Genomic DNA, 57,671 nt, shown 5'->3' with positions numbered 1-57,671 from the left:
ATCGTCATGATACTATTTTTTTCATTGTACTTGATTTATTGACCGTTTCAATAAATTCATCACTTGCAACACTATCTCTAGTGATTCCGCAACCCAGGTATAAATGGATTTGATGTTCTTCCAACTCCATACACCTTAAGTTAACAAATAAATCTGTAAATCCGTCCTTATTTAATGTTAAATCGCCATTGAGTTCTCCCAAATAACCGCTGTAAAATTTACGATCATAGCCTTCTTCAGCTAAAATAAAGTCTCTAGAGGCTTGTTTTGGCATACCACATACCGCAGGTGTCGGATGTAATTTGTCTATAATATTTTTTAAATCGTCGATATTGTTCAAATTCCCTTCAATATCCGTGCGTATGTGCATGATAGTACCCGCATAAGCTGTAAACGGCGCTGTGATCGAAAGCTCCGTTACATATTCACTCAATGAATCGAGTATAAAGTCGGTCACAAAACGTTGTTCCTGCTGTTCTTTTTCACCCCAAACCACGGGATTTTGTTGTTTATCGAGTTGTGTACCCGCCAAAGCCATCGTAAATACTCGATTGTCCCCTACTTTTAACAATTGCTCTGGAGTTGCCCCCATCCACATTCCTACTTCAGGATGAAAAAACAAATAACAAAACGCAGTTGGATAGGTTGATTTTAGCTTTTTATACCAATCGATAACACTTATGGATTCCCTAACAAGGGTTTCTTTTCGCGATAAAACTACTTTGTCAAAACGCGCTGACTTAATAGCTGCTACGCCCTTTTTAACCAAGGCTTCAAAAGCACTACTAGCCCGCTTGTCATCATAATTCAAAGTCACCTCTTTGGCCACTTCCTCATTTGGAATCCACGGTTCAACGATCACCTCTGATTCTGAATATGGAATAAATACCGCTTGCTGCCCGTCAAACGGAGCAAAAACAAATCCCTTGGATTTGTAATCGTCCAATTTGAACAGCGCTGCTGTTTTTTGAAACATACCCACCACGGTTTGCTGATTGGATTTGGAGTAAATCACAAAGGGTTTTTGTTGATCTAAGGCATCAACTACTTGTTTAAATAAAGGCATTTAACTACTTCTTTAGGATCATATTAGTGATTTTACAAATACTAATCAATCGATCTTCTTCATCGGTAATTCTGATTTCCCACAGATGTAAAGTTCTACCTTTATGAAGAATTCGAGCTGTGGCATAAACCGTACCGTCTCGTTTACTTCTGAGGTGATTGGCAGAAATTTCTATACCGCGCGCCTCTTCGAATTCGGTGTTGATCAACATAAACGAAGCCGAACTACCTACGCTTTCAGCTAAGGCAACCGTGGCTCCGCCATGTAGCAATCCCAAAGGTTGATGAACCTTAGAATTGACAGGCATTTTAGCGGTTAAAAACTCCGGGCCTGCATCGATAAATTCGATGTCTAGAGTTTCCATTAAAGTGTTCTTTGAAAAGGCTTTACAATGTGCTAAAATTTCATTTTTATTAAATTCCATAAGGGGATATAATTATATTATCGAACAAAAAAGGATTGTTTTTTTAGTGAATCATAAATATAGCTCAAATTGCGAATACCTTTCTTAAAAAAAACTTAATTATTAGCAGCTGTTAATTTATTGACTTTTGCTTGATTTTCTTAGAGATTAAGCCATAATTTCACTAATTTTACAAGCTATTTACAAGATACAAAATAAAGGAATACAACAGATGGAAGAGATTCAACAAGAGGTACATAAAGCTTATGAAGTCATTCAAAATGGAGGTATCATTTTATACCCTACCGATACGGTTTGGGGTTTGGGATGTGATGCCAATAACTCAGCAGCGATTAAAAAAATATTTGATTTAAAGAAAAGAGCCGAGTCAAAGAGTATGATTGTTTTGGTTAATGGCGATCGAATGTTGCATCAAATTTTTAAAGAAATACCAGAAGTGGCATGGCAAATCCTTGAATGTTCAGATAAACCGACCACTTTAATCTTGGATCACCCAAAAAATGTTGCTAAAGAAATTATTGCGGCCGATGATTCTTTGGGTATTCGAATTGTGACAGATCCCTTTTGTTTCAAATTAATAGAGCGGATGAAATCGCCCTTGGTATCGACTTCTGCCAACGTCAGCGGCGATGTGACTCCTCGTACTTTTCAAGAAATCAACCCTATTATTTTGGAAGGTGTAGACTATGTGGTAAATTTGCATCAAGATCGTAAAGCGAGCCCGCCTTCGACAATTATTAAACTGACAACAGATAGCAAAGTGACGATTATTAGAAAATAACTTGCTATTTTTTGAATTTGAATTATGAAACAACCCTTACCGTATAAAGACGCCTTAACGCATCCTATATTTGAATATATCTCCCAAGCTGCACAAAATCTATCCTTAGATTGTTATGTCATAGGTGGTTTTGTCAGAGATTACTTATTAAAAAGAGATTCTAAAAAAGACATTGATATTGTAGCTGTAGGCAGCGGTATTGAATTGGCTTTGGAAGTCTCAAAATTATTGCCTAATCAACCGAAAGTTCAAGTATTTAAAACTTATGGTACGGCCATGTTGCGCTTTGACGATATCGATATCGAATTTGTAGGTGCTCGAAAAGAGTCTTATCACTTTGACAGTCGCAATCCCGTTGTTGAAGACGGAACCCTAGAGGACGATCAAAACCGACGTGATTTCACCATTAACGCCTTGGCTTTAAGCTTGAATCAAAGTGATTACGGAACTTTAATCGATCCGTTCAACGGCTTGGATGATTTGGATAACAAAGTCATCAAAACCCCTTTAAATCCAGATATAACCTATTCCGATGATCCTTTGCGCATGATGCGAGCGATTCGATTTGCAGCGCAATTGGATTTTGTAATTGAAGCAGAATCCTTAGAGGCCATCACTAGAAATCACAAGCGCCTTAGTATTATATCTGGCGAAAGAATTGTCGACGAGCTCCATAAAATTTTATTGACAAAAAAGCCTTCAACGGGATTTTTACTGTTGTATCATTCGGGTTTGCTCGATATGATATTACCGGAATTAACGGCTTTAAACCAAGTAGAGGAAATTGAAGGACATACGCATAAAAACAATTTTTATCATTCGTTAGAAGTCGTCGATAATATCTGTACAAAAACGGATGATTTATGGCTGCGTTGGTCGGCTTTGTTGCACGACATTGGAAAAGCTCCCACCAAACGTTTCAACAAAAAACAAGGTTGGACTTTTCACGGACATGAATTTATTGGTGGTAAAATGGTTAAAAAGATCTTTCAACGTTTACACATGCCGTTAAACCACAAATTGAAATATGTACAGAAGATGGTCACCATGAGTTCACGTCCGGTAGTACTGTCTCAAAAAACCGTAACCGATTCAGCTGTAAGAAGATTGATTTTCGATGCCGGAGAAGACGTTGAAGATTTGATGATTTTATGCGAGGCTGATATCACGACGAAAAATGCGATTAAGTTTAAAAAGTATCATCACAATTTTAAAATTGTTCGCAACAAAATAGTAGAAGTTGAAGAGCGCGATCACGTGCGTCAGTTTCAACCGCCCATTTCTGGCGAAGAAATTATGGCCTTATTTAACTTACCGCCTTCACGCGAAATCGGTGTTTTAAAAGAAGCTATAAAAGAGGCTATTTTGGAGGGAATAATTCCCAACGAATATGAAGCTGCCCATCAATTTATGATGGATAAGGCACGTCAGATGGGACTGACAAACCCGAATACCGTACAATAATAGAATGAATTATTAGATGGCTGTTATTTTATAACAAACATTCCTAATACCATAATACAAATCAATATTACTATGAAAAACTATTTTTTACCTCTTGCAAAAACCTCTTTAATACTGGTGTATGTAGTGATTTTTGCTGGGGCGTTAGTACGTATGACCGGTTCGGGTATGGGTTGTCCAGATTGGCCAAAATGTTTTGGTTATTATATTCCACCTACAGACATTTCTGAAATATTGTGGCAACCGGATCACGAATTTAAAAAGGGACAGGTAATCATTCACGATGAAAGTTTGTGGGTCGCTAAAGAGGATTTTACGACAACAGATGTGTACCAAGAACAGAATTGGACCAAATACACCAAACACGATTATGCTACTTTTAATGCCAAACACACTTGGACAGAATACCTCAATCGCCTTAGCGGAGCTATAGCAGGAGTGGCTTGTTTGGTGATGGCCGTGTTTTCATTTGCCTATTGGCGAACTCAAAAAAAATTAGTAGCCTTGTCTTGGTTGGTCGTTTTTTTAATGGGATTTCAAGCCTGGTTAGGAGCTACTGTAGTGTTCTCCGTATTGAACCCAATAAAAATCACGGTTCACATGATTATGGCCTTGGTTATTGTTGCTATATTGATTTATATCGTCAGAGTGGCACGTGTTAAAAAAGAGCCTAAAAAGAACGATTCCAAGTTTATTATCTTTCTTTATATCTCGTTGTTATTGACGCTGATTCAAGTGGTTTTAGGAACTCAGGTCAGACAATTTGTTGACGAACAAGTTCGCGCTGGTATCGGAAATGAATATTTGTGGTTAAATGATCCTACCTTTGAATTTTACATTCACCGTACCTTTTCTTTTATAGTGGTGTTTGTCAATCTCTTTCTATTCTTAAGAAATAAACGCAAAGAACTCGGATATAGAAAACTCAATTGGGTTATGATACTATTGGCATTAGAAATCCTTTCTGGTATTGCGATGTACTATTGGCATTTCCCATTCGGAGCGCAAACACTGCATTTGGTTGTAGCCTCGTTATTGTTTGGAGTACAGTTCTATTTGGTACTCGAAGCTCAAAAAACCTATTTTACTACGACAAAGAGTAAATCATAATTTAAACCGTTCATTCGATGCACGATCGAATGTCAGTTATTTCTTTAAAAAAGCTACCGTTTGATCAATCACTTTAGATAAATCAAGCGGTAGCTCTTTTTTATCCCAAGGATGACGCGCACCAAAAACATGGTCTGCCCCTTCAATGATATACAATTCTGAATTTTTAGCCCATAGATGCAACCATTCCGCTTCTTTTAATGGCACTGCTTCATCCGCAGTACCCTGAATTATCAAGAGGGGTTTCTTTAAATGTTGCGCACAATTTTGGATATCGAATTTTCGCTCATTAGCCTCAAAATCCTGATAAAATGAAAAATAATGAGGCATCTGCTGATTGGTTCTGGTATTAAGCCCATAAAATACACCCTCATCCTTCCACTTGTCAAACCGCGCTCCTTGAGGGAATCGCCTTTTAAAATCCGCAACACCGGCCCAACTTACCACCTTGGTGACCTCGTTATTTTCAAGTGCTTGAACCAAAACAGCCCCTCCACCTCTACTGTGTCCGATGATACTGATCTGACTCTGATCTACTTCAATACGATTCTTAAAATGGTTGATTACCGCTGTTAAATCGATTTGTTCTTGACTGTAGGTATTTCGACCGAATGCTTCAAGATCTTCAAATTCTAACGGATTATCCAATGTCGTTCCATTATGTGAAAAATTAAACTTCACCACATAAAAACCTTCTTTTGCAACGGCTTGCATCGCCAATTCCCAAGCTCCCCAATCTTTAAATCCCTTATAACCGTGACAGAATATCACTAAGGGTAATTTGTTTGTTAGATCGGGAAAGTAGGCATCTGCCAACAGTTTAATCGTTGCATTCACCGTTATAATTTGATTCTTTTCGACTTTCATTTTTAATTCGCTTTTTGTGATTCAACCCTATTTGTAAACGACTTCTAAGATAATTTTTACCAAAAAAAGTATCGAAAGTACCGCTAAAGTTAAGGTAATCTGTCGGTATTTGCCCGTAAAGAGTTTTAAAAATGTAAAACTCAATATACCAAAAACGATCCCCTCTGCAATACTATAGGTAAAAGGCATTAAAACAATCGTTAGAAAAGCCGGTAAACCTTCACTCATATCGTCAAAATTAATTTTCGAAACCGATGAAATCATAAATAGACCCACTATAATTAAAGCAGGAGATGTTGCTGCTGCGGGTATCATTAAAAACAAAGGTGCTAAAAACAAGGATAGTCCAAACATCAAAGCCACTCCAACCGCGGTAAGTCCTGTACGTCCACCAGAAGCTACTCCGGAAGCACTCTCTACATAGGAAGTCACAGAGCTGGTACCTAAAACAGCGCCAAAAGTGGTTCCTAAGGCATCGGAGAACAAAGCTTTCTTCATTTGGGGGAAATTACCATCGGCATCGGCTAAATTCGTTTTGGAAATCACTCCAATTAAGGTACCAACCGTATCGAAAAGATTGACAAACAAAAAGGTAAAAACCACAACAAGCATATCTAATGAAAGGATTTGCTTCCATCCCTCTTCGGTTAACATTGGAGCCAGTGCCTGTCCGAATATCGGTTCTATTGAAGGCGGTAATGCGACTATAGCTGTGGAAGGCCAAACGACATCTCCTAAAATAAAACCAAAACCCGTAGCCACGAGTATCCCCAATAAGATCGCACCGTTGACATTTCTCGCAAATAAGACCCCAGTAACCAACAAACCAAGAAAAGCAATCCAAACGTTGTGCTGTGAAAAATCGCCTAAACGAACTAAAGTATTGGTATCTGATATAATAATTCCCGCTCCCTTCAATCCGATCAAGGTGATAAACAAACCGATACCTACTGGAATCGATTCTTTGAGTATGACCGGAATGTTTTTGACAATCAGTTCCCGTATATTAAAGAACGTTAAAAGCAAAAAGATAATACCTTCAATAAAAACAGCCGTTAACGCAAATTGCCAGGTATAACCCATCGTCAACACCACCGTAAACGTGAAAAAACTATTGAGTCCCATTCCCGGAGCTTGAGCGATCGGCAATTTGGCATAGAGTCCCATCATCAGCGTAGCGAATATAGTTGCTAAAGCCGTGGTCGTAAACAAGGCCTCGCGATCCATTCCCGCCTGAGCTAAAATATTGGGATTCACTACTAAGATATACGACATCGTCAAAAACGTAATGACTCCCGCCGTTAATTCCTTCCGAATCGTCGTATGGTGCTTATTGAGCTGAAAGTAATGCTCTATGATCTGTTTCATCGTCGATATTTTTCTTAGTGAGTTTAATTAAGCAAACAAAGATAATCAATATCAAAACAAGGATAGAATAAAAAAAACCAAACAAACTACAAAAATAGTTGTATAACTAAAAAAATAGTTATAGGTTTGTTTATATAAAAACACTTCAATATCAATACAATGGAAAAATTGACCAATAAAGAGGAACAAATCATGCAAGTGATCTGGAAGTTAGAAAAGGCTTTTGTCAAAGATATTATGGCTGAACTTACCGATGAAGATATACATTACAATACGCTATCGACTATAGTACGCAACTTGGAGGAAAAAAAATACGTCGGTTATCAGGCCTATGGTAAAACGCACCAATACTTTCCCTTGATCAAACTAACGGATTACAGGAATAAATTCATGGCTAAAGCGGTAGATGCTTTTTTCAAGGGGTCCTATCTCGATGTGGTTTCTCACTTTGCCAAGGAGGAAAAGATATCCGCTCAAGAGCTGGAGGAAATTTTAAAAATGATAGAAAAAAAATAGCTGCATTATGGAAGCCTTATTTCTTTATATACTAAAAGTTAATGCCTTACTAGCCGTCTTTTATATACTGTATATTGGGCTACTAGAGCGCACTACTTTTTACAGGGAAAATCGATTTTACTTTCTTTTTTCTATCGTCATTTCCATTGGGTTGCCCTTGATGTATATTACAAAAACCGTATGGGTTGCTCCAATAGTTCCCGTTGATCACCCTGCTCAATTGACAGTATCACCGAGTCTTCATAATGAAACATTTCCATATGCTTTTTACATATTTATAATTTCCCTATCCACATCTATACTACTTATTATTAAGTTATTAAAAAACATTTATAAAACAAAAGCTTTAAGTGTTAAATATCAAGCTCTAGAGCTCAATGGCATCAAATATTACGACCAAGCCCATATAAAAACGCCTTTCTCATTTTGGGACAGTATCTATTTCAATTCCAAAAACTACAGTGAATCGGAATTAAAAGTAATACTGTTACACGAGGAAATTCACATTCGACAAAAGCATACTTTAGACCTTTTACTCATACAAATTAGCTGTTGTATCTTTTGGTTTAACCCATTCGTTTGGAAGCTCAAAAGCAGTATTGATAAAAACTTAGAATACTTAACCGATCAAACCGTATTAGATGTCATGAACGAAAAGTCATTATATCAAAAAACCTTATTAAAAACCATGGGTTTTCCCATGTCAAATACGTTGACTCATTCGTTTAACCAATCCTTTTTAAAGACTCGTATCATGAAAATTAACCAATCCAAAACTAAAAAGACTGAATTCTGGAGATTTGGTCTACCATTAGCTGCTGTACTTGTATTTACCGTGTTGTTTCAAATTAAAACCGTTGCTCAGGTAAAGCAATCGAATTCGTATCAACAGACAGATACACTTGGTCCTCCAACACCACCAACACCACCAACACCACCAACACCGCCTATATCCCCTGCATTACCATCTATCCCTCCAACTCCTCCAACGCCCCCAGTAGAACCCACAACAACTCTTGGAGTACAAAAGGATGATTCTCCTATCTATAAAAACAAAAAATCAGCCATATACACTATCACTGCGGAACCCTTAGAGGCGAACCCTGATTTTATACAGCTAGATCCCCATTCGACAGCAGGGAAAAAGATTATAGCCGATCGCGAAAAAGCGATAGCGGAAAGCAAAATCGCCATGCAAGAGAGCAAAATAGCTATAATGGAAAGTAAAAGAGCCTTAGAAGAGGGTAAAAAAGCTGTAGAAGAAAGCAAAAAAGCTATATTGGAAAGTAGGAAAGCCATCGAGGAACAGCGTAAAATGGCTATAGAAGCTGCTGAGCTAGCAATGAATGCTCTTAAAAATTCAGTTCCATCAAGAGCAGCGGCGATTAAAGAAAGTGAAAAACTTCGTGAATTAGCAATGAATGAACATTTAGCAGCTATAAAAGAAGCGAGAATTGCGATTGATGCACATAAAAGTACGATGGAACAACTTAAAAAAGACCGCAAGATCGTTATGAAAGAGCGTTTAGCCCTTATTCAACAGCATTTAGCACAATAACGAATTACGCAAAAATGCTGTTATAAATACGTATACGTTAATACGATTATAACTTCCAAAAGATCGGTATCGACAACTTATCAGTGCGAAAACTACAATACAACAGCCTTGCTACTGAAATAATAAAACCTAGCGCTCGATTTTTCGATAAGGATTTTTTATTTTAAAAGTTTTACCTATTAAAATTTATAACACTGCTACCATTATTTTGTGGTAATAACCAAATATTTTATTCCATTTTTTTGAAAACATATATAATATTTTGTGGATTGAAAATAATTTTTTTTTATTTTAGCCCGAAGTAAACGACTTATAATCAATATTATCTAAAATTCCTGGCTTTAGTTTTATCTTTAGTCCTGATGTCACAGCCCCCAGCGTTGACAGCAATATTGAACAAAAAGATGTATAACAATCCCCCGTGTTTCATCAGAAAATGAGCAAAAAAACAATAAAATTAAAGCTTCATAAGCGTTTACGTTTGGTTTAAAAATTTCTTATAAATTAATTTACGATTATGAAAAAAACTCTTTTACACTTAACAATCCTAATTGGGGGATTAGTTGTTTCTTGTGATACCGCAGATTTACCACAGGGCAAAAATGCAAACAATGACTATCCATTAATACAAAAAAAAAGTACGATGTTTAGCTATATTCAATCAATAGCGATCCATAATGCTACTGATTGTAAATACGATATTCTAATTTTTCCCACTTGGAATAAACTTTGGGAAACAGCTGATGAATTAGATAAGTTGATTGATTACGATTGCGATTTATTTGATGCAACTGTTCCAAGTGAAATAAGTGATGATAAATATGAAACTTTAGCTAATGAGGCTGGTTTTGACGAGGACAATATTTTAATTAATTTTGAAAAAGATTTAGGTTTCTGCTCACTTCGAAAAAAAATTGATATTCTAGAAAGTGATTGGCTGCAACTCCAAGGGGATGGTGAATGGGATATTAAAGAAGATCCTGATAATCATTTTATATTTGATGAAACTGAAAGAACCTTATTCAGTGAAAATGCCGAAGTGATTATTGGTGAATCAAAAGCAACTTATATTTATTACAAATTGATTAGTGACCACAGTTGGATAGAAGTTCATAATTGGGATTTAGAAGCTATTTCACAAATAAGCAATGGTACTACCCCAAAAAATAATCCCAATGTTATTTTAAAAGGCTTTACGGACGAGAAAACATACGAAAAACCGTCACCATGCAAGAAACACGTAAAGAGTGCAAAATATCATACAAACGGCTCTGACAGAATCAAAACAAAATCCAAAGTTATTAATAATAGTGCGTGGGGAGCAAAGAAAATATCTGCTTTAACAGTAGGTTATAAAAAGAAACGAGGGAAATGGAAAAGAAGCAGAACAACCATAACAGCGGGAATAACTGGCGCTTACGGAACCAACAATTGTATTCTCTATCAAGACTGTAGCAGACAATTTGAAAAATATTTAGTTAAGGAACGAAAACGAAGAAGAGTAAAAGCCAAATTCAGTGGCCATAGATATGAAGGTGGCAGCCTAATCATAGGAATACAACCTCAAAAAGCATACAGTTATCACAAACAAGGCTCTGTTAATCTCAAAATGGATTATTATGAACTGTAATAGAACGATATTACTCCTGCTTTTTATATTATGTTTTCCCAGTACATCCCTTTCTCAAACTGCAGAAAAATTATTTGGCGAAGGATGCACTAAATTTAGTTTCGTATTACAGCCGGCAATACATCAAGGATATTCGGTAGGTAACGTTTATGATAATAGTACTAATTCACCTAGTATATCATTTAATAACCCCTTTTCTATACAATTTGGTTTCTTTTACAATTTTTATCAGATAAACGATTTTAATTTCAAAGCCGGTCTTATAGCTAAAACATTTAATCCGACTTTCAATATTCATATAAGTGAAGAGGATTGGAATGTCGGTTATAATTATTCCAATGAATTAGGTCATTTTCAAATGGCAAGCCAATTTGTTTTTTCACAAACTTTTAAAACCGAGTATTTTCACAATATCAGTGAAAATTTGAATTTTGTTCTTGGCTTAGGTACAAGCTTAGATCTCAGGACAAGCGGTGGTAATGACAAATTAGTGGTAAGTGTATTTGACTATAATCAACAAAAAGAACGCACTTTATTTATAGCTGAATCCGATGAACAACAAATTACTGGCTCATTAGATTTTTCCGTAGGTTTAAATTACTTAACCAATCGTGGATTGTTTCAAATGGATGTTTTTTTTAATTCCCAACTTTTAAATTATCCCAAACAAGGTGTTTATCAATTTGATTTAGATAACAATGAAACCAAAACAGGCGTTTACACCATTAAAGGAAATTATGCCGGAATCTCATTAATCTTTACACCTACTAAAGGTTGGCTTAAAAAGAAATCAACATAATAAAGATTCAAAATGACACAGTCCACAAAACCGTGTTTATACTTAAAAATGAATTGAGTTTTTATTAACTCAATTCATTTTCTAACAAATAACTTATTAATGGGTGTCTTCGAAATTATCCCATAGGACTACAAAGCTCAATTAAAAAACCATCTAAATCTCTGATATAAGCAACAGATTGTCCCCAAGGTTTTACGACAATCGGTTCATATAAGACAGCCCCTTCTGCAACCGCCTTTTCTACAGCAGTAGCAACATCGGCTGTTACAAAACCCAATTCGATACCAAAGGGTTTTTCCTTTGAAGAACTGTCTAAAAAACCCTCACTCAAATTACTTTGCGCCAATTCTTTAGATGCAAAAGCCAAGGCAGTAGAACCCGAGACCATTTCACCATAATCATTTTCAGGAGTTCGGAATTTTTGTGTAAATCCAAACGCTCTTTCGTAAAAACTCATCGCCTGAGCTACATCAGCCACATATAATATGGTATAAGAAAATGCTATCATTCTATTTTTTATTTTAATTATTCTACACTACTTTCCACGACTCCCGATTTTCGACTCCCGAATTACGATTATCCAATCCAAGTTTTAAATTCAGCTACGCGCTCGCGACTTACAATCAGCTCCTCTTCATTATAGTGGTTTAAACACAATTTCAATCGAGAATTGCTGAAAACTGAAATATCCTTAATATCGGTCAAAGCTACTATAAATTGCCTACTTATTCTAAAAAAGTGATCTGGTGACAACATTTCTTCCAATTGATCTAGAGACAGCTCAATTAAATAGTTTCGATGATCCTTTGTTTTGATATACGTTGCTTTGTTTTCACTGTAAAAGCAGGCAATATCACTGGTGAATACGATCTTGATTTGTTGGCCAATTTTGATGGAGAATCGCTCTTTATACACGGGCTTGCTCTCTTTATCAATAAACTTCTTAAACAAATTCAATTGATCTGAAAACTCAAAAAACGAGTTTTTATGATCGATATACTTTTGAATGGCAAATTGCAATTCGCCATCTTGAATTGGTTTTAGTAAATAGTCGATACTATTGAGTTTAAAAGCTCTTAAGGCATACTCATCGTAGGCCGTTGTAAAAATAATTGCGCTGTTAATGACTACTTTTTCAAAAATCTCAAAAGACAAACCATCGGACAATTGAATATCTAAAAAGATCAGGTCGGGTGTTTCATTATTGGATAACCATACGATTGACTCTTCTACAGACCCCAATTTGGTTTGTACCTCATATCCCAATTTTTCTATTTTCCGTTCCAACAATCTCGCGGCTGGTTTTTCGTCTTCAATAATGATGATTTTCATAAGTAGTTCTTGTTAGTATAGTATGGCTTTGATGCTTGGTTTGGCGATTGTACGAGTCGGTTTTTTATTAAAAATCAACGGCGTTCACTTTTGCTTAAAAATCGATTCTCAAAGGAATTCCTCTCTTTTAGGAAAGTTTTTTGAAGCAGATTTTGTTGCCACTTTTTTAGCAATGGGATTTTATCGGCATAAAAAAACATAAATTGAATTGCAATACAAAAAAGCCAAAGCGCTGGTAATTCAAAAGGGGAATAAAACGAATGGACTTCTATATTTTCAAATTCAATATAATGTATCCCTATAATAAAAACACTAACCATTAAACAGATCGCTAATCGGATGTATAAATTACGTAAACGTCTTAATCTTGATTTGGCATAAAGTGTTTGAGCTACTCTCACTTTAGAATTGTTTATCGCTGACTCCATCCTTATTCCCATTTAGCATTTCTGCGTTTTTCTTCATCCAAAATCTCTTGAAGTTTTTTGTCCTCCCAATTACGACCTAAGAACAGATTGTAATTGTATACACGCATCCCTTGTGATAACAATCCGATTCCCCAACCGAAAAGCGGGAATAAAAACCATAAAAAAGATGGTTCGGTATATAAGTTAATCACCATTAAAAAAGTATTGACAGCGATATAAGTGGTCAAGTGGCTATAGAATTTTTTAATATCCTCGACGCGTTTCTTAGCTTTGATCAATAACATTTCTTCGTTTTCGTTTAAAATTTCCATGATATATGTTTTTTTGATTAGTATAGGTATTTTTACTGCAAATGCATGTTCATTTTCATCGATGATAACCTGCTTAGAGGTAATTAGGGCATATCGATCGGCTATATTTTGTAAACCGATACCCTTGCGATCATCATATGATTTTTTCTTTTGTAAGTTATTCTCGACAACCAAATAATCTTGCTCTTCAACTATAGATATGTGGATTGGATGTAGGGTACTGGTTTTATTGTGTTTGATTACATTTTCGAGTAGCAACTGCAAGGATAAGGGTATTACTTTGGCCTCAGTGTTTTTTATCTCCTTTGGAAAATCGTAAGTGACGCTATCTTCAAAACGCATTTGAAGTAATAACATATAGGTTCTGGCAAAATCAATCTCCTCTTCTATCGATACTAAGGTTTTATTCTTTTGATCTAGGATATAACGATAAATCTTTGATAGGGCTTGTGTAAAATCCTGCGCTTGATCGGGATTCTCTTCTATTAAGGAGTTTAACACGTTTAAACTATTAAACAGGAAATGCGGATCCAATTGATTTTTTAAACTTTCAAATTGCGCCGATACATTACCTGATATGACTTTTTCCTTTTGTAGTAAGATCGATTGTTTACGCCGATTGAAATAAAAGTAATATCCAAAATAGATCAATAGCGGAATTACGATAGCGTAATTAACAAAGTTGGTAAACGGTTCCGTATACACCCATTCGTTAAACGGTTTTTGGTCTATAATGAGATAATCTATGGTTTGATAGACATGTGGGACATAAAAACACGAAAAAAGTGCAACCATATACCCCAACATCAATGCCAAATAAAATGCCCTTTTATCCGTAGCTAACTTACTTTCGAAACGCTTATCTATTTGAACAAAAGCAATCCTATTAATAAAAAACAGAAATAAAATATAGAAAACCCATTTGTTGACTTCTCTTAGGCTATATACCAGATTACTGTTAGTACCTGCTTGCAGCTCCTTTGCCACCCAGATTAAACTCATCAGCCATACCACCAATACTCCAATACTATAACTTTTACTCCTTTTTTTCATGATTTGTCTTTAATAGAAAGAGATTAACTGTGGGTTGTGTATTATCCAATGCTTTATCCGTACAAATGTCATTAATTTTCGTTGAATTATAATCACAATTACATAGGGATTCGATATACGGAACGGCAAAATTAATCAGCATGATTCCAGCTATTACAAAAAATTTCATCTTTCTTATTTTTAGTTTGATAGGTCAAAAGTCGTTTGTTCGACACGATTAAAAAAAAAACAAATACTGAACTGTCAAATAAGGTGGATGAATCGCAATTTGATGTTTATAGCTGTAAAAATGCTTTGCATTTATAATAAATTGAAACTCAGAATAGACCGTTGGCATTTCAAAAAAACTGAAAAAACAAATTTAAGTTTTTCCGTTTAAAATGATATTAAGTTTACCTTTGTCTTTTAACAAATCAACAGACTATGGTTTATAAATTTAGAGTAATACTTGATACAGAGGAGGATATATTCAGAGATATCGCCATTTTGGAAGAGGATTCTTTAGAAGATTTGCACAATGCAATTGTCAATGCATTTGGTTTTGACGGTATGGAAGCAGCTTCTTTCTACACTTGTGATGCCGATTGGGCACAACAAGAAGAAGAAATCCCTTTGTTCGACACCGGTGATATAGCGGGTGAGCAAAAAACCATGGCATCTTATGCGATAAATGACTACTTGGGTGGCGAAAATACCAAAATCATTTATGTATATGATTTCCTAAATATGTGGACCTTCTTTGTAGAATTGGCCGCAATGGAAGAAGAAGAAACCGGAGTCGTTTATCCAGCCCTACTATTCGCTCATGGAGAGTTACCGGTAGATTCTATGTTAAAGAATTTCGATAATGCACCTTTGTCTGAACAAGATATGTTTGGAGAGTTTGACGACGAGATGGATGATGAAGATTTCGATCTTTTTGATGGAGATGACAGTTTCGAAGATTTTGGTTATGAAGACAATTGGAATTAATTCCAAACAGTCTACAAGATGATTTAAATTATTTACCCATAGTAAGTATTACTTACTTTTTACTTTTTTCTATATGATTAATCTATTCAATGCTCACATTGAAACGCTAAGTATTCACCGTGTGGGGAATAAAAGCCGTAATGAAGCTATTTTTTTATCGGAACAACCTTATAATTTAAACGATGAAATTGCTCCGCTTTTAAAGGAGTATTTCTTTAAACCCTTTAGAGAAAAAGAAGAAAACTATTTTCAATTTGCCCATGATGTCGATTTAGAATATAATGAAATGTATAATTTCAGCAACGAGTTGTTCAATGCTCCTTCTGCAGAGAATGTACAGGAAGTTGCTAAAAAAATAACCCGTCATTTGCATGAGCAATCCAATCATCCGCACATTAAAAACGGAGAGGTTTACATTACTTATCTAACAAACGTATCGATTGACAACAATGTGGTTGATGCTATTGGAATTTTTAAAAGTGAGATTAAAGCCGATTTCTTACAATTTGAAGAAAAGGGCAGTAATTTAGAAATGATTCTTCAACAAGGGATTAACTTAAACAAGTTGGACAAGGGTTGTATCATTTTTAATTACAAAAAAGAAGAGGGTTTTAAAATTTTAACCATCGATAGTAACCGTTATGATGCGCGTTATTGGTTGGAGCACTTTTTATCTGTAGATGCTTTTCAAGATGAAAACTTTATGACTAAAAAGTATTTAAAATTCTGTCAAGATTTTGCTAAAGACGTTGTTTTACCAGCAGAAGATAAAAAAGAAGAAGTGATGTTTATGAACCGTTCGGTAAACTATTTTGCTAAGAACGACGAATTCGAAGAAACAAACTTTTTAAATGAGGTTATTGACAATCCCGATTTGATTTCGGAATTTAAAAACTACAAAGTAGACCGCGGTGAAAAGTACAGTATCGAAGATACGACGAACTTCCCTATTGCCAATAATGCCGTGACCGATGCTCGTAAAAAGATCAAAAACGTCATTGCCTTAGATACCAACATTCAGATCAAATTGGATTTCATCAACCCGGAAAGTGCGGAGAAATTCATTGAGAAAGGTTGGGATGAAGAGAAACAAATGTATTACTATTTGGTTTACTTCAACAAAGAAGAAAAATCATAATTTTGAATATATGCTTATAGGTCAATAAGCTTATTCACTAATTTTATAAAAAAAACAGAGGCAAAAGCCTCTGTTTTTTTTTATAAAGAATGGTTCTTTTGTATATAATGGGTATAAATCCAGGTTAGTGTAAAGGTGGGTATAAAATCCAATCCAGGAGATAACTCTTCTAAAAAAGCAATGGTACCCCCTACTTTACCCACGGTTCCTTTATACATACGTGCTAAAAGCAAACCAGCTATGGGTGCCCATACCACATCACTGATTTCTCCTAAAAAAGGAATCAAATACGACAAGTAGCCTACCCCATCTAAAAAAATACTCCAAACCAATTGGGTATACTTTTTAGCTGACGCTGTTGATCTGATTTGTAAGTCATCCATAAGTAAACATTTGATGTTCTATAACTTAACTTTTCAATATCCGTGCCAACTTTTATTTCAGCTTGGTAGCGTAGTCTTTTTTAAATTTTGCGACTTTGGGTGAAACCACCATTTGGCAATACTGTTCATTGCCATTTTTTGCAAAATAATTTTTGTGATAATCTTCTGCTTTATAAAATTTCGAAGCAGGTGATATACGTGTAACCACCGGTTTACCATATACATTCTCATTGATTAGAATATCCAAATATTCCTGTGCGTCTTCTTTCTGAGCTTCGCTGGTATAAAAAATCTCACTGCGGTATTGAGTTCCAACATCTGCACCTTGTCGGTTTAAAGTAGTCGGATCATGCGTTGCGAAAAAGATCTCCAACAATTCGTTGTAACTAACTTGTGAAGGATCATAAACGACTTCAATGGCTTCGGCATGTCCCGTTTCTCCAGTACAAACTTCTTTATAGGTTGGATTTTCTTTATGTCCTCCAATATAACCAGGCCATACAGATTCCACGCCTTTTAAGGATGTAAATATCGCTTCAGTACACCAAAAACAGCCACCAGCAAAAATAGCTACTTCGTTATGGGGATTCATTTCATTCATAGGGATTTCATTTTTTGTATTGGGGATTTCTGTTAGAGCAGTTTTATTTTGACAAGCTCCTAGGGCTATCGAAATAAAACAATATAAGAGTGTTTGCATTTCAATAAATTTTGTTATCTCAAATATATTGATTTTAATTTTTAAAAGAACCAACTATTTGTGAAAATATGATTTTACTACTAGCGATTTTACGGAGAATAAATGAACATTAAAATAGCAATAAAATCGCTGATCATTGGGTTAGTTGCCACATAAAGTATTATTGGATCGAAATTTATTACAATAACCAGCAAGAAAATAATATGGATTATTCATCTCTTTTATCACGGTTATCACGGTTGCACTAGTATTTTTTCGGAAGTCAAAATCTTTCCCTCACGGTTTAAAAGGTTTACGATATACAGTCCAGTAGTAAAATGCTTTAGTTCCACGGATTTCTTATCGCTAGCTATTTGCTGTTTGAAACACAATTTCCCCAATGAATCGTAGATCTCTATATAGCTAGGTGAAATTTGCTCGGAACTGTCCCATTCCAAATTCAATACATCGCTTACCGGATTGGGATAAATCTTAAACGCTGCTTTTTCAAATTGAGAACTGCTTAAACGTTGATTGCTATAAATCGCTTGATTTCTATTATTATCGGTGATCACTAATCGCCGCACACCCTGGCTCGATCCGACTAATGTATACGTAAAAGAGAATAAAGCATTATCTCTAAAAAATTCATTATGGAAAGAGGAAAATTGACGATTTTCCACATTAAAACAATATTCCATCGGCAGAGAAACATCGTTAAAAACCGTAAACTGATTGTGTTCTAAGAACACGAGATCTTTAAAATTCATTCCATTTTTACAGAAACTAACATACATCGATAGTTCGTGTAAGTCAAATTCTAAAGTAAAAGGATAAATACTGCTTTCATCATTTAGTGGCGGATCATACTCCGTATCCTCTATGATTAATTTCTGTAAATACCAGGTATTTTCCCCTAGCAATTCTGGTTGCGCCTGAACACTTTCTATGCCCAGTAGTAGCAGGATTATAAGTAAGATTGTTTTCATAAGTTTGTAGTTTTTTTCGGTTGCACTAGTGTTTTTTCGGAAGTAAAAATTCTTCCGTCACGACTTAATCGGAAGTAAAAATTCTTCCGTCACGACTTAAAAGGCTTACGATATACAGTCCCGAAGGCAAATACTATGCATCAACGGTTTGGCATTCGTTAACGATTTGCTGTTTAAAACATCGTTTTCCCAATTAATCGTAGATTTCTAGATGTTTTAGCGCCGAGTACCTAATCGTATTCCCCACTGATTGCATAATTTACTAGCGGTAGTGGGACAAATTAAGAGATCGTTAGTTATAACAAGCATTGCTCGTTATAGAAGTGGCCATTCGCACAGTTTAGGCTTAAGCCCGTAAAGTATCAGATCCAAGTCCGATCAAAAAATGGAAAATCCATTATCTAGAGCAGTACCATAGTATTTATAATCGTGTTTGCCAATCTATTTAAATCTATAGCATACCACGTCCAATGACCTATTAATCGTCACTATTTACAATAACTAAAACGGACAACTTATTAATCAATAAAATGACGCCTTGCTTATTTAGTTGCTAAACACGGGAATCGCAGCGTTATTGAAACATTATTGTTTTTTTACTCTTGGGTATTTTAACCAGATAATACGGTTGCGACGGCATTTCAAATCCGCGTTTCTTATCGCGCCAACTGATGTAAACCAGCTGGTTGTTGGTATCCTCTATAATACTATCCACTGCGACAATAAATCCCGAATGCGGACGGACCTTATCAAAAGTCGCAATTAGATCAAATCGTGTAAAATCAATGTCGTTTTCGATAAAAGTGTCGGAAACTCGATTGTTTGTATTGATTTTATCCACTAAATCACGCCATTCTTGCTGTCCTGTAATCCATAAACTGCCCGCTTCAATACCCTCACTATGGTTGCCCAGTAAGTTACCATTGCCTACTAAAGACCACTCAATTGATACCGGATACTTGATGTTGGATTGTTTTTCTGACTTCTTATCTCGGCAGCTTATAACTAACAAAACTACCGCTATCACATATAATTTGTATTTTATAATCATAGGTTAACTGTAAAAGGTTTTTGTTAAAATCAATTCGATAAAATCGATGGTTTTACCTCCATAGAATAGGTAAAACAGCGCTTTGATATCCCTTTTGATTTCCCACAATTCGAATTGAATTCCCTTTAAAAAACCAAAGTTCACATCATTTATATACAAAAAAACATAATTTTTAAATTATTGGTGAAATATATTTCAAAAAGTAAAATAAAAAAAGTAAAATTTGGAATTTTAACACACAGTATATTGTTAAAATTTAATTATATAAAGAATAATTGCTAACAAAGAATAAAAATTTACTGAGAACTATTTTATTCTATTTAAAAACGTTGTTACTTTGTTTAAAAAGCAAACCCATGATCCACGCTACTCATATCGAAAAGTATTACGAGAAATTGCAAGTTCTTAAAGGAGTTGATTTACATATCAAAAAAGGAGAGATTGTATCGATTGTAGGAGCCTCTGGTGCTGGTAAAACCACCTTGCTTCAAATTTTGGGAACTTTAGATCGACCTGCTGTAGTGCCCCAAACCACCTTGATGATTAATGGTCAGGATATATTGAAGCTCAACGACAAAGAATTATCTGCGTTTCGCAATTTAAATTTGGGGTTTATATTTCAGTTTCATCAGCTTTTACCGGAATTTACCGCCTTGGAAAACATCTGTATTCCAGCGTTTATAGCTGGTAAAGAAAAAAAAGAAACCGAGAAGGAAGCCCGAAAATTATTGGAATACTTGGGAATTAGTCACCGAGAAAAACATTTTCCTTCGGAGTTATCTGGAGGCGAGCAACAACGCGTTGCCGTTGCGCGTGCCTTGATTAACAAACCTGAAATCATCTTTGCCGACGAACCATCGGGAAATTTAGATACGCATACGGCAGAGAACCTTCATAGGCTCTTTTTTAAATTGCGTGATGAGTTTGGACAAACTTTTGTCATCGTTACTCATAATGAAGAATTAGCCAATATGGCCGATCGCAAACTCACTATGGTAGACGGACTGATACAATCACCCGATTATACAGTCATTAATGATGCTGTGACCATTTAATCAGCATTACAAGGCTTTTTACTATAACAGTACTCCTAATCTTACTAAATCTAGAGACCTATTTTAAAAAGGCCACGAATAGTTTGATAAACACGTTGTTGATAATATCGACAAAGAAAGCACCAACCATAGGCACGATTAAGAAGGCTTTATGTGATGGGCCGTATTTACTCGTTATGGCCTGCATATTGGCTACAGCAGTAGGTGTTGCCCCTAATCCAAATCCGCAATGCCCTGCACTTAATACTATCGCATCATAGTCTCTCCCCATCACCCTATAGGTGACAAATATGGCGAAGCATATCATCAAGGCAGTCTGTGCAATCAACACGATCAAAATTTGCGAAGCCAATCCTGCTAGATGCCACAACTGTAGCGACATTAAAGCAATCGTTAAAAACAGGTACAAACCGGTATTTCCCAACACATCAACCGCATGATCATTGACGATGTAAGTAGTAAAATGAGCGAGCATATTTCGGATAATCACCCCGATAAACAAACACCAAACAAAATTGGGTAATTCCAACCAAGTACCTTTAAAATACATATATAAAAACTGACCTAATGCAATACAAATCGCAAACATCGTCAGGGTTTCGATCATATTATGTACGTTAATTCGGCGTTTAAAAAGCGGATTTTCGAAATTTTCTGTAATCGTGTCGTCGTCAGTATTTGCACCGGGTTTTATCTTGTTTTTATTCAATAGATATTTCGCTACGGGTCCACCGATAACACCTCCCATCACTAAGCCATAAGTTGCACAAGCTAGTGCTAATTCAGAGGCACCAGTAATACCAAAAGAGGTCGTCAGATCATGTGCCCATGCCGCACCCGTACCGTGTCCTCCGGTCAATGTAATCGACCCAGCAATCAAACCATAACTCGAATCCAGTCCCACCAAATTAGCCATGGATATACCAAAAACATTTTGAATAAAAATAAAACTCCCTGTTAAAAGCACAAAGATCACCAAGGGCTTACCTCCTTTTTTAAGGCGTGCGAAGTCTGCACTTAAACCAATTGAAGAAAAGAAAAACAACATCATTGAAGTTTGTAGGCTCTTCTCAAATTCGAAACTCATTCCGGTAAAATGATAAATCAAATACAATATAATGGCGATAAAAAAGCCACCTACTACCGGTTCAGGTATGTTGTAATCCTGAAAGAATTTTACCTTTTGAACGATAAAAAAGCCCAGCAAAAGTACTAGACAAGCAAAGGTTAACGTTTCGAAAATATCAAATACCATAGTTAGATCAATTAATTGTAAAAGTGAAAGCGGCAAATTTAACTCATCCTAAGGTATAAAGAAAAATTAAAAAAGTTATTTTTTTTCTATAAAAAACATCGATTTATTAAAAGCTTCATGCATAATTAAAACTTTTACGTTCATATAGCTAATAAATAATCAGTTACTTAATAAGGAATACCCTAAAAAAGTACTAATTCCCATACCGCGACCAAAGATGTCGCAGCGATTTATAAGGATTATAAATCCAGCATAAAACTGTATCTTTGTCGCTTAAATCATTATATGTCATTTCAATCATTAGGATTATCGTCACATCTGAGTAAGGCCATTAACAATTTAGGTTTGCTAAAACCCTTTGAAATTCAATCTCAAACTATTCCTTTAATACTCAAGGGAAAAGATGTTATGGGAATTGCAAAAACGGGCTCGGGTAAAACTCTTTGTTTTGTAGCTCCATTGTTGCAAAAGATACAACATCAAGATTATGAGAAAAGTCGTAATATCAAGGTATTGGTATTGGTTCCCACTCGCGAATTGGCGGTACAGATTGAAAAAACATACAGTGATCTTCAGTCTGCATTAAGACGACCGGTACCCTGTATGGCTGTATACGGAGGAGTATCGATCAATCCACAAATGAAAAAAGTTTATGGAACTGAAATTCTAATTGCAACCCCAGGTCGTTTATTAGATCTTATTGACCAGAAAGCCTTGTCCATTGAAAATTTGGAATACCTGATCATCGATGAGGCAGATAAAATGTTTCAATTGGGTTTTGAAGAGGAAATGAATCGCATACTCGATATGGTTCCTGCTAAGAAACAAACGATTATGTTTTCTGCTACTTTAAACGACAAAGTACAGCAAATTAAAAAAACCTTGGCAATCACTCCTGAGATAATTGAAGTCAAAGAGGAAGCCTTAGAATTGGAATCCATTGAGCAAGTCGCATATCGCGTGGCTAGTGAAAGCAAGGGTCCTTTTTTAAGATATTTAATCAAAGAACAACATATATCTCCGGTTTTAGTTTTTGTCTCCTCGACACGAACTGCTGAAAACCTCGTTGAAAAATTAAAGAAAAACGGCATCAATGCCTTAGCGGTTCACGGAAAAAAATCACAAGGAGCACGTATGGACAACTTGGCAGATTTTAAAGTTGGAGATGCCGATGTATTGATCGCTACGGATCTAATTGGTCGTGGAATACATATCGAGGGATTGCCATACGTTATCAATTACGAATTGCCACGTTCACCTTTGGACTACGTGCACCGCATCGGTCGAACGGGTCGTGCACACGAACATGGAAAAGCGATTTCCTTGATTACCGCAGACGATGAACACCACTTTAAGATTATTCAGAAAAAGATGGGTCGTCAGGTTGAAATATTAGAAACGGACACCATAGATCTCAAAGGTTTGTAAATCACAGTCAATAGCTATTTACAACCAATACCTCTTAAACATATAATGATCAATCACCAATTCATTTGGGATTTGGTTATCAATAAAAAAGCCGGCAGTTAAAACTGCCGGCTTTTTTATTACTTATTAATTTGAACCCAACCACTGCGGGTCTTTTCATGTGCTATGATCACATAGAAATAGGTTCCATCAGGCAATCTATTGCCCTTTTTATCTTGTCCATGCCATTGTTTGGTATAGGTACCCTCAAAACGGAAAACTTCAGAACCATAACGGTTATAAATAATCATACTCGTGACTCCGTGTAATGATAAATCAAAATCGTCATTTAGTCCGTCTCCATTTGGAGAAATTCCCTTTGGAATCGGACAATCATCAAAGCGGATCGAAAAACTACTCTCGTCGGTACATAAGCCGTCATCAGATACCGCATACACATAAACAGTTTGTGTATTTGTTAGTACCGTACCTGCTTTTAACTCCATACCTTTTCCACCAGATTGTGTATAATACTTATTGTCTGCAGCTAATGGTTCTAACTCATATAATTTACACTCCAAAACCACATCTTTAAAAACAGCAGCCTTTACAGCCTCCGTAATGGTTACCTTATAGGATATTTCCTCATAACAGCTTGATCCATTATCTTGAAAAACATAGATTGTATGTATTCCCGGTTCACTCAATACGCCAGCCGCAAAATATTCCACTCCCTTTGATGCCGCTTCTGAATAATAATGCTGACCTACTTCCAATTCAGGAAAAGTATAACTCGCACAGACAGCCACATCTTCCCTCTTTTCTGGAATTTCTCCTGCCGTTGCCTTTAAAATCCATTCGAAAATTTCGGAACAACCCGTTCTCTTATCCACAACTTTAATGTAAATAAAGCTGTTTTTTCCAGTGGTTTCTAATCTATAACTCTTTGCATCAACGATAGGATCTGTTCCCAATTTCGCGCCCTCTTTGGTCGTAAAATAGGTAAATGTATAATTTTCGGGAACTGCTTTTGACAACATTTGGGGTTCAATATCCGTTAAATTTAGAATTAACGGTTTTACCGATTTTCTGCATATAGCTAAACTTTTAGGTGAAGCCACTACCGCAGAAATTGCTGGATAAATTTCTATTTTTACCTTTCCTGTGATTTCACATTTTAGTTCTAAATACTTCACTATAATTTTATAAGTACCCGACTCGCTAACTTCCAAGTCTGCACCATCTTCACCACTGATCAAAACATCATCTTTAAACCATTGAAAAGAGACGTTTTCAGCAGTGACACCTGATTTGATTATTCTCGTTTCTCCATTACAAAGTGCATTGCCGGTTTCTACGAGCAAATCAATTCCCAAATCAATTTTCCCTAAATCAAAACTACCTCCTTTTAAAAAGACTGCGGAATTAAATCGTTCATCACGATAGTCAGCTATAGCCAATTTGATATGGTATTTTTTACCGGGTTTTACGGCTGATATAGCAGTCATCGGTACGGTCATTCCGAAATAATTTATAGGATTGTCTCGAACAGGCAAACCTTCGTATCCATAATATTTATCAAAATACTTTTCATTGGTACTGCCACAACTATAATTCCCTTGGTATTTAGCATCGCGAATGGTCGTCACCGAAATCGGTACATTCGTTCCCGGAACTACTGCTAAGTTGGTCATGGTCTGTGTTTCTAAATCCGTCAACAAAAAGGCAAAAACATCCGAGAATTTACACTGGTACTCCGGTCCATATTCATTGGCGGCAAATATAAAATCAAATTTGATCGTATCTGTAATCGGAATAAAGTCGAATTCCAACACTGAAGCATTAACACTGCCCGCTGTTTGTCCATTTTCTAATAAGATCGTTTCCAAATCATCGTCGCCTAACCATAACTTCGTACCGTCACTTTGATTGATACCACTAGGTCCTTTTGCCGTTTCTACACCATTGGTTGCCAAAACGATACCATTTTCAAATCCAAAAGTAGAATTGTTTCGCTCAAAATAACCGATGCCGTTGGGTTCATTTCTAAAGTTGGTACCCGTGCGGTAGGTAACATTGGAGACCAAATCGCACTCGGCTACCACCAAAACCTCTTTGACCAATTGTTCAACACTATATTTATCTCCCGCTGGACTTACATCGATAAAATACGGCGTCGTGATACACAATGAAAAGTAAAAATCAGGATCTTCAACAGCAGTACCTATGCGGATATAATACTTTTGTCCCGCCACCAAATTCTTTAAAGTTCTGTATTGATCTCCGAAACTATAAATACTAAAACATTCTAAAGCTGTATTTCCGATAGTGCTACAATCCTGACTGTAAAGCGAAAATGCAAACTCAGGAAACACCTGATCAGACAAGCTGAAGTAATCAGACAAGGTGATAACGTGTTCATCACGAGTTGCTGTAAATTCAAACCAAATATCTTTTTTAATGTCCGTGCTACCACAAGTAGGCTCTGGTACAACAGACACTTGGGAATTCAGGAAAGTCCCGACCATGCTTTGCTCACATACTCCATTTTTGCTTACCGGAATATGGGTAGCGCCGCCACAATCGTCATTGGCACCTACTTTTGTTCCAGAATGCACTGGAGTAGACCAATCACTAGTAGTATTTCCATCGCTACATTGAGCTCTGACATAAATTGTATAAGCTTTACCGGCCGTTAAACCATTTATAGTAGTCTTAGGAGTGTTATTAACTGCTATTTTTTGTATCGGTGTTGCTGTTTCATCTTGTCCTTTATACACTACGATAACTTCCCATGAACTGACTCCACCATTTTGTTGCCATTCCACCTCCATACTCGTTGTAGTGTGATTAGCCGTTTTTATGTAATACGGTTCTGGGCAATGCGCTACCTCCTTTAAGACAATATTGTCAATAATTAACTTAGAAGAACCCTCTGCATTTAAGTGCCAAGCTAAATTTACCATTCCGGGAATTCCTTTAAAAAACACCACTTCTTCTTTCCAACCCAAATTACTATACCCTTTTGAAGCAAGAATAGTATTGGTGAACTTATCTAACGCTAGTCCGTTCGAAGACAGCAGTACTTCCACTTGAGCGAAGTCCGTATCTGAGGACAGATAATGATATTTCAAAACATAATTTCCACTGCCCATATCCATGGTCGGTGAAATTAACCAATCATCGTTTTGTAAACCACCGCCCCAATCATAGGCAGTAATACCCATAGCACGATTTCCTTCGTAAAAAGTATTGGGACTAATACTCCAAATGTTATTTCCCCAAGATCCATCCATATTGCCATCAACAATCGACCAGCATCTCAAGGTTTTAGAATCTTTATTAAATCCCTCCCAAAATGGCAACTCGTAAACGTCACATAGGGTTAAAAATTTTACCGGCCCTGCCCAAACACTATATGATCCATCGGCACAAACCGTGCGGACATAATACTCGTAATCCGTATTTGGAAGTAAATTTTTACCTGAGTGGTCTTGTGTAAGGGTATTTTCTTTTTTAACCGTTGACGTTCCAACGCTTGTTGGGAGCCCCAATCCGATTTCCTGCACAAAATACTCCCACTTTGCTGCTTGAAAATCATCCGTCCAGCTGATGGTCGCTTTTTTGCTTTCGATATCCGTTACCTCTAAGTTTATAGGCTCTGGACACCCCATTACTTCTTCAATAAATACATTATCGAGATAAACCGATTTAGTTCCCTTCCCCTTTACATGCCATGCCAAATAAATTTCTCCGTCTAAATTGGTAATAAAAACCGTTTTCTGCTGATAGACGGTGTGCTGTTTATATAATTGTCCCTTAACTATCACTGTAGAGAAATCCGTTGGTTTAAGTCCAGTACTAGAGGCTAAAACTTCAAATTCATTATCTTCATCTGCACTGTTTGTGCTAAAATGATATTTCAATCGATAGATTTTATTCTTCTCAAATTTCATTTTCGGAGAGATCAACCAATCGTCACTTTCAACCGCTTTGGCATCGTCATAAATACTGTAATACATTGCATGACTTCCTTCAAACTGTCCATAATCTACCGTAGACCAAATATTATTATCCGGTGCTTCTGAATCATTATTACCGTCAATTATAGTCCAACATCTTAAGGTTTTCGAGCCGTTGTTAAAACCCTCCCACAACGGTGCCTTGTTTACGCCACAAGCCGTTTTAAATTTAAAAGGACCAGCCCAAATGCTGAATTCACCATTACCACACACCGTACGAACATAGAATTCATATTCCGTGTTGACGTCTAAAGGACTACCCAATTGGGTGCTATTGATTATATTTTCTTTCTTATTGGTAGCAGTACCCTTACTAGTAGGCGTTTTACCTCGAGATTTCTGAACGAAATACTCCCAATTTTTGCCGTAAGCATCATCCCACATAAGGGTAACACTGCTCTGTTTTTCATCTTTAGTTGCCAACAGTAAAGGTTCTGGACATCCGACAACCTCTTCTAAAAAAACGTCATCAATACTAAACTCTGTTTCACTGTTTGACGTAGTCAAATGCCAAGCGATATTTACAGTACCACCAATTCCATTGATAAACGCCTTCTCCTCTGCCCAATCGGAATTACTATGTCCTTTTTTATTGATTAGGGTGGTTGTAAAATTAGCCGGTGCACTGCCTTTATTGGACAACACCACTTCAAAATCACTGCTGTTATTAAAACTAGTCGCATAGTGATATTTCAATCGATAAAACTTCGCAGGATCGAGTGTAAATTGTGGTGTAATCAGCCATTCATTATATTTAACATTTGAGGATCGCCCTCTAAAACTCAGGAATTGATCACCTTCATATTGACCAACATTGAGCTGTATCCAAATATTATCTATCGGAGAGGTAATATCGATATTGTTGGTAATAAATGACCAACAATCAAAGCTTTTCGAATCGGTATTAAATCCTTCCCAAAAAGGTGTCGGTACAATATCACAAGGTGTTCTAAAAGCTACAGGTCCCACCCAAAGACTATTTTTACCAGGACCACAAGTGGATCTAACAAAAAACTCATACCAAGTGTTTGGAACTAAATTAGCACCACTAGGACCATTAGTCCTAAGTGATGTAAACGAATTTGTTTGTGCCAGCGAACCACTTCCTACTGGGGTCAACGAGGCTCCAAGGGGCTGGGTAAAACACTCCCAATTAGAGTTATTACTATCGGTCCATGTAAAGGTAGCTCTGTCTTTTTGTAAATTGCTGATCAATACCGTTTCATCAGGACCAATACAAGAAACCTCTTCAATAGTAACGAGATCAATATAAACTTGTGTCGTTCCCTTAGCCTTAACGTGCCATGCTATATTAATATCGCCAGTCTGTCCTGTGACATACAAGACTTTTTTAACAAAATCTGGAGTATTGCGTTTCATACTTGGCTCTATAACCAGCTTAAAATCAAGCGGATCAACTCCCTCTTTTGACAGCATTACCTCAAAGTCGTTGCTGTAAGCTGTAGAGGTCTTATAATAATATGTTATCGCATATATTCCTCCATTCATTTTAAAGGTCGGAGAAATCAACCAATCATCATTAACTGCCGCATCTCCATAAAAATACATCCCCTGGTCACCTTCATAGAGCGCATTAGTACTTTGCTTCCAGATATTATCACCAGCCGTATCCAGCGCATCCTTATTATTATCGCGGATTCGCCAACATTCGAAAGTTGTTGAATTCGCATTAAAGCCTTCTCTAAGGGGAACATTAACAACATTACATAGTGTTTTAAAGACATAAGGTCCAATCCATTGCCCAAATTTTCCACTAGCACATTTTGCTCTAATAAAATATTCATATTCAGTATTGGCTACTAAATTTTTGTTATTGTGGTCTTTTGTTACCACAACCTCTTTTGTCGTACTAGAAGTACCTGCTCCTTTAGGACCAAGTCCTCCCTGCTCTTCGACATAGTATTCCCATGAACTATTCACTGCATCGTTCCAATATATCGTGGCTTCTGATGACTTTACACCCTGAACACTGAGCGCTTCTGGTTCTATACATTCCACCTCTTCAAAAGAAACATTATCTATAAATATATTGGTATATGAGGAAGAGGTTACCTGCCAAGCTATGTTGTAATCACCGCTAATATTTGTAATAAATGCCTGGTGTTCCAACCAAACATCGTTATTATACGTTTTTTTGGAAATGATTACGTTTGTAAAATCTGCCATAGCAAGGCCTTTAGTAGAGCCTAAAACAGCAAATTCGTTCTTCGAACTCGTCGTTTTATAGTTGTACTTTAATTTGTATGTTTTCGAAGCATCCAACTTAAAAGTAGGAGAAATCAGCCAATCATTACTCTTTGAATAGGCTAAAAAATACATGCTTTGATCCCCTTCAAATTGACCATCATCATATACATGCCAAATATTATTACCACTCGGATTTTTCGAGTCTTTATTAGCATCTATAATGGTCCAACAAGCTGAGGTAGTTGAATCGGTGTTAAATCCCTCCCAGAAAGGTAGCATCGCGATACCACACGCAGCCGTCTTCTGTTGTTTAAATCGAAAATAAGGCAACAGATCTAAATCTGGCGCATAAGATTTGGCCTTCCAATCTGCACGGTTTTCTACAACACTCCTACTGTTTTCATTTGCATAAATCGGGTTAGTCAAAACATTCAGCAACACAGTAAGGAACAATAATGCGAAAATAATTTTTTTCATAAGATTATGGTTCTTTTATATTGCTGTAAATATTGATAAAAAATCGTTTTTTAAATCAAATAATGGTGGACAAATTGTGACATACTATAGAAAAAATGTGAGTTAAACCACTCAATTCGCCATTTAAAAACTTAAAAAACAACACATTAAGCACGTTCTACAAAGAGTTGAGGTAAATATACAAATCGGTATCGCTATCGAGATTAATTTTTTTGATGATACGTTCCTTGCGTTTTCTGCAAGCATCTAAAGTAATATTCAAAAGGTTCGAAATTTCTTTAGTATTCAAATTCACATAAACATAACTTAAAAATCGGATATCATTACCGTTTAAATTAGGATGTCGTTGCTTTAGGTTGTTAAGAAATAATTGATTGATCTCTTCAAAATGAACCATAAAATTGCTCAATTCATCACTGGTCGCGAGATGTTGTTTTAATTTTTTTAAACTGCTTGTTAGCGTTGTATTTTCTTTGACGTTTTTAACTTCGGACAATTCAGCTATAATCGTTTCCAATAGTAAATTTCGTTCTGCTAGATGCAATGCTTTTGCCGTATTTTTTCGATTTTTAAATTCGATTTCTTTACTGAGTTCCTGCTTTTCATAATTTAAAAGTTCTACAGCTTCTAAATTCTCATTTTCAATTTTATAAATCTCCTTTTTTTCCTTTTCAATCAACTGGATTAAATCCTCCTCCTTTTGAGCAAAGTTTTTACTATCCATAGCGGCACGCGTTTTATAATTGCGGTACGATAACCAAATGATTACAAACAAAGCTATGATGATGATTAAGGAAACATATAACAGCATTTTGTCTTTTTCTGATGCAATTTTGTTTTCTTGAATCTGATTTTTATATTGGAGAATTTCAAATCTGGATTTGTTATTCATATAGGTCTTTTCATTCTTAAGCTCGTAGTCCTTGATGTGATTAGCGATAATTGAATCTTTATAGATCAACGCTTTTTCGTAGGAATTTTTCTTTCTAGCGATGTCAGACAGTATTTCAAAGGCCGTTATCTTTTCTTGATAGTTGAGTTTGAAGTCAAAAAAACGGTTTGCATAAAGCTCTGCAATATCCAATTTATTCAAATTAAGGTGGGCTTTAGCTAAAATTCCAAATCTAGAGAGTTGCTTAATTTTAGACTCATTGCCTTGAACGACTAATTTTTCACTGTCATCAATGGCTTTTTGATTATTACCGTTGTATAGATCCAATTTAATCAAACCGAGCTGGGCATAAAACTTATAACGCGACTCTTTAGCAGATTTAGTCAAAGCGCGTTCGTAATATGTTTTTGCGAGTTGGTATTGTTTGGTCTCTTCATACAGATTTCCTAGATTGAGTAAATACAAACTCATTTTCTCGAAATTATTGTTGCGCTCAGCCAATTCCAATGCTCTATTAAAATATTCTTTGGCTTGATCGAATTTTTTCTCACCCGAATACAATATTGCAATATTATTAAGTACAATCATTTCGGAATCCGACTTCAGATGTGCAATCGCAATGGCGTAAGCTTGGGTATAGAAATTTAAAGCTTCAGCATATTCAGCGATGGAATAATAATTGTTTCCAATATTATTGATCGCATTAAACTCTTGCAGATACCAATTGTTCTGATGAGCAACTGTTTTTACTTTGGATAATTGAGTTAAGGATTTGAGATTTTCATCTTTTTCTAGTAATTTAACTGCATCTACGATTAGAGAGTCACATTGTTGCCTACTTTGGCCCACGGCACTTTGTAAACCCAAATAACCGAATAACCAAATGCTGATAGTAAATTGAAGAAATTTATGATTCATTAAAGTGTGATATTATTATTTCTAAGCCGTACTATTTGTTTTTACAAAATGATTAAAAAATAGTAAACAAAGCACTATTAATCAACTCTTTAAACAATTCAGTACATAAAAAGTAAATATACTAAAATATAATTCATAATTATTTCAGAATTCATCTACAAATACCCGATTTTTTATGAATAATCAAAAATTCAACTATGCTTGATGATTTATTTATTATTAATAGCCATTACTAGTAGAGCTGCTATCCACATCTCAATCCTGTATTTCTACGATTTCAAAAGGTATGTTTTGGAGTGGAGCATCTTTTGAGTTTGTTTTTAGTCTACTGATTTCAAGTAAGACTTCCAATCCCTCATAGACTTCACCGAACACAGTATAATCACCATCTAAACGAGGTAAACCCCCTTCGGACAAATAATTTTGACGCTGTTCCTCGGTAAAACTCACTCCTTTTTTTTGTTCTAATTCCGTTAATTCATGCGGTAAAACAGATTTTCCTACTACAAAATATAGCTGATTTAAAAATGAAGCTTTTTGTTCGTTATCATCCCTTCCAGCCCCTAATGCTCCCATTTTGTGGTAAGCACGAGGATCAAATTCAGCAGGCAATCGTTGGTGTTGATCTTTAGGAATCCCCGTTTCACGAAGGGCAATAGCATCATCGTGTTCCCCACCTTGTACTACAAAGTTCTCGATCACTCTATTAAACAAAGCCTCGTGATACACACCATTTTTAATAGCCTCTAATATCAAATCTTGGTGTTGAGGCGTAAAATCATAAAGCATCACCTTAAAATTCCCATGAGGTGTTTTAAATTCTAGTCGATGTGACTGAGCCCAAATTTGCAGTTGTAAAAAAAGAGCTAGGAAAAGTATGCTATATTGTTTCATATTTTTTAAGTATTTAAAAGTCAACCATCCTAAAAAGAAGCATCCCCTAAAATAGTTCACAACAATGATACGAATCTATTCTAAAATAGGAGATGTTTTTTTATTGTCTTTTTAAAATGTAGCTTTCCCTTCCCTATAAAAAAAGGACCATTTAATAAATTAAATGATCCCTTACCTAACAACAATCTATAATCAAACCTATTTTTTCTTTTCTATTCGATAGCTCTTTTGATCGGTGTACACTCTGTCAAACATATCTTTTACTCTGATTTCCACGGTATGCGTGCCGAGTCCGATATGAAACGGTAATTTTCCCTTCCACAAATGCGCACTATTGACAGCATTAGAAGGTCTTCGACCTTCTAGAAGAGTATCTGATAAATCCCAACGTTGTACTTTTGCGTAAAAACTCGGATCAAATGTTTCTTCCTTAGTCATCTTAGTCCATTCGCCTTGATCGACTCTATATTCGACTCTATCCAATTCTGTCCCCATGAATATATTGGCATATACTTGTGAATTACCACTTCTTTTATCACCAATAACCTGAGGCATAAAAATTTCCATTTTATAGTTTTCCGGTTTGCCGATAACCTTATAATCCAATTGGTATTGGTTGGCATTTACCGATAAAACAGCATAGCCCCTTGGAGTACCGTCTCTCATGGTTCCAACTGGAACACCAGATTCATCCAGTTCTCCCGAATACCAATCACCAGAGGTCGTACCTGCATTGTATTCATGTAATGGCTTTGAACCTTTCCATCCTTTATCTTTACTGTAAAATTGATGTGTTTGCATGTGCATATGTGCCGAAACCAGCAAAACATTATCAAATCTGCTCAGTAAATCGAATAATTGTTGTCGAGCCTGCTCCTCAAAATGTTTTTCATCTCCGACAAATAACGGAATATGGAAAGACACTACAATCAGTTTATCCTGATCTACATGACGTAAATCATTTTCAATAAAAAGCAGTTGGTCGTCCCTAAATCCACCCAAATAACCACCGGTTCCCCTTGGATTTGGATATAATATATCATCTAAAACCAAAAAATGTGCACCGCTATAATTAAAAGCAAAATTGCTCGGACCAAAGTTTTTCTCATAGGTCTCATCGGATAAAATATCCGTTTTCGCCTCGTAGTTCATATCGTGATTCCCAATCACATTGTACCACGGTAAATTCATTTCTTTCATATACTGCTTATACGGCAGGTGTAAACTTAAATCATCTCCCACCAAGTCACCCAAACTAATTCCGAACGATATACCTGCTGTTTTCTCTTTGGCTTCATCGATGATGGATTTTTTGAAATAATCGAGTTCTTGCATACTATACGGTTGTGGATCTCCAAACAAAAAAGCCTTAAAAGAGCTTTCTTCTTTCTGAGGTACCAATCCGAAATTCAATTCCTTAGGTAGTTTCCCCGTAGGCGCTACTCCCGCGTATTTAAAGTCTGTCGGTGATCCTTTGGGTTTATACGTATAATAAAACTTAGGTAAGTTGAATTCATCGAGCAAAAAAGCGTAGTGACTGGGTTTGATGACAAAAATTTGATTGTCATCGCCTATTGGAAGTTCATACAAACCGGTATCGTTGGTCAACACCACTTCCTGTCCGTTTGAAACCGCAACACCAACCAGACCTCTTTCCTTAGAATCTCTTTTACCGTTTTTATTACTGTCTTCATATACATATCCCTTAACCTTGGTTTGAGCAAAACTTAAACTCATGGAAAACAATCCCACGATAATCCATACTGTTTTTTTCATTTATTTTTTTTTAAATGTTGTTGACAATTCTTTAATTTTTCTAACACATCCTAACAATTCTACGGCAGTGATACAGCAATCACTACTGGAAGATGATCGGAAGGGTAACGATGATCCTCGTAGGTCGTATCAATAGCCTCGTAACTGTGTACTTTAATGTTTTTGGAGGTAAACACATAATCTATACGGTGATCGGATATCCCCGTAAAAACGCCTCCAGCAAATCCTGTTCCTACGACCTGATTCTGGTGTATAGGGGTCGACTTATAACTATCTACTAAGCGTGTTTCCAAGGATTTTATAGCTTTGGAATCCGGTAACGAATTCAAATCTCCCATACAAATAATAGCGGCATCACCAGCAATTTTACGAATACGATCTACGATTAATGCACCTGAATTCTCTTTTGCTAAATATTTTCTCCAGTAAAAATGCGTGTTAAATACATAAAAAACTTTACCAGATAAACGGTCTTGAAATTTTATCCATTGTGCAATTCGATAATCAGAAGCATCCCAGCCTTTACTTTTTAAATCTGGGGTTTCGCTCAACCAGAAATGCCCTGTATCCAGTATGGTAAACAAACTACTTTTATAAAAAACCGCCGCATTATGAGAGCCATGCTCTGATCCATAAGGCGTTTTAATATATGCGTAACCGCTTAACTGCATTTCCATATCTCGAAGTTGTTGATCGTCGCCTTCTTGAGTACCGACGATGTCCATATCGTGATCCTTAATGATGTTTATCAGGTGGGCTTTTCTTTTATTCCAGCCATTTCCCGTTAGTTCATCTTCTTGGGCAGCATACCTGATATTGTAAGTCCCAATCTGATAGACGATGTCTTTAGCGGTATCAGCGGTAGTACAACTACCGCCAAATCCCACTGTTGAAAAAAACTGCACTAAAACAAAAATAATAACTGATATGGTATTCAATTTTATCATAATTCTATTGATTCCACCAAACTTTGGCATTGATATGATCACCGCCTTGTCGTTGACTGGCATCGAGATAATTTTGGCTGTTATAGGTTTTTTGATCCGCAGGATACAACAATCTACTCGGCATATTTCCTTGATTTAACATCGATTGTGTTTTGGGTAATCGCGGATATCCCGTTCGTCTGTATTCGGACCACTGCTGATAGTCGGTAAAGTACAACGCCAAGTATTTATGGGTGATAATTTGTTCTAAGGTGTTGTTGTATTTCGCCTTCTCTTGGTTGAAATAACTGTCTTCGACAGTGCTATTTGATACAAATTTGATCGCACTTTTAACCGCTGATTCAAAATACAATTTTGCAGAGGCCGAGTTATACAAGTCGCGTTGGGCCAATTCCGCTTTGATAAAAAGAATCTCCGAAAAAGTTATAATCGGAATTTTCATCGGTGCCACGACCTGTTTGTTATTCATATTCGACGGCGTAAACTGAAATTGTGAATCGTCTCCATCATAAGCACTCGGAATACCTTTAAATCCGATTTCCTGTCCTTGCAGGTTTTTGGCAGGTACAACCAACACCGCTCTTCTCGGATCATTCAAATCGTTTAACAACTCTATAAAGAATTGAGAAACTACCTGACCATTTGAAAAGTCTAAAGCTCTTGACCAAGGCGACAGATTTGGGGTAACTCCAGTTATATTAAGAAAAACAGATTGTTGATCGTTATCTATAATCGGCGTTTTAGCTGGATCAGAAAGGATTTGTACCATTTGAGTTATGGCATCTGGTTTAACCTTCGATATGCGCAACAACAAACGCAAACGCAAGGAATTGGTGAAACGTTGCCACTGCTGTACATCGTTGTTAAAAAGTATGTCCTTCCCATAAAGCATCGGCAATTTGGAATCATAAAGTGCGTTCGCTTGTTCCAAATCTTTTAAAAGCTGTGAATAGATGGCTTCTTGAGTATCGTATTTGGGCATGCGTATCCCCTGGTCGCCCTGAAGCGCTTCTGAGTATGGAATATCACCGAAAGAATCGGTTAAATTGGAAGCGACCCAAGCGTTTAATGTCAAGCCAATAGCTTTGTAATTCGCATCATTGGGTTTTTCTGAAACAGCCAACATCTCTCTGATGTTTTTCATCCATTTATAGGAAGCATCCCATTGAGAGTTACCCGTGCCTTCAATGATTTCATAGCGATGTATACCGCCATAAAAACTTGGATAATTAAATTTTACCTGCATCAAATCTGCCGTTATTCCATAATAGTTTCGCAAATTATTGGACGACATATTGTAGATCACTTCATTGAGTAAGGTACCCGGGCTGATCTGATTGATTAAATTGGGATTGCTGTTGATTTCTTCAAAGTTATCAGTACAGGCGCTCAATACTCCAAACAACAGGACTGCGCTAAAAATAATTTTTTTCATCTTAGTATGTAAGCGATTAAATTTCTAATTTTATATTAAACCCATAAGAAGCGGTAGAAGGCATTTGCCCCGTTTCCATCCCCTGAATGATCACGTCTCCGTTCATCGTAGAAGCTTCAGGATCAAAGAAAGGGAAGTCAGTAAACGTTTTTAAATCACGCCCGAAAATCGCTATTGATAGTCCTGCTATTCCCATCTTTTGAGTGATTTTTTTCGGAAAAGTATAGCCCAAAGACATTTCTCTGATTTTTAAGTAAGAAGCGTTAAACGTATTGGATTCGACATTCTGATATTCATAATACTTTCTATAGTAGTTATCAACGCGGATTTCCGTGGTGTTGGCAGAGAAACTACCGTCTGAATTTTTGACCACTCCTTCCCCAATCATCACTCCTTCTTCTCTTCCTTTTAAGGTATGTGTTAATTGTCCGGCTTCCGTAGCTTTATGGTGTGAATGAGAATACACCTTTCCGCCATATTGACCGTCAACTGTTAGTCCAAATGTGAAGTTTTCATATTTAAACGAATTGACCAATCCGGCTTTCCATTTCGGTGCTACATCGCCTATATATTCAAAGTCAGAGCCCAATACGGGTACTCCGTTGCTGTATATGATTTGATTATCACCACTTCGTTGAAACTTTCTTCCGTATAAAGCCGTAGTTGTTCCACCTACTTTAGCTATCAAGCGTCCGTTAACTACTGAACCCAAAACCTGTTGTTCTAAACCGTCTTTTAGTTCCAAAACTTCATTATTGTTGATGGCCCAGTTTGCCGATACATTCCATTGGAATTTGTCATTCTTAATGGGCGAACCGTGTAAGACAAATTCAATTCCTCTATTTCGAACACTACCCGCATTAATAACTTGTGAGCTATATCCTTCGACGATATCCATCGGTAAAGTCAGAATTTGATTTTTAGTTTTGGATTCATAAAGTGTGATATCCATTCCAAGTCTGTTTTTCAACATTTTTAACTCGATACCCGTTTCCCAACTCGTTGTGATTTCCGGTTTTAAATCGGCATTAAAAAGGGTACTTGGCATCACTGCTGAACTCGGAAAATTACTCTGCCAATAGTATTTTGATATTTGATACGGATTGGTATCGCTTCCTACTTTTGCATACGATAAACGGTATTTCAAATAATCGAAGACCACCGGCATATTAAACATATCCGATAAAATGGCACTGGCGCTAACCGACGGATAGAAATACGAGTTGTTTCCCTGTGGTAAAGTACTCGACCAATCATTTCTACCTGTTACGTCCAAAAAGAGTACATTGGCATATCCCAGTGAAAGCATTCCATAAGCACTGTTAACCGTTTTTTCGGTATCAGCCGTAGTAACTAACGGATTGTTAACCCCGTTGGACAATTTATAAACATCCGGTACTACCAAAGCATCTATTGAGGTACGGATATTTCGGTGCATATAATTCATATGATTGGCTCCCGCAGTAATCTGGTAGTCAAAATTATCTCCGATTAAGTCTTTGTAAGTCAGTAAAAAATCGGCATTGACTTCTTTACTTGCAATATCTTGTCGAGAATAAAAACCATTTCCATGTCTTTTGCTTGAGAAACCGCGTTTGGTTTCTCTAAATTGAGTTAGGTTATTGATGGCTAGCCTACCCATAAATTCCAATTTATCGGTCAACTTAATATCAGCACGAGCATTTCCTATGAGCTGATTACTGTCTAAAGTGTTGGTATCTACGTAAGAAATATAATACGGGTTACTAGACCAAGGTGAAAACGGATTTAACTGCTGAATCCCCTCTTGTCCCTTAGACCAAATCGGTGAATACCATTCACTATCGACATTGGGTAATAGAAACATCATAAAATACGCCAAAGAACCGTTGTTATATCCCAAAACCGGTAGGTTATCACTACTTCTGTTGTTGTAATTCATAACTGCAGTTAATTTGACCCGTTGTGAGATCTGGTAATTTCCATTAAACGAAACCCCATATTTTTTATAACCCGTATTGGGAACGATCCAGTCATTTTTGGCATGGGATAAGTTTAAGCGCATCGATCCCTTATCATCACCACCTTGAAAGGAAACAGCGTTATTTACAGTTATTCCTGTTTTAAAAAAGTCTTTACGGTTATTTTTATAGGGTTTCCACAAGGTCTTTTCCTCACCTTGCTTTTGAGTCAACGGATCGTATTGATAATAATATTGTCCATCAAACTTCGGTCCCCATGCTTCAGGATGATTTCCTGTGTCAGGACCATCACTGGAACTTCCAAACGAATAATACGGATCTCCTTCTTTATTAAAGAAACCACCTGAACCCTGTCCGTATTCGTATTGATAATCCGGCCATCTGTTGATGACGTCGAATGCCACACTAGAGTTATAGGTCACCCCCATTTTATTGTCTTTTTTACCAGACTTGGTTGTAATAATCAAGGCACCATTGGCCGCTCTTGATCCGTATAAAGCAGCCGCAGTTGGGCCTTTCAAAACAGTAACGGTTTCGATATCATCTTGATTTAAGTCGGAAATAGCGTTACCATTATCCACTGGTGAATCGTTTCCGAAGGCCGCCGTATTATACCCGTTTGAGGTCATTTCCTGATCCATAGGAACCCCGTCAATAACGATTAACGCATAATTTTTACTAGCGTCTAGAGAAGTGTTTCCACGCAACTGAATGCGTTGAGAGTTAATCGGTCCACTACTACCTGAAAAGATGTTTAATCCCGCTACTTTTCCCTTTAATCCACTGGACCAGTTATTGGCAACTGCCGTTGATAATTTTTCTGCATTAACCGTCTCCTGGGCATAGCCCAATCGTTTCTCTTCGCGTTTAATACCTAAGGCAGTTACAACGAGTTCCTCCAAACTGGTTTCATCACTTGATAAGGTAATCAACAGATTTTCCTTGGCTTTTACCGTCATCGTTTTATATCCCATAAATGAAATCTCGATTTGATCCACGCCATACTGAGCCAATAGAGAAAACTTACCGTTTACATCGGTGGTCGTTCCCTCTTGGGTTCCTTTTATGGTAATAATCGCTCCGGGTATACTTTGACCGTTTTCGTCTTTAACAACGCCATGAACCCTTTTTCGTTCATTTTCCTCAAATTTTACCGACACCGTTTTGCCCGACAGATAATAACTAACGCCGTAACGCATCGATACATAATCGAGTACCTCTGTAATCGAAACAGCCTTAAGTTGTATGTCCATTTGCTTGGTTCGGGTGTTTAAATTGTCTGCATAGACAAAGGTGTATTCGGACTGTTGTTTGATTTGATTAAAAACATCCGTGATTCTAGCATTTTCCAAACTCAGGTTATAAGTGGGTTTGGAAAGGTTTTTTGCGGCCATACCGGGTGTTATAAATACGTGTAAACACGCAAATAGTAAATAGAGACGGGCGTAAAATTTATTGGGCCCTTTTAAAAATTGGAAACACATAATGTTTATCTTTGCTGTTGGTTATTCCGTTTAATTTTCGAATTATTCATACCTATAAACCTATACGAGCTGCAACTTGATATAGGTTTTTTTTTTAGCTTAATTTTTCATTTTTTTATCTTTTTTGGTTAGTGTTATATAGTGATATGTATTGGTTTTAAAAGCTTAGGGCTCCCTTATACACCATTTTAGTGAATGGTGATCTCTATGTGTTTTTCATCAATTTTTATATAAGTAATACCGTATAAAAAGTTTAAACTCTTTAATACCTCTTCGATACTGTCGTTTGTAAAATCTCCACTGATTGGATAGGTTGGTAATTTTTCGGTTTTGACGGTGATTTCCACGTTAAAACGTCTTTTCAATGTATTAATAACTTCCGTTAGAGAAGCACTCTTAAACCTGATTTGCCCGGTAAACCAGTTGTTCATTTCTCCATCTTCCAAGGTTGTTTTGGTTAATAAGCCCGAACTTCTATTGTAAACAACTTGTTGATTAGCTGTAATAATTTGCTGTTGTTGATGATCTCTATCGTTGACTTTAACTTTACCACTGCGAACGTGTACCGCTGTAGCCTCTCCTTCAATATCTTGTACATTGAACTCCGTCCCTAAGACTTTAACTATCAAATGCGTACTTTCTACAACAAAGGCTTGTTGGTTATCTTTCTTTTTCACTTTGAAAAAAGCTTCTCCATTGAGATATACCTTGCGATCTTGATTGCCAAAATCAGCGGTGTACTGTAATGTACTACCAGGACTTAAGTAAACTTGGGTCGAATCACTTAAAAAAAAATCAAGTTGCTCCCCATTGCTCGCCCTGCGACTTAACCAATTTTCAGTCGGTTTATTAAAATAGAAGTTATGAGTAAGAGAAATACTCAGCAATAACAATAAACTCGCTGCTATTGGTAGGAAAGGCTTGCTACGCTGAAGAAAACCAGGTTTGATTTTTTGATTGATTTTTTGATAAATACGACGATTTAAAACCAGATCACTTTGGGCATCTTCGATTTTTATACCCTTTTTATGAAGTCGATCAAAATAGGTATGGATTAAATCCGTTTCGATCTTTGTAGTTTCTGAATCTGCGTATTTTTGAAAAAGCCGTTTAATTGGTCTCACAGGTATTTTATTAATTGTTCCTATGATGATGTACCAACATACTGATTTTCCCCTATTAAAAAAATCACACTTAGCAATTTGTTAAAACGCGTAACATTTAGTTAATGGTAAGCTGTGTGAGTACGAGTATAAGGAGATGTATATCGGTAATGTAACGCGTGGAATTTTTAAGCAGTTTTAAAGCTTTAGTAATTTGATTTTCTACAGTGCTTTCACTGATGTGAAGTTGTTGGGAAATTTCTTTATACGATCGAGATTCGTAAAACCTCATTTTAAAAATCAACAGACATTTAGCCGGTAATACGCTGTTAGCCGTTGTTTCAATCTCGTCTAATAGGCGTCTTTTAATTTCCTCGTAGGCCGGTTCCTCAATCTCGGTTAAAAAAGCAGTCCAGGCTTCAATATGCACCTCTTGCAGTGCACCTTTGCCAAAATTCTTTGCGCATTGATTTTTTACCGATTGAAACAAATAACCGCGGTGATGATTGATGGTTAAATCGTCAAAACGATTCCACAGATCGACAAAAATATCTTGAACGATATCTTCAGCCTTTTGTTTATCATGCATAACGTTATAGGCAAAAGCATAGAGTTCTGCCCAATGCTGTTGATACAAACGTTGGAAACTTTGATTTTTATTAGCCATGACTATTTCCCTTTGAAATCCTTGGTCTCAAAAGTAGTCGGTATAATTATTCAAAAGTTTACCAAATGGTTAAGTTAAGGTGCGAGATATGATATTATCAATTCGGGATATTTTTAGAATAATCCGATAGCGATTTCTTACAGCGCCCCTATAAAGATTGCCTTAGATTTCTATTCTCATAGTCGTGGTAAATCGTTTAAAACCCGCTTTTTCATAAGCGCGAATAGCAGCGGTATTCTCCTCGTAAACATCGAGTTTTAACTCATTGATTCCCTTACTTACAAGCCACTGCTTTAGATGATTGAGTAATAAACTACTGATACCTTGACCTCTGTATTCTGGAGTTACAAACATAAAACCAATATAACCAAAAGTATCGTGAATCTGGAATTCCTTGGTAGATCGCATTTGTGAATAACCACATCCAATAAGTTGATTGTTGTATTCCGCTACTAAAACTTCTGTAGCGCTATCGAGTAACATGTCCCCGATGTTGTAGTAAAATAACTCTCCTTGTTTTAAGGTCGGATCAAATGGTCGTTCGGCATCGACTAAGTGTTGTAAAAAAACTTGTAGTTGAGGTAAATCAGCCGCGGTAGCTGTTCTAATTAGTGTATTTATCGAGATATTTTCCATGTTTCAAAGATAAAAAAAATTTAATTATAAAGAATTTGAGATTGTAGCGTCTATTCAATATATTGCCACTTATAATTTAAATAAGCTTTTAAAAGTCATGATGATTCCCTCATTCATTTCAGCCGTAATTATGTTGATTTTACTGTTTATCAGTTGGAAATATACCCCGACTACACCGAGTTTTTTTGGATATAAAAGCCGTTTATCTGTCAAAAATGATAAAACTTGGGTGTATGCCAATAAACTGGCTAACAAAATATTTTTGTTCAATATCATCATCTTGATCGTATTAAGCCTAATTGCTCCTTACCTGTTTGAAGAAGAAACCGCAGTAGTATTTCCTTTAATTGCATTTACCGTTTTATCCATACTAGTAGTTCCTATTGTAGAAATTCTTTTAAGACGGGAATTTGATAAAAATGGAATTCGAAAAGATCGATTATAATCCATAAATACTCGGTTGCTATAACAGCTTGGACTCTATACAACGATCATTTAGTAAGAGTGTGTGTTACTTAATGAGCTGCTAACCAAGTCTCCCAATCTTTAACTACCTTTCCCCAATTTCTTACTTGGTAATTGGGTATGTTGTTTTGATCTACCGGAAAGAAATTGTGTTCAGTACCTATAACGGGTATAAAGCTAAAATTTTTCTTTCCTTGGCCGATGATTTCGATAATCTGGCTTTAAAATTGGCAGTTTTTGAAAATGTGCACTTCAAGTTTTATTTCGCCATAAATATTACGCGCTTAAAAGCTATCTTTGCGCCCTTGGTGTTTTTGCCAAGATTGAATTGTTTTTTATGATGACGAACGAGGAAACACCTTCTACTCAAGAGATCAGTGCTGCAGATATTGACAAATGTATTGCTCTATTGACACAGCTCAACACCGATACCGATCAGATTTTTGATATACCCAAGGAGCAACGCACGGCTTTGATTAAGGCTGCAGGTCAATTTTCACGACCGGATCGCGATGAATTGGCGCGTAGAAAGAAAGATGGAAGACTGGTTGCCAAACGCAAAAAGGAAAATAAAGACAAAACCGCACGTAAGGTTACGGGAATTCGACATGCTCGAGAAGCCCCTGTTTTCGTTGCACCGAAATTATTGGCTTATACTGATTTAGCCCAAAAGGAACCACTAGAACTGGAGACGGCTCGAAATTGTTATGTTTGTAAAACGCGTTTTACTACCCTTCATCACTTTTACGATACCATGTGTACCGATTGTGGAGATTTTAACTATGCCAAACGTTTTCAAACCGCTGATGTCAAAGGGCAATTAGCCGTAATCACCGGATCGCGATTAAAAATTGGTTACCACATTACTTTGATGTTATTGCGCGGTGGAGCAACGGTTGTTGCCACTACGCGTTTCCCTGTGGATTCCGCGATTCGTTTTGCCAAGGAATCCGATTTTATGGAATGGGGACATCGCTTAAAGATTCACGGATTGGATTTGAGACATATACCCAGTGTAGAAATTTTTTGTAATTATATAGAACAGAAATACGGTCGTTTGGATGTTCTAATCAACAATGCCGCTCAAACCGTACGCCGACCGTCTGGTTTTTATACCCATTTGATGGACAATGAGCAACGTCCCGTTGAATCGCTGCCCAAAGCAGTACAAGAGTTATTACTCGATCACACAGACTGTTTACAGGAATTAAAGCTATTGACAAGCACTGCTTCATCCAATCAAAATATGCCTGTCACTTGGCACGGACCGGAGCCGGGAATTGGATTGAGAGCTTCGGCTCAATTATCACAGATCCCGTATTCGTTTGATAAGGCACTTGTTGCCACAGAAGCATTTCCGGAAGGCGAATTGGACGCGGATTTGCAACAGGTGGATTTGCGTAAAACCAACAGCTGGCGCTTAAAACTGGGCCAAATAGAAACCACGGAAATGATCGAAGTACAATTGGTCAATTCCGTTGCACCCTTTGTGTTGTGCAACCGACTTGCCGAAGTGATGAAAAAAGATCAAACCGGTCAGAAACACATCATCAATGTATCTGCGATGGAAGGAAAATTTTATCACGGTTATAAAGACGATCGCCATCCGCATACCAATATGGCTAAAGCAGCCCTAAATATGCTTACACATACCGCGGCAGGTTCGCTGGCTAAAGAAGGAATTTATATGAATGCCGTGGATACGGGTTGGGTAACCGATGAAGATCCTGCAGAAATGGCCAGACGAAAACAAGAAGAAGAAGATTTTCAACCGCCACTAGACATTGTTGACGGTGCAGCAAGAGTTATGGATCCCTTATTTGATGGTATCAATACTGGCAAACACTGGTGTGGCAAGTTTTTAAAAGACTATGTTCCTATATCGTGGTAATCACACTAATGTCTATATATCATAAATATGCCCAGTAAAAACTGGGCATATTTTTTTATACATTCCTTTAAATAAGAGAAGTTTTTATTTGGATATTTGGGTTAAATAGTGTATATTAACCATACAAAAAAGAGCCCAATGACGCCTCCTAAATACGACAGTGTAGATCAATATCTAAGCGGTATTTCCTCAGAGCACCTCGAACGCGCTGTCGAGCTTCGCAACATCATTAAATCGGCCTTACCCAAAGCCGAAGAAGTAATCAGTTACAATATGCCTGCCTATAGGTATCGGAAAATATTGGTGTATTTTGCGGTCTATCAATCCCATATCGGCTTTTACCCTACTCCTAGCGCTATAATTGCTTTTAAAGATGATTTAAACACTTATAAATGCAGTAAGGGAACTATACAATTCTCCTATGAAAAACCGCTTCCCAAGGCATTGATTGAGAAAATATGTCGATTTAGATTCGAAGAAGTATCCTAATTTCAAATTTGTCGCGATTGAGAAACAAGCCCCTTTAACGATGGAGTTTTAATTCGAGTATTTCTCCAGGCAATCCATCGAAATCTTCAAAGGATACGGATTCAAAGCCATTATTGATTAAAATTTTTCGAGAAGGGATGTTTTTTGGATCGATAATGGCTGTGAGTTGCTTTAAGTGTTGCTGTTTTCTGGCCTGTTTAACCAGCTTTGTTGCAACTGTTGTTCCCAAACCCTGACCCCAATACTGTGGCAAAATCATATAACCGAGTTCCGCGCTTTCCGCTCCCTTTTCTTCGACTTCCAATTTAGCCAAACCCATAAATTCACTCGTATCGCTATTGATAATTTTAAAACTACCAAACTGCGCATCAAGCTGGTTATGCTCAATTAATTTTTGAAATTCGACTCGAGCTTCCTCCATTGGAAACGCCCTTTCTGTAATCATAGCCATAACGCGTTCATCACTAACTAACTTAAAGTAAAGATCAAAGTCGTAAATCTTAAATAACTCTAATTCAATATCCATAATTAAAATTTTAAAATGACAACACCATCTTTTTACCGTGCTATCTCTATTCAATATTCCAAGTTATGACCGGAAATAATCCCGCAAATATAATCTTTAATAAGTCGAGAAATTCACCTTTTTTAAATGACTGCCAGTTGAACACGCCCCATAAACAGAGAAAACGGCGTTAAAAATTTAGGACAACCTTTCCAAAATGTTTCCCCTGATTAAAATATTCTAATGCTGCTGCTAGTGCTGTAACCGGAAAAACCTTATCGATAATTGCATTCATTTTGTAATCTTCAATAGCTTGAATCATCTGTTCAAAAGATCGTTTCGATCCAATTTGAATACCTTGAATCGTCAAGCTTTTTTGAAGAACTCCAAATACAGATAGATTTACATCTGATCCCGCCATAAGCCCGATGACAACAATCTTACCTCCCAATTTCATACTTGTTATGGTTTGCTCCAAGGTTCCCCAAGCCATTTCTAGACTCAAATCAACACCTTGCCCATTTGTCAACTCCAAAACCCGTTTTTCCCAGTCGGGATAGACTTTATAATTGATGGTTTCATCAGCACCCAATTGTTTGGCTTTGATCAGTTTATCATCAGAACTCGACAGGATAATAACTTTTGCGCCCAATGCTTTAGCAAACTGCAAGGCAAAGATCGATACGCCTCCTGTCCCCTGTAAAAGGACTGTTTGTCCAACTTTTAATTGACCGACATGAACCAAAGCCTCCCATGCCGTAAGTGCCGCTATAGGAAGCGTTGACGCTTGCTCCAACGTAAAGTGACTGGAAATCTTCACCAAACTGCTTGCCGGCAAGGCAATATACTCCGAAAACACTCCGGGCATTGTCGTTCCCAAGCGCGTACTTAAATCCGCTTCCCTCAACGGCCCAGATTGCCAGGATTGTATAAAATGCGTAGACACCCTATCACCAATTTTTAAGGATTGTACCTCACTGCCTACACTTTCCACTATACCAGCGGCATCGGATCCTAAAACATGGGGCAATCGTGTACCAAATGCCCCTTGAGCAATCATTAAATCCAATTGGTTCAAAGCCATCGACTTCACATGAACCAATACTTCGTTGGGTTTTATCGCTGGAATTGCGCGCTCTTCTACCGATATATTGCCCAAGCCATAACTGTTTTTAATCACTATTGTTTTCATTTGAACTATTTTAAAATTAGAAAACAAATATATTTTTATAGTATATTTGAAACAAGTATGCACTTTTTGGTACACTAAGCACCTAAAAGATACTATTACTGATTATCCGTCCATAAAAAATGAAAAAAAAATGAAAAAAAATACCGCTTCACCGAGTTGTTCGGTGGATTACGCGTTTAGACGTATCGGTGGTAAATACAAGGGTCGCATCCTTTGGTACTTACACCACAGACAAGTATTGCGTTATGGAGAATTGCGCAAAACGCTTCAGGATGTCACTCCAAAAATGTTGACACAAACGCTAAGGGAGCTGGAAACAGACTTGTTAATACACCGCGAAGTCTATCATGAAGTACCTCCAAAAGTGGAATACTCCCTAACGGAAACCGGAGCTGAACTGATTCCTTTTATTCAGCATTTAAAAAACTGGGGCGATCGCCAAATAGAAAAAATTAAAGCGGATACCACTGTGATTCCACATCTATAGGTCCATCAAAAATCATAGTAAGATTCTTTTTAATTGTTTTGAAAAGTAACAGCTCTAAGCTATAGTTTATTGTTTTTGTCTGCAATGTTCATCTCTTTCGCTAAAATTCCGAGTACTTTTAGTTTTAACCTGAGTTCTGGCGTCCATGGCAATCCAATACTCAACCTCATGCAGTTTTCAAACTGATTTTGTAAAGTAAAAACACGTCCTGGAGCAATACTAATTCCCTTTTGTATAGCAGCATCATACAACTTTACCGTGTCGATACCCTGTGGAAGCTCAACCCAAAGAGCCATACCTCCTTGCGGTCTACTCGTTTTGGTTCCGTCTGGGAAAAATTCAATTATCGCTTGTACGTAATTGTGATAATTTTGTTTTAAGGTGCGTCGCAATTGTTTTAAATGGTTTTCATAACGTCCCGTTTTTAAAAAATTTCCGACAGCCTCCTGAATAATTGAGGTGGAAGAAAAAGAATGCACCAATTTTAATTTCAACAACTTTTCTTTGTGTTTACCTGCCGCAATCCAACCCACTCGATACCCTGGAGCTAAGGTTTTGGATACAGAACTGCAATACAGAACGTTTCCGGTAGTGTCGAACGACTTACAACACTTTGGTCGTTGGTTACCGAAGTACAAATCGCCATAAATATCATCTTCGATAAGTGGTATTTGATTTTCGGTTAATAATTCGACCACAGCCTTTTTATTTTCATCGGGCATACAACTGCCCAAAGGCGTATTAAAATTAGGAACCAATAAACACAAGTTAATTTTAGGTATTACCGCTTTTAAGACCTCAATATCAATTCCGGTAATGGGGTGTGTTGGCAACTCGATAACCTTGTATCCCAAACTGATCGCCAATTGAAAAATCCCTGGATAACACGGGCTTTCCATCGCAACGGTATCTCCTGCTTTTCCCATTGCCATTAAACAAAAAGATAGGGCGTTCATACCACCACTAGTCGTTATCAAATCGTCTTCATTAAAATTTCCGCCCCAACTAGAAGACCGAAAGGCTATCATTTTTCGCAGCTTCACATTGCCTTGTAACAATTCATACTCCGTACCGCCATCTTTGAGTTCACGCGTTGCATAGACAATTTCCTTTTTTAACTTACTCAAAGGCAATAAATTTCCCGAGGGGATGCCTATTGAAAACAAAGTCAAATCGGTCTTTCCCATATTGGAAAACACCTTAGTAATTAATTCAGAAGGCTCTACATCACTAGCAATCAACGAAGGACTACTACGTCTGGGTAAGGGCAAATTAACATCTAAAAGCGCCGCAACAAAAAAACCAGACTGCGGTTTAGATTCTATTAACGATTGTGCCTCCAATTCCCAATACACCCTTTTAGCTGTATTCATACTTATATCATAACTCCGGCACAAATCCCTAACTGACGGCAATCTATCTCCCGGAACTAAAATTCCATTATGAATTTTTGAGGCTATTATATGGGCAATCTCGATATACTTAAATGTTTTACTCATGATCCTATGTATTGAACTGTGTCCATGTAAATATACAAAACTGTTACTGTACTTAATACTTGTTATCTATTAATTTTGTAGAGAAATTTTATCACAGCTCGGAGCTCGCATAGCAACCCTATAAACTCAGCATTTCAAATGAACTTAAAACACAGCATCAATCCAGCAATCATCAATCATGACATATCACTGGAAAAGCAATCCAACGGTTGGGTCAACGGTTTTATTGCCGTTGTCATATTTAGCGGATCCATGCCTGCTACCAAAGTAGCGGTGATGGATTTTAATCCGATTTTTTTAACCGGAGCTCGTGGGGCTATTGCCGGTATACTGGCCCTAGTAGCTTTGTTAGTATTTAAAGAAAAGCGACCTTCAAGCGTACAATTGCGCGCGCTATTAATTACAGCCTTGGGAATAGTTTTGGGATTTCCAATTCTATCCGCTTTTGCCTTACAACACATTTCATCGGCTCATTCCTTGGTTTTCTTAGCGATGCTTCCCCTATCGACAGCCATATTCGGTGTGATTCGCGGTGGCGAACGCCCCTCTAAAATATTTTGGTTTTTTTCGTTGATGGGTAGCTTTTTGGTAATTGGTTATGCCCTATCACAAGGCATAGAAACCTCACCAATTGGCGATATGCTGATGTTACTAGCGATTATTCTATGTGGTCTGGGGTATGCTGAAGGAGCTAAATTATCAAAAACCTTGGGCGGCTGGCAGGTCATTTCATGGGTATTGGTACTTTCTTTACCACTAACTCTACCCTTGTGCTTTTTCTTCCTACCCACTAATTTTGAAGACATTCCTTCAACAGGCTGGTTTAGCTTATTCTACCTCGGCTTGTTTAGTATGTTTATCGGTTTTATTTTTTGGTATCGCGGACTCGCTCAAGGAGGCATTGCTAAAGTGGGACAATTGCAACTTTTACAGCCCTTTTTTGGATTGGCCTTATCCGCAACCCTATTACATGAAAAAGTAAGTATAGGAATGTTATTAGTTACTGTAGGTGTAATACTGTGTGTGGCGGGATCTAAAAAATTTGCCAAATAAACCACACCACTATCTTGTTTTTAGTATCCTTTTTAAAATAAAAGGTTTAACATTTAATAAATCAATCGTTTCCTATAATTCTATTAACTTTATTTTTCTAAACAACGCTTATGTTTGTACCTAAAATGTTTGAATTCGAAGATAAAAGCGAGCAAATCGCATTTATGAAACAGTATTCTTTTGCAACCATAATCACCAACAAAGGAGATATACCCATCGCTACTCAGCTTCCTTTTATCGTAGAAGAACGTGCGGGTACTTTATTTTTAAGTGGTCATTTTGCAAAGGCAAACGAACAAGCCAACTACATCGAGCAAATGACTTCGTTGATTATATTCTCCGAACCTCATGCCTATATATCACCTACACACTATGAAAAGATTCAAAGTGTTCCCACTTGGGATTATATCAGTGTACACGCTTATGGTAAAGCGAAGATCATTACGGACGATTATTCTAAAATACTAGCTTTAGAGCAGATGATTCGATTTTATGAGCCGGAGTATGTATTGCAATGGAACCAACTCAGCGACAAATATAAAAACGCTATGATTAAGGGTATTGTCGGTTTTGAAATTGAGGTAACGGATATACAAGGACAAAAGAAATTAAGTCAGAATAAAACCGAGTTAGAACGCAATAAAATCGTTAACCATTTACAACAACAGGGTCAAGTTGAACAGGATTTGGCCTCCTACATTAAAAATCTTTAGTTTTAGACATTATGGAACCCATTACTATCAAACAGGTCGCTTTAAACGATTTGGCGCAGTTGCAGCAAATAGGCCAACAAACCTTTTTTGAAACCTTCTCTACTGGTAACACGGATCAAAATATGAAGGATTATTTAGCAGAGAGTTTTGCCTTAACAAAGCTGACTAAAGAACTTCAGAATACAAACTCTCAATTCTATTTTGCATTAGCAAAAGACCGTGTTGTCGGTTATTTAAAACTGAACACCGGAAGTTCGCAGACCGAACAACAGACTGACGATGCTTTAGAAATTGAGCGAATCTATGTTACTAAAGAGTTTCACGGTAAAAAAGTAGGACAAATTCTATATGACAAAGCCTTGGAGGAAGCACAAAGACAGCAGGCTTCATTTATCTGGTTGGGAGTATGGGAAGGAAATGCAAGAGCCATTCAATTTTACAAAAAAAATGGCTTTGTCGAGTTTGGTCAACACCTCTTCAAATTGGGTGAAGATGAACAAACGGACATTCTAATGAAGAAAGAATTAAGCCATACAACAGCTCTTTTTGATATACAACCCGTACTCGAAAATGACCAAGTGCTTTTACTTCCGCTAAAAAAAGAAGATTTTGAAGAATTATACCTAACAGCTTCAGATCCAAAAATATGGGAACAACACCCCAATACCGATCGCTGGAAGAAAGAGGTTTTCGAAAATTTCTTTGAAGGTGCTCTTAAAAGCCATGGAGCTTTTAAAATCGTAGATAAATTAACAGGGAAAGTTATCGGTAGTACGCGTTTTTACGATTATAAACATCTAGATAACAGCATCCTCATTGGTTACACCTTTTATGCTGTATCGCATTGGGGCAAGGGAATCAACACCCTAGTAAAGAAAACCATGTTAAACTATGCCTTTCAATTTGTAGATCAAGTGTATTTCCATATTGGTGCGAATAACATCCGTTCACAAATTGCCATTAGTCGACTCGGCGCCGAAAAAATTGCGGAAGAGGTTATGCCCTATTATGGCGAAGCCCCCCGATTAAATTTTGTTTATAGCATTTCTAAAAATGCTTGGAAAGAGCTATTTTAAATTGAACACATAACACAGTAAGCAAAAATCCCCACTGAGGTTTTTGCTTACTTTACAATTGGAATAAAAAACTAAACACCTAAAAAAACAAGATAACAACTCTTATTTAAACAGATAGATACCGAAGTTTTGAAAAACATTTACGATAGTGATTGTGAGTACTTTTACCTATATTAGCGCTTATCTTCACCTAATCTATAGTCATTGAAAATACTAACAAATCCTTCGGTTGTAAAATATTTAGATTATATCATTCGTTTTTACTTGTCGTTTTCACTACTGATCTATGCTGTTGCCAAGATAATGAATGTACAATTTAGCCAAAGTAGTGACAGTTATCTCCATTATAAAGTTCAAGATTTAAGTCCTCAAGACTTGGTGTGGGTATTCTACGGCTATGCGCCTCTTTATGAAATTATATTGGGGTGTATTCAAGTCGTGGCCATACTCCTATTGGTATATAACAAAACAAAAGTACTAGGGATTTTATCCCTGTGGCCTATTTTTATAAACATCCTGTTAATTGATGTCTTTTATGAAGTCAATGCTCTAAATTCCATCATTTACTACAGTCTCTTATTGCTGATTCTAACCTATTTGAATCAAAGACCACTACGTATCGCTATTAGACAACTCGTAAAAACATCTGGAAGTCAAAAAGGATTTCTATTTAATTTTAAAAACCTATTGATCATTATGCTCGGTTTTGTCTTATTAATCGTAGTATCTATCATAATATAGTCGCGCTTAAAAGAAAAGCAATTCAAAAACTCCTTTTCATTATTTACGCAAAATCTTATCTAGCGATTTGCCTTTTGCCAATTCATCTATAAGCTTATCTAGATAGCGTATTTTTTGCATCAGCGGATCCTCTATATCCTCAACACGGTATCCACATATAACTCCGGTGATTTTCGTGACATTACGATTTAGTTGTGGTGCTTGACCGAAAAACGTCTCAAAATCGGTTTTATCATCGATAAGCTGTTGTAAACTGGTTGTATCATAACCGGTTAGCCAAAGGATAATGGTATCCACTTCTTCTTTAGTACGTCCTTTCTTTTCTGCTTTATTAATATAATGCGGGTAGACACCGGCAAATGACATTTTATAAACTCTTGTATGATCCATACCTATCGGTGTTTAAGTTTTAAAAAGAACTTCTTCGTTCATCCAACGTACTTCACTATCAAAAGTAATAAAACATCACGTATGATCTCAAGTAATTGAATGGAATTTATATTGCGAACTGCGCTTTAAAGATTAGTGTATTTCGCCTTTTTTTATACCTTTGAATAGATGTTATTCCTAAAAATTTTAGAGTAACATCTCCGTTGAAAAATCAAGATTATGGAAATCGATCAAATCTTAGATCACATATACAAATTACCTGAAAACTCAAAAATGATTTTAAAGGATCAGATGGAGGAATTGGTTTATCCAAAAAACCATATTTTGCTTAAGGCCGATAAAATCGAACACCATATCTATTTAATCAAAAGTGGGATCGTTCGCGCTTTTGCACCACAGGAAGATCACGACATTACGTTTTGGTTTGGTCAAGAGGGTGAAACCATATTGTCGATGCGCAGTTATGTTGAGAATAAAAAGAGCTATGAAAACATTGAGTTGCTTGAAGATTGTGTGCTTTTTCAACTAAATATTGACCGACTAAATCAATTGTATCAAAGTGATATTCACATCGCCAATTGGGGTAGAAAATTAGCGGAAATCGAGCTGTTGAAAATCGAAAGCAGAATGATTTCTAATGAGCTGCTTTCGGCCAAAGAACGTTATGATTTATTGATGTCGGAATCTCCTACATTAATTCAAAGAATTCCATTAAAATATATCGCTTCTTATTTGGGAATGACCCCAGTGAGCTTAAGTCGAATTCGCAAGGAGAAATAACCTCCTAAAAAAAAAGGTATTAATTATCATAGGATAATTATATACTCTACTAATCGCCATAATTTCGCTTTGTTTTAAACAACATCTTAACAAAGTAAAATTATGTCTAAACTTCCTTTAAATACCCCCACACTGCTTTCGCAGATCGTTCCTATGAATACGCGTATTCGCTTGGTATTGGTATGGATGATGGTACTGGGATTTCTGTTATTTGGCCATTCAATATTGGGCGATCACATTACACCGACCACTGCTATAATAGGCTTTTTAATTTTATTAATTACCATCGTAGGCGCTGCATTTGGCGTAGTCAAAGAAGCGGATGAATTGGCTCATAAACTCGGAGAACCCTATGGAACTTTGATTCTTACGCTATCTATAGTTTCTATAGAAGTGATACTTATTTCTGCGGTCATGTTAGGTCCTGGTCAATTTCCGACCATCGGTAAGGACTCTATTTTTTCAGTCATGATGATCATTATGAACCTAGTAATCGGACTTTGTATAGTATTAGGAGGTCTGAAGTATGGCGAGCAAGAATACAATGCCCAAGGTACTACGACCTACCTTGGAATGATTATTATGCTCGGTGGTTTATCTATGATGTTGCCCAATTTTATTGAAGGAGCTGGACAAGGTATGTTTACTCACACACAAGCAATCATTTTATCGTCTTTGATCATTGTATTATACGGTTTTTTTCTTTTTTTGCAGATGAAAGGTTACCAACATCTGTATATACAACCCAAAGCGGGTTCTATGGTTATTCCCTTTTCACAACGCCATACGTCAACATTAGTTGAAACAAAACAGCCACTGGAAGTACTATCACCGACTAAAAATAATAAAAAGGAGATCATCATTCGTTCCTTGATTTTGTTAGCGATGATATTACCGATTGTATTGCTGTCTCATAACATGGCTACTGTAGTGGATTATGGTATCAAAGCAGCTCAATTACCCCCTTTATTAGGTGGCGTACTGATAGCGATAATCGTATTTACTCCAGAATCCATGACGGCCGTTAAGGCAGCATTAAACAACGAATTTCAACGGGCAATCAACCTATGTCACGGAGCTTTCGTTTCTACTGTCGGCTTAACAGTACCATCAGTACTAATCGTTGGAATGATTACAGGTAAAACCGTACTTTTTGGATTGAGTGCAACCGAAACGATCTTATTTGTAATCACGTTGTTACTGAGTTTAATTACTTTTTTAGGTAAGCGAACTACACCGATTATGGGAATTATGCATTTGGTATTATTCTTTGTATTTATAATGTTGATTTTTAATCCTTAAAAAAGCTTAAACCCTTTATCTTATTTTTTATCATGGAACAAAAAAGAGGTCCTATCTCGCAATTTATCGAGAAAAACTATTTACACTTTAATGCGGCAACTGTGGTAGATGCTGCTAAGGGATATGAACAACACCTACTCTCAGGAGGTAAAATGCTGATTTCTCTCGCCGGTGCTATGAGTACAGCAGAATTAGGTATTTCACTAGCAGAAATGATTAGAGAAGGTAAGGTTGATATCATCAGTTGTACAGGTGCTAATTTAGAAGAAGACATTATGAATTTAGTGGCACATTCGCACTACAAAAGGATTCCCAATTACCGCGACTTAACACCTCAGGATGAGTGGGAACTTTTGCAAAACAAATACAATCGCGTTACAGATACGTGTATCCCTGAGGAAGAAGCCTTCCGAAAAATACAGCACCATATCGAAAAGATTTGGAAGGATGCCGAACGCAATGGTGAACGTTATTTTCCGCACGAAAACATGTATAAATTATTGTTGAGTGGCGTTTTGAAAGACGAATACGAGATTGACCCAAGAAACTCTTGGATGTTAGCCGCAGCAGAGCGCAATCTACCAATTGTTGTACCGGGATGGGAAGATTCAACTATGGGAAATATTTTTGCTTCCTATGTTATCAAAGGGGAATTAATGGCCTCTACGGTAAAAAGCGGTATTGAATATATGGTGTGGCTTGCCGATTTTTATGAAAAGAATGCCGTTGATCAAGGAATCGGTTTTTTCCAAATAGGTGGTGGTATAGCTGGTGATTTTGCGATGTGTGTTGCCCCGATGTTGGAACAGGATCTCGAAAAAGAAAACGTTTTAAAATGGCGCTACTTTTGTCAAATCACCGACTCAACAACCTCTTTCGGTTCTTACTCCGGTTGTATTCCCAACGAAAAGATTACTTGGGGAAAATTAGACGTAGATACACCGAGTTATATGATCGAATCGGATGCTACCATCGTAGCTCCATTAATATTCGCTTGGGTACTCAAACAATAATTGCAGTTCTTTATTAATTTTATTTATTTTATTTTCGACAGGAGGTTTGGACTATTGATCTTAACCTCTTTTTTATTAAACCTCTCCGGTTAATCGGTTTTAATACCGTTTCCGTTCCATTCGAATTCCAAATCATCCGCTTCCAACTCCGCTATCAAACTAAAATTAAGTCGGTGTAAGAGTTGAATCGCTTTTATATTAGAAGCAGTTGTTATGGCAAAAATTCGGTTAAGCTTCATCGTATTACGACCAAACTCCATCGCTATTTCCATGGCGGCAGTCATAAATCCATTTCCATAAAATGGAGGCAGTAAAACGCAGCCCAACTCTCCTGCTCCGTCAGTAAAACCGCGGTAATAACCACAAGTTCCAACAATCTTATTTGATCGATTGTCAAAAATCCCCCAATGAATGGAAGTACCGTTGCGGTAATCTTGATGGATTTTATCCTGCATGGTTAGCGCTTCTTCTACAGTGCTAGCCGGTATAGCATTATAAAAAGAAATTTCAAGAATATGTTGAAGATCACCAAATTCTATAGGACGCAAGCTAACCTTGTCGCCTCTTAGTACAGGGAAATTTTGATATGGAGGAATATTCATAAATGGTAATTATTAGCGTATTACGAGTGTAAATATAAAGTTTATTTTAAAAGTGAAATAGAAAATATTTCTATCGTTATTATATGGTTTTATACCTAATCGCAGGTTCGGTTTTGTAAAATCAAAACGTGTATAAACAAAGAGAGCCGCAATAATTGCGACTCTCTTAAACTCAATAAGCTTACTAACCAAAATAAACAGATATCAAGTAAAATTATTATAATTGGGAAACAACGTCTACTTATTGATTTGTACCCATCCCGTTCTGGTTTTACCACGAGAAATCACCACGTAATAGTAAGTTCCATCAGGAAGGATTTTGTCTCCTTTACCTTGTCCTTGCCACTGATTGGTATAGTTTCCGTCAAAGCTGTATACCTCTGAACCGTAACGGTTGTAGATTTTGATACTGCTAAC

54 protein-coding genes (1 of these 54 running past the window's edge) are annotated in these 57,671 nt (G+C 36.7%); 22 read left to right on the top strand and 32 right to left on the bottom strand.

Going from position 1 to position 57,671, the window contains the following annotated elements; translation table 11 throughout:
* The 3 genes in view from bshB1 to L1275_RS14040 are tightly spaced (at most 4 nt apart) and all read right to left on the bottom strand, a layout consistent with a single transcriptional unit that may run on beyond the window.
* A protein-coding gene (bshB1, locus tag L1275_RS14050) for a bacillithiol biosynthesis deacetylase BshB1 (RefSeq protein ID WP_253474667.1) crosses the window boundary here: on the bottom strand, positions 1 to 2 show a 2-nt sliver of it. The gene continues 715 nt to the left of window position 1, outside the view; only 2 of the gene's 717 nt are visible here; only part of the start codon is in view: it crosses the left edge, with 2 bases visible at positions 1 to 2; the stop codon falls past the left edge of the window.
* 2 nt (positions 3 to 4) lie between these two features.
* Positions 5 to 1,066 carry an isochorismate synthase gene (locus L1275_RS14045; RefSeq protein ID WP_253474664.1) on the bottom strand — a complete coding sequence of 354 codons (1,062 nt, stop codon included), beginning with the start codon at positions 1,064 to 1,066 and terminating at the stop codon, positions 5 to 7.
* Positions 1,067 to 1,070: 4 nt separating this feature from the next.
* Complete coding sequence (locus L1275_RS14040; protein WP_253474661.1) at positions 1,071 to 1,490, bottom strand: PaaI family thioesterase; 420 nt, start codon at positions 1,488 to 1,490, stop codon at positions 1,071 to 1,073.
* Between the two features lie 211 nt (positions 1,491 to 1,701).
* Here L1275_RS14040 and L1275_RS14035 point away from each other — a divergent pair, with 211 nt between their 5' ends.
* The 3 genes from L1275_RS14035 (at position 1,702) to L1275_RS14025 (ending at position 4,845) form a co-directional block, all read left to right on the top strand.
* On the top strand, positions 1,702 to 2,271 hold the full coding sequence (locus tag L1275_RS14035; protein ID WP_253474658.1) for an L-threonylcarbamoyladenylate synthase: 570 nt from the start codon (positions 1,702 to 1,704) through the stop codon (positions 2,269 to 2,271).
* A gap of 24 nt (positions 2,272 to 2,295) precedes the next feature.
* Entirely contained in the window at positions 2,296 to 3,735 is a 1,440-nt protein-coding gene (locus L1275_RS14030) for a CCA tRNA nucleotidyltransferase (RefSeq protein ID WP_253474655.1), read from the top strand.
* A 72-nt stretch (positions 3,736 to 3,807) separates the two neighbouring features.
* Positions 3,808 to 4,845 (top strand): heme A synthase, encoded by a 1,038-nt coding sequence (locus L1275_RS14025; protein ID WP_253474652.1) that lies wholly within the window; start codon positions 3,808 to 3,810, stop codon positions 4,843 to 4,845.
* 36 nt (positions 4,846 to 4,881) lie between these two features.
* Here L1275_RS14025 and L1275_RS14020 read toward each other — a convergent pair whose 3' ends face one another.
* On the bottom strand, positions 4,882 to 5,712 hold the full coding sequence (locus tag L1275_RS14020; protein WP_253474649.1) for a S9 family peptidase: 831 nt from the start codon (positions 5,710 to 5,712) through the stop codon (positions 4,882 to 4,884).
* 27 nt (positions 5,713 to 5,739) lie between these two features.
* Complete coding sequence (locus tag L1275_RS14015; RefSeq protein ID WP_253474646.1) at positions 5,740 to 7,080, bottom strand: NCS2 family permease; 1,341 nt, start codon at positions 7,078 to 7,080, stop codon at positions 5,740 to 5,742.
* A gap of 159 nt (positions 7,081 to 7,239) precedes the next feature.
* Between L1275_RS14015 and L1275_RS14010 the strand changes: the two genes are divergently transcribed.
* From L1275_RS14010 to L1275_RS13995, 4 genes are all read left to right on the top strand, one after another.
* Positions 7,240 to 7,596, top strand: coding sequence for a BlaI/MecI/CopY family transcriptional regulator (locus tag L1275_RS14010; protein WP_253474643.1), 357 nt, complete (start codon positions 7,240 to 7,242; stop codon positions 7,594 to 7,596).
* 7 nt (positions 7,597 to 7,603) lie between these two features.
* Positions 7,604 to 9,154: a M56 family metallopeptidase gene (locus tag L1275_RS14005; protein WP_253474639.1), complete on the top strand. Its 1,551-nt coding sequence runs from the start codon at positions 7,604 to 7,606 to the stop codon at positions 9,152 to 9,154.
* A 517-nt stretch (positions 9,155 to 9,671) separates the two neighbouring features.
* Positions 9,672 to 10,784, top strand: coding sequence for a hypothetical protein (locus tag L1275_RS14000; RefSeq protein ID WP_253474636.1), 1,113 nt, complete (start codon positions 9,672 to 9,674; stop codon positions 10,782 to 10,784).
* A complete protein-coding gene (locus L1275_RS13995; RefSeq protein WP_253474633.1) occupies positions 10,774 to 11,583 on the top strand; it encodes a hypothetical protein in 810 nt (269 codons plus the stop codon). The genes L1275_RS14000 and L1275_RS13995 overlap by 11 nt, the downstream gene beginning before the upstream one ends.
* A 115-nt stretch (positions 11,584 to 11,698) precedes the next feature.
* Here the strand turns inward: L1275_RS13995 and L1275_RS13990 are convergent, their stop codons facing one another.
* From L1275_RS13990 to L1275_RS13975, 5 genes are all read right to left on the bottom strand, one after another.
* Positions 11,699 to 12,091 (bottom strand): VOC family protein, encoded by a 393-nt coding sequence (locus L1275_RS13990; RefSeq protein ID WP_253474629.1) that lies wholly within the window; start codon positions 12,089 to 12,091, stop codon positions 11,699 to 11,701.
* Positions 12,092 to 12,159: 68 nt separating this feature from the next.
* Positions 12,160 to 12,915 carry a LytTR family DNA-binding domain-containing protein gene (locus L1275_RS13985; RefSeq protein ID WP_253474626.1) on the bottom strand — a complete coding sequence of 252 codons (756 nt, stop codon included), beginning with the start codon at positions 12,913 to 12,915 and terminating at the stop codon, positions 12,160 to 12,162.
* A 74-nt stretch (positions 12,916 to 12,989) separates the two neighbouring features.
* A complete protein-coding gene (locus L1275_RS16610) occupies positions 12,990 to 13,343 on the bottom strand; it encodes a 2TM domain-containing protein (RefSeq protein WP_371923491.1) in 354 nt (117 codons plus the stop codon).
* A 2-nt stretch (positions 13,344 to 13,345) separates the two neighbouring features.
* A complete protein-coding gene (locus L1275_RS13980) occupies positions 13,346 to 14,707 on the bottom strand; it encodes a 2TM domain-containing protein (protein WP_253474623.1) in 1,362 nt (453 codons plus the stop codon).
* Positions 14,691 to 14,876, bottom strand: a complete 186-nt coding sequence (locus L1275_RS13975) for a hypothetical protein (protein ID WP_253474621.1) — start codon at positions 14,874 to 14,876, stop codon at positions 14,691 to 14,693. The genes L1275_RS13980 and L1275_RS13975 overlap by 17 nt, the downstream gene beginning before the upstream one ends.
* Before the next feature lie 254 nt (positions 14,877 to 15,130).
* Here L1275_RS13975 and L1275_RS13970 point away from each other — a divergent pair, with 254 nt between their 5' ends.
* Positions 15,131 to 15,679, top strand: coding sequence for a plasmid pRiA4b ORF-3 family protein (locus L1275_RS13970; protein ID WP_253474618.1), 549 nt, complete (start codon positions 15,131 to 15,133; stop codon positions 15,677 to 15,679).
* A gap of 73 nt (positions 15,680 to 15,752) precedes the next feature.
* Positions 15,753 to 16,817, top strand: coding sequence for a nucleoid-associated protein (locus L1275_RS13965; protein ID WP_253474615.1), 1,065 nt, complete (start codon positions 15,753 to 15,755; stop codon positions 16,815 to 16,817).
* A gap of 80 nt (positions 16,818 to 16,897) precedes the next feature.
* Here the strand turns inward: L1275_RS13965 and L1275_RS13960 are convergent, their stop codons facing one another.
* From L1275_RS13960 to L1275_RS13940, 5 genes are all read right to left on the bottom strand, one after another.
* On the bottom strand, positions 16,898 to 17,200 hold the full coding sequence (locus tag L1275_RS13960; RefSeq protein ID WP_253474612.1) for a hypothetical protein: 303 nt from the start codon (positions 17,198 to 17,200) through the stop codon (positions 16,898 to 16,900).
* Between the two features lie 52 nt (positions 17,201 to 17,252).
* Positions 17,253 to 17,792, bottom strand: a complete 540-nt coding sequence (msrA, locus tag L1275_RS13955; protein WP_253474779.1) for a peptide-methionine (S)-S-oxide reductase MsrA — start codon at positions 17,790 to 17,792, stop codon at positions 17,253 to 17,255.
* A gap of 341 nt (positions 17,793 to 18,133) precedes the next feature.
* The gene (locus tag L1275_RS13950; RefSeq protein WP_253474608.1) at positions 18,134 to 18,868 is read right to left on the bottom strand and encodes a T9SS type A sorting domain-containing protein; all 735 of its coding nucleotides are present in this window, start codon (positions 18,866 to 18,868) and stop codon (positions 18,134 to 18,136) included.
* A 574-nt stretch (positions 18,869 to 19,442) separates the two neighbouring features.
* The gene (locus L1275_RS13945) at positions 19,443 to 19,919 is read right to left on the bottom strand and encodes a hypothetical protein (protein ID WP_253474605.1); all 477 of its coding nucleotides are present in this window, start codon (positions 19,917 to 19,919) and stop codon (positions 19,443 to 19,445) included.
* 3 nt (positions 19,920 to 19,922) lie between these two features.
* Complete coding sequence (locus L1275_RS13940) at positions 19,923 to 20,078, bottom strand: hypothetical protein (protein WP_253474603.1); 156 nt, start codon at positions 20,076 to 20,078, stop codon at positions 19,923 to 19,925.
* A 197-nt stretch (positions 20,079 to 20,275) separates the two neighbouring features.
* Here L1275_RS13940 and L1275_RS13935 point away from each other — a divergent pair, with 197 nt between their 5' ends.
* The gene (locus tag L1275_RS13935; RefSeq protein ID WP_253474600.1) at positions 20,276 to 20,974 is read left to right on the top strand and encodes an ABC transporter ATP-binding protein; all 699 of its coding nucleotides are present in this window, start codon (positions 20,276 to 20,278) and stop codon (positions 20,972 to 20,974) included.
* A gap of 58 nt (positions 20,975 to 21,032) precedes the next feature.
* On the opposite strand, the gene gltS is transcribed toward L1275_RS13935, so the two are convergent.
* Positions 21,033 to 22,229 (bottom strand): sodium/glutamate symporter, encoded by a 1,197-nt coding sequence (gltS, locus tag L1275_RS13930; protein WP_253474597.1) that lies wholly within the window; start codon positions 22,227 to 22,229, stop codon positions 21,033 to 21,035.
* Positions 22,230 to 22,514: 285 nt separating this feature from the next.
* Here gltS and L1275_RS13925 point away from each other — a divergent pair, with 285 nt between their 5' ends.
* A complete protein-coding gene (locus L1275_RS13925) occupies positions 22,515 to 23,657 on the top strand; it encodes a DEAD/DEAH box helicase (protein ID WP_253474594.1) in 1,143 nt (380 codons plus the stop codon).
* Positions 23,658 to 23,776: 119 nt separating this feature from the next.
* On the opposite strand, the gene L1275_RS13920 is transcribed toward L1275_RS13925, so the two are convergent.
* The 10 genes from L1275_RS13920 to L1275_RS13875 form a co-directional block, all read right to left on the bottom strand.
* Positions 23,777 to 30,343 (bottom strand): choice-of-anchor J domain-containing protein, encoded by a 6,567-nt coding sequence (locus L1275_RS13920; protein ID WP_253474592.1) that lies wholly within the window; start codon positions 30,341 to 30,343, stop codon positions 23,777 to 23,779.
* A 157-nt stretch (positions 30,344 to 30,500) separates the two neighbouring features.
* On the bottom strand, positions 30,501 to 32,153 hold the full coding sequence (locus tag L1275_RS13915) for a tetratricopeptide repeat protein (protein WP_253474589.1): 1,653 nt from the start codon (positions 32,151 to 32,153) through the stop codon (positions 30,501 to 30,503).
* A gap of 255 nt (positions 32,154 to 32,408) precedes the next feature.
* The gene (locus tag L1275_RS13910; RefSeq protein WP_253474586.1) at positions 32,409 to 33,047 is read right to left on the bottom strand and encodes a peptidylprolyl isomerase; all 639 of its coding nucleotides are present in this window, start codon (positions 33,045 to 33,047) and stop codon (positions 32,409 to 32,411) included.
* A gap of 198 nt (positions 33,048 to 33,245) precedes the next feature.
* Complete coding sequence (locus L1275_RS13905; RefSeq protein ID WP_253474583.1) at positions 33,246 to 34,823, bottom strand: calcineurin-like phosphoesterase family protein; 1,578 nt, start codon at positions 34,821 to 34,823, stop codon at positions 33,246 to 33,248.
* 59 nt (positions 34,824 to 34,882) lie between these two features.
* On the bottom strand, positions 34,883 to 35,770 hold the full coding sequence (locus tag L1275_RS13900; RefSeq protein ID WP_253474580.1) for an endonuclease/exonuclease/phosphatase family protein: 888 nt from the start codon (positions 35,768 to 35,770) through the stop codon (positions 34,883 to 34,885).
* Between the two features lie 4 nt (positions 35,771 to 35,774).
* Complete coding sequence (locus L1275_RS13895) at positions 35,775 to 37,205, bottom strand: SusD/RagB family nutrient-binding outer membrane lipoprotein (protein WP_253474577.1); 1,431 nt, start codon at positions 37,203 to 37,205, stop codon at positions 35,775 to 35,777.
* Positions 37,206 to 37,221: 16 nt separating this feature from the next.
* The gene (locus L1275_RS13890) at positions 37,222 to 40,560 is read right to left on the bottom strand and encodes a SusC/RagA family TonB-linked outer membrane protein (RefSeq protein WP_253474574.1); all 3,339 of its coding nucleotides are present in this window, start codon (positions 40,558 to 40,560) and stop codon (positions 37,222 to 37,224) included.
* 278 nt (positions 40,561 to 40,838) lie between these two features.
* Entirely contained in the window at positions 40,839 to 41,774 is a 936-nt protein-coding gene (locus L1275_RS13885; protein ID WP_253474571.1) for a FecR domain-containing protein, read from the bottom strand.
* Positions 41,775 to 41,871: 97 nt separating this feature from the next.
* Positions 41,872 to 42,420, bottom strand: a complete 549-nt coding sequence (locus tag L1275_RS13880; protein WP_253474568.1) for a sigma-70 family RNA polymerase sigma factor — start codon at positions 42,418 to 42,420, stop codon at positions 41,872 to 41,874.
* Positions 42,421 to 42,582: 162 nt separating this feature from the next.
* The gene (locus L1275_RS13875) at positions 42,583 to 43,056 is read right to left on the bottom strand and encodes a GNAT family N-acetyltransferase (protein ID WP_253474565.1); all 474 of its coding nucleotides are present in this window, start codon (positions 43,054 to 43,056) and stop codon (positions 42,583 to 42,585) included.
* Positions 43,057 to 43,153: 97 nt separating this feature from the next.
* Between L1275_RS13875 and L1275_RS13870 the strand changes: the two genes are divergently transcribed.
* The 3 genes from L1275_RS13870 (at position 43,154) to L1275_RS13860 (ending at position 45,901) form a co-directional block, all read left to right on the top strand.
* Positions 43,154 to 43,501 carry an SdpI family protein gene (locus L1275_RS13870; protein WP_253474562.1) on the top strand — a complete coding sequence of 116 codons (348 nt, stop codon included), beginning with the start codon at positions 43,154 to 43,156 and terminating at the stop codon, positions 43,499 to 43,501.
* Between the two features lie 357 nt (positions 43,502 to 43,858).
* Positions 43,859 to 45,412, top strand: a complete 1,554-nt coding sequence (locus L1275_RS13865) for an SDR family oxidoreductase (protein WP_253474545.1) — start codon at positions 43,859 to 43,861, stop codon at positions 45,410 to 45,412.
* A 138-nt stretch (positions 45,413 to 45,550) separates the two neighbouring features.
* On the top strand, positions 45,551 to 45,901 hold the full coding sequence (locus tag L1275_RS13860) for an iron chaperone (RefSeq protein ID WP_253474542.1): 351 nt from the start codon (positions 45,551 to 45,553) through the stop codon (positions 45,899 to 45,901).
* Positions 45,902 to 45,935: 34 nt separating this feature from the next.
* On the opposite strand, the gene L1275_RS13855 is transcribed toward L1275_RS13860, so the two are convergent.
* On the bottom strand, positions 45,936 to 46,427 hold the full coding sequence (locus tag L1275_RS13855; RefSeq protein WP_253474539.1) for a GNAT family N-acetyltransferase: 492 nt from the start codon (positions 46,425 to 46,427) through the stop codon (positions 45,936 to 45,938).
* Positions 46,428 to 46,596: 169 nt separating this feature from the next.
* On the bottom strand, positions 46,597 to 47,598 hold the full coding sequence (locus tag L1275_RS13850; RefSeq protein ID WP_253474536.1) for an NAD(P)-dependent alcohol dehydrogenase: 1,002 nt from the start codon (positions 47,596 to 47,598) through the stop codon (positions 46,597 to 46,599).
* Between the two features lie 130 nt (positions 47,599 to 47,728).
* Here L1275_RS13850 and L1275_RS13845 point away from each other — a divergent pair, with 130 nt between their 5' ends.
* Positions 47,729 to 48,085 carry a helix-turn-helix domain-containing protein gene (locus L1275_RS13845; RefSeq protein WP_253474533.1) on the top strand — a complete coding sequence of 119 codons (357 nt, stop codon included), beginning with the start codon at positions 47,729 to 47,731 and terminating at the stop codon, positions 48,083 to 48,085.
* Positions 48,086 to 48,144: 59 nt separating this feature from the next.
* On the opposite strand, the gene L1275_RS13840 is transcribed toward L1275_RS13845, so the two are convergent.
* On the bottom strand, positions 48,145 to 49,584 hold the full coding sequence (locus tag L1275_RS13840) for a PLP-dependent aminotransferase family protein (protein ID WP_253474530.1): 1,440 nt from the start codon (positions 49,582 to 49,584) through the stop codon (positions 48,145 to 48,147).
* Between the two features lie 138 nt (positions 49,585 to 49,722).
* Here L1275_RS13840 and L1275_RS13835 point away from each other — a divergent pair, with 138 nt between their 5' ends.
* From L1275_RS13835 to L1275_RS13815, 4 genes are all read left to right on the top strand, one after another.
* On the top strand, positions 49,723 to 50,637 hold the full coding sequence (locus L1275_RS13835; protein WP_253474527.1) for a DMT family transporter: 915 nt from the start codon (positions 49,723 to 49,725) through the stop codon (positions 50,635 to 50,637).
* Positions 50,638 to 50,747: 110 nt separating this feature from the next.
* The gene (locus L1275_RS13830; protein WP_253474523.1) at positions 50,748 to 51,350 is read left to right on the top strand and encodes an FMN-binding negative transcriptional regulator; all 603 of its coding nucleotides are present in this window, start codon (positions 50,748 to 50,750) and stop codon (positions 51,348 to 51,350) included.
* 11 nt (positions 51,351 to 51,361) lie between these two features.
* Positions 51,362 to 52,426 (top strand): GNAT family N-acetyltransferase, encoded by a 1,065-nt coding sequence (locus tag L1275_RS16605; RefSeq protein ID WP_371923489.1) that lies wholly within the window; start codon positions 51,362 to 51,364, stop codon positions 52,424 to 52,426.
* A 204-nt stretch (positions 52,427 to 52,630) separates the two neighbouring features.
* On the top strand, positions 52,631 to 53,167 hold the full coding sequence (locus L1275_RS13815) for a hypothetical protein (RefSeq protein ID WP_253474520.1): 537 nt from the start codon (positions 52,631 to 52,633) through the stop codon (positions 53,165 to 53,167).
* A gap of 39 nt (positions 53,168 to 53,206) precedes the next feature.
* Here the strand turns inward: L1275_RS13815 and L1275_RS13810 are convergent, their stop codons facing one another.
* Positions 53,207 to 53,557, bottom strand: coding sequence for a DUF2200 domain-containing protein (locus L1275_RS13810; protein WP_253474517.1), 351 nt, complete (start codon positions 53,555 to 53,557; stop codon positions 53,207 to 53,209).
* A gap of 219 nt (positions 53,558 to 53,776) precedes the next feature.
* On the opposite strand from L1275_RS13810, the gene L1275_RS13805 reads away from it, so the two are divergent.
* From L1275_RS13805 to L1275_RS13795, 3 genes are all read left to right on the top strand, one after another.
* The gene (locus L1275_RS13805) at positions 53,777 to 54,337 is read left to right on the top strand and encodes a Crp/Fnr family transcriptional regulator (RefSeq protein ID WP_253474514.1); all 561 of its coding nucleotides are present in this window, start codon (positions 53,777 to 53,779) and stop codon (positions 54,335 to 54,337) included.
* A 102-nt stretch (positions 54,338 to 54,439) separates the two neighbouring features.
* Positions 54,440 to 55,639: a calcium:proton antiporter gene (locus L1275_RS13800; RefSeq protein ID WP_253474511.1), complete on the top strand. Its 1,200-nt coding sequence runs from the start codon at positions 54,440 to 54,442 to the stop codon at positions 55,637 to 55,639.
* 32 nt (positions 55,640 to 55,671) lie between these two features.
* Positions 55,672 to 56,652 carry a deoxyhypusine synthase family protein gene (locus L1275_RS13795; protein ID WP_253474508.1) on the top strand — a complete coding sequence of 327 codons (981 nt, stop codon included), beginning with the start codon at positions 55,672 to 55,674 and terminating at the stop codon, positions 56,650 to 56,652.
* An 89-nt stretch (positions 56,653 to 56,741) separates the two neighbouring features.
* Here L1275_RS13795 and L1275_RS13790 read toward each other — a convergent pair whose 3' ends face one another.
* Together L1275_RS13790 and L1275_RS13785 are read right to left on the bottom strand one after the other, a co-directional pair.
* On the bottom strand, positions 56,742 to 57,254 hold the full coding sequence (locus L1275_RS13790) for a GNAT family N-acetyltransferase (RefSeq protein ID WP_253474505.1): 513 nt from the start codon (positions 57,252 to 57,254) through the stop codon (positions 56,742 to 56,744).
* 237 nt (positions 57,255 to 57,491) lie between these two features.
* Positions 57,492 to 57,671: gliding motility-associated C-terminal domain-containing protein (locus L1275_RS13785; protein WP_253474502.1), on the bottom strand; the 180-nt coding region annotated here is incomplete at its 5' end.

Source organism: Flavobacterium sp. HSC-61S13, from assembly GCF_024171535.1.
In the GTDB taxonomy this organism is placed as follows: domain Bacteria; phylum Bacteroidota; class Bacteroidia; order Flavobacteriales; family Flavobacteriaceae; genus Flavobacterium.
This window is presented reverse-complemented; position numbering and strand designations above follow the sequence as displayed.

Excerpts from the sequence above, each read along its gene's own strand:
- L1275_RS14045 (WP_253474664.1), bottom strand. The coding sequence starts at position 1,066 with ATGCCTTTATTTAAACAAGTAGTTGATGCCTTAGATCAACAAAAACCC.
- L1275_RS14040 (WP_253474661.1), bottom strand. The coding sequence starts at position 1,490 with ATGGAATTTAATAAAAATGAAATTTTAGCACATTGTAAAGCCTTTTCA.
- L1275_RS14035 (WP_253474658.1), top strand. The coding sequence starts at position 1,702 with ATGGAAGAGATTCAACAAGAGGTACATAAAGCTTATGAAGTCATTCAA.
- L1275_RS14030 (WP_253474655.1), top strand. The coding sequence starts at position 2,296 with ATGAAACAACCCTTACCGTATAAAGACGCCTTAACGCATCCTATATTT.
- L1275_RS14025 (WP_253474652.1), top strand. The coding sequence starts at position 3,808 with ATGAAAAACTATTTTTTACCTCTTGCAAAAACCTCTTTAATACTGGTG.
- L1275_RS14020 (WP_253474649.1), bottom strand. The coding sequence starts at position 5,712 with ATGAAAGTCGAAAAGAATCAAATTATAACGGTGAATGCAACGATTAAA.
- L1275_RS14015 (WP_253474646.1), bottom strand. The coding sequence starts at position 7,080 with ATGAAACAGATCATAGAGCATTACTTTCAGCTCAATAAGCACCATACG.
- L1275_RS14010 (WP_253474643.1), top strand. The coding sequence starts at position 7,240 with ATGGAAAAATTGACCAATAAAGAGGAACAAATCATGCAAGTGATCTGG.
- L1275_RS14005 (WP_253474639.1), top strand. The coding sequence starts at position 7,604 with ATGGAAGCCTTATTTCTTTATATACTAAAAGTTAATGCCTTACTAGCC.
- L1275_RS14000 (WP_253474636.1), top strand. The coding sequence starts at position 9,672 with ATGAAAAAAACTCTTTTACACTTAACAATCCTAATTGGGGGATTAGTT.
- L1275_RS13995 (WP_253474633.1), top strand. The coding sequence starts at position 10,774 with ATGAACTGTAATAGAACGATATTACTCCTGCTTTTTATATTATGTTTT.
- L1275_RS13990 (WP_253474629.1), bottom strand. The coding sequence starts at position 12,091 with ATGATAGCATTTTCTTATACCATATTATATGTGGCTGATGTAGCTCAG.
- L1275_RS13985 (WP_253474626.1), bottom strand. The coding sequence starts at position 12,915 with ATGAAAATCATCATTATTGAAGACGAAAAACCAGCCGCGAGATTGTTG.
- L1275_RS16610 (WP_371923491.1), bottom strand. The coding sequence starts at position 13,343 with ATGGAGTCAGCGATAAACAATTCTAAAGTGAGAGTAGCTCAAACACTT.
- L1275_RS13980 (WP_253474623.1), bottom strand. The coding sequence starts at position 14,707 with ATGAAAAAAAGGAGTAAAAGTTATAGTATTGGAGTATTGGTGGTATGG.
- L1275_RS13975 (WP_253474621.1), bottom strand. The coding sequence starts at position 14,876 with ATGAAATTTTTTGTAATAGCTGGAATCATGCTGATTAATTTTGCCGTT.
- L1275_RS13970 (WP_253474618.1), top strand. The coding sequence starts at position 15,131 with ATGGTTTATAAATTTAGAGTAATACTTGATACAGAGGAGGATATATTC.
- L1275_RS13965 (WP_253474615.1), top strand. The coding sequence starts at position 15,753 with ATGATTAATCTATTCAATGCTCACATTGAAACGCTAAGTATTCACCGT.
- L1275_RS13960 (WP_253474612.1), bottom strand. The coding sequence starts at position 17,200 with ATGGATGACTTACAAATCAGATCAACAGCGTCAGCTAAAAAGTATACC.
- msrA (WP_253474779.1), bottom strand. The coding sequence starts at position 17,792 with ATGAATCCCCATAACGAAGTAGCTATTTTTGCTGGTGGCTGTTTTTGG.
- L1275_RS13950 (WP_253474608.1), bottom strand. The coding sequence starts at position 18,868 with ATGAAAACAATCTTACTTATAATCCTGCTACTACTGGGCATAGAAAGT.
- L1275_RS13945 (WP_253474605.1), bottom strand. The coding sequence starts at position 19,919 with ATGATTATAAAATACAAATTATATGTGATAGCGGTAGTTTTGTTAGTT.
- L1275_RS13935 (WP_253474600.1), top strand. The coding sequence starts at position 20,276 with ATGATCCACGCTACTCATATCGAAAAGTATTACGAGAAATTGCAAGTT.
- gltS (WP_253474597.1), bottom strand. The coding sequence starts at position 22,229 with ATGGTATTTGATATTTTCGAAACGTTAACCTTTGCTTGTCTAGTACTT.
- L1275_RS13925 (WP_253474594.1), top strand. The coding sequence starts at position 22,515 with ATGTCATTTCAATCATTAGGATTATCGTCACATCTGAGTAAGGCCATT.
- L1275_RS13920 (WP_253474592.1), bottom strand. The coding sequence starts at position 30,343 with ATGAAAAAAATTATTTTCGCATTATTGTTCCTTACTGTGTTGCTGAAT.
- L1275_RS13915 (WP_253474589.1), bottom strand. The coding sequence starts at position 32,153 with ATGAATCATAAATTTCTTCAATTTACTATCAGCATTTGGTTATTCGGT.
- L1275_RS13910 (WP_253474586.1), bottom strand. The coding sequence starts at position 33,047 with ATGAAACAATATAGCATACTTTTCCTAGCTCTTTTTTTACAACTGCAA.
- L1275_RS13905 (WP_253474583.1), bottom strand. The coding sequence starts at position 34,823 with ATGAAAAAAACAGTATGGATTATCGTGGGATTGTTTTCCATGAGTTTA.
- L1275_RS13900 (WP_253474580.1), bottom strand. The coding sequence starts at position 35,770 with ATGATAAAATTGAATACCATATCAGTTATTATTTTTGTTTTAGTGCAG.
- L1275_RS13895 (WP_253474577.1), bottom strand. The coding sequence starts at position 37,205 with ATGAAAAAAATTATTTTTAGCGCAGTCCTGTTGTTTGGAGTATTGAGC.
- L1275_RS13890 (WP_253474574.1), bottom strand. The coding sequence starts at position 40,560 with ATGGCCGCAAAAAACCTTTCCAAACCCACTTATAACCTGAGTTTGGAA.
- L1275_RS13880 (WP_253474568.1), bottom strand. The coding sequence starts at position 42,420 with ATGGCTAATAAAAATCAAAGTTTCCAACGTTTGTATCAACAGCATTGG.
- L1275_RS13875 (WP_253474565.1), bottom strand. The coding sequence starts at position 43,056 with ATGGAAAATATCTCGATAAATACACTAATTAGAACAGCTACCGCGGCT.
- L1275_RS13870 (WP_253474562.1), top strand. The coding sequence starts at position 43,154 with ATGATGATTCCCTCATTCATTTCAGCCGTAATTATGTTGATTTTACTG.
- L1275_RS13865 (WP_253474545.1), top strand. The coding sequence starts at position 43,859 with ATGATGACGAACGAGGAAACACCTTCTACTCAAGAGATCAGTGCTGCA.
- L1275_RS13860 (WP_253474542.1), top strand. The coding sequence starts at position 45,551 with ATGACGCCTCCTAAATACGACAGTGTAGATCAATATCTAAGCGGTATT.
- L1275_RS13855 (WP_253474539.1), bottom strand. The coding sequence starts at position 46,427 with ATGGATATTGAATTAGAGTTATTTAAGATTTACGACTTTGATCTTTAC.
- L1275_RS13850 (WP_253474536.1), bottom strand. The coding sequence starts at position 47,598 with ATGAAAACAATAGTGATTAAAAACAGTTATGGCTTGGGCAATATATCG.
- L1275_RS13845 (WP_253474533.1), top strand. The coding sequence starts at position 47,729 with ATGAAAAAAAATACCGCTTCACCGAGTTGTTCGGTGGATTACGCGTTT.
- L1275_RS13840 (WP_253474530.1), bottom strand. The coding sequence starts at position 49,584 with ATGAGTAAAACATTTAAGTATATCGAGATTGCCCATATAATAGCCTCA.
- L1275_RS13835 (WP_253474527.1), top strand. The coding sequence starts at position 49,723 with ATGAACTTAAAACACAGCATCAATCCAGCAATCATCAATCATGACATA.
- L1275_RS13830 (WP_253474523.1), top strand. The coding sequence starts at position 50,748 with ATGTTTGTACCTAAAATGTTTGAATTCGAAGATAAAAGCGAGCAAATC.
- L1275_RS16605 (WP_371923489.1), top strand. The coding sequence starts at position 51,362 with ATGGAACCCATTACTATCAAACAGGTCGCTTTAAACGATTTGGCGCAG.
- L1275_RS13810 (WP_253474517.1), bottom strand. The coding sequence starts at position 53,557 with ATGGATCATACAAGAGTTTATAAAATGTCATTTGCCGGTGTCTACCCG.
- L1275_RS13805 (WP_253474514.1), top strand. The coding sequence starts at position 53,777 with ATGGAAATCGATCAAATCTTAGATCACATATACAAATTACCTGAAAAC.
- L1275_RS13800 (WP_253474511.1), top strand. The coding sequence starts at position 54,440 with ATGTCTAAACTTCCTTTAAATACCCCCACACTGCTTTCGCAGATCGTT.
- L1275_RS13795 (WP_253474508.1), top strand. The coding sequence starts at position 55,672 with ATGGAACAAAAAAGAGGTCCTATCTCGCAATTTATCGAGAAAAACTAT.
- L1275_RS13790 (WP_253474505.1), bottom strand. The coding sequence starts at position 57,254 with ATGAATATTCCTCCATATCAAAATTTCCCTGTACTAAGAGGCGACAAG.